At 71.0% G+C, this 57671-nt stretch carries 48 protein-coding genes and 1 pseudogene (1 of these 49 running past the window's edge); 20 read left to right on the forward strand and 29 right to left on the reverse strand.

What is annotated here, in order from left to right; genetic code table 11:
- Positions 1-398 precede the first annotated feature (398 nt).
- The 3 genes from GD632_RS06680 to GD632_RS06690 are packed head-to-tail and all read left to right on the forward strand — an operon-like array spanning position 399 to position 2191.
- Positions 399-1286 (forward strand): Ltp family lipoprotein, encoded by an 888-nt coding sequence (locus GD632_RS06680; RefSeq protein WP_152190182.1) that lies wholly within the window; start codon positions 399-401, stop codon positions 1284-1286.
- A gap of 56 nt (positions 1287-1342) precedes the next feature.
- Positions 1343-1873: a UDP-N-acetylmuramate dehydrogenase gene (locus GD632_RS06685; protein WP_152190184.1), complete on the forward strand. Its 531-nt coding sequence runs from the start codon at positions 1343-1345 to the stop codon at positions 1871-1873.
- A gap of 9 nt (positions 1874-1882) precedes the next feature.
- The gene (locus GD632_RS06690; protein WP_152190187.1) at positions 1883-2191 is read left to right on the forward strand and encodes a hypothetical protein; all 309 of its coding nucleotides are present in this window, start codon (positions 1883-1885) and stop codon (positions 2189-2191) included.
- A 37-nt stretch (positions 2192-2228) separates the two neighbouring features.
- On the opposite strand, the gene GD632_RS06695 is transcribed toward GD632_RS06690, so the two are convergent.
- The 7 genes from GD632_RS06695 to GD632_RS06725 all read right to left on the reverse strand — a co-directional run bounded on the left by GD632_RS06695 (position 2229) and on the right by GD632_RS06725 (position 9134).
- A complete protein-coding gene (locus GD632_RS06695) occupies positions 2229-2885 on the reverse strand; it encodes a hypothetical protein (RefSeq protein ID WP_152190189.1) in 657 nt (218 codons plus the stop codon).
- Positions 2886-2986: 101 nt separating this feature from the next.
- Positions 2987-4375 (reverse strand): MFS transporter, encoded by a 1389-nt coding sequence (locus GD632_RS06700; protein WP_226924687.1) that lies wholly within the window; start codon positions 4373-4375, stop codon positions 2987-2989.
- A 44-nt stretch (positions 4376-4419) separates the two neighbouring features.
- Positions 4420-5436 carry a DUF3253 domain-containing protein gene (locus GD632_RS06705; RefSeq protein ID WP_152190191.1) on the reverse strand — a complete coding sequence of 339 codons (1017 nt, stop codon included), beginning with the start codon at positions 5434-5436 and terminating at the stop codon, positions 4420-4422.
- Between the two features lie 10 nt (positions 5437-5446).
- A complete protein-coding gene (locus GD632_RS06710) occupies positions 5447-6766 on the reverse strand; it encodes a PIG-L family deacetylase (protein ID WP_152190193.1) in 1320 nt (439 codons plus the stop codon).
- Positions 6757-7806 carry an acyl-CoA dehydrogenase gene (locus tag GD632_RS06715; RefSeq protein ID WP_226924688.1) on the reverse strand — a complete coding sequence of 350 codons (1050 nt, stop codon included), beginning with the start codon at positions 7804-7806 and terminating at the stop codon, positions 6757-6759. The genes GD632_RS06710 and GD632_RS06715 overlap by 10 nt, the downstream gene beginning before the upstream one ends.
- A gap of 75 nt (positions 7807-7881) precedes the next feature.
- Complete coding sequence (locus GD632_RS06720) at positions 7882-8259, reverse strand: GntR family transcriptional regulator (protein ID WP_152190196.1); 378 nt, start codon at positions 8257-8259, stop codon at positions 7882-7884.
- On the reverse strand, positions 8256-9134 hold the full coding sequence (locus GD632_RS06725; RefSeq protein ID WP_152190198.1) for a hypothetical protein: 879 nt from the start codon (positions 9132-9134) through the stop codon (positions 8256-8258). Before GD632_RS06725 ends, GD632_RS06720 begins: the two co-directional genes overlap by 4 nt.
- A 241-nt stretch (positions 9135-9375) precedes the next feature.
- On the opposite strand from GD632_RS06725, the gene GD632_RS06730 reads away from it, so the two are divergent.
- The 8 genes from GD632_RS06730 to GD632_RS06765 all read left to right on the forward strand — a co-directional run bounded on the left by GD632_RS06730 (position 9376) and on the right by GD632_RS06765 (position 19580).
- A complete protein-coding gene (locus GD632_RS06730; protein WP_152190200.1) occupies positions 9376-10920 on the forward strand; it encodes an ABC transporter substrate-binding protein in 1545 nt (514 codons plus the stop codon).
- 8 nt (positions 10921-10928) lie between these two features.
- Entirely contained in the window at positions 10929-11897 is a 969-nt protein-coding gene (locus GD632_RS06735) for an ABC transporter permease (RefSeq protein WP_152190202.1), read from the forward strand.
- Positions 11894-12775, forward strand: a complete 882-nt coding sequence (locus GD632_RS06740) for an ABC transporter permease (RefSeq protein ID WP_152190204.1) — start codon at positions 11894-11896, stop codon at positions 12773-12775. Before GD632_RS06735 ends, GD632_RS06740 begins: the two co-directional genes overlap by 4 nt.
- Positions 12772-13959: an anhydro-N-acetylmuramic acid kinase gene (locus GD632_RS06745; protein WP_152190206.1), complete on the forward strand. Its 1188-nt coding sequence runs from the start codon at positions 12772-12774 to the stop codon at positions 13957-13959. Before GD632_RS06740 ends, GD632_RS06745 begins: the two co-directional genes overlap by 4 nt.
- The gene (locus tag GD632_RS06750; protein ID WP_152190208.1) at positions 13949-14920 is read left to right on the forward strand and encodes an ABC transporter ATP-binding protein; all 972 of its coding nucleotides are present in this window, start codon (positions 13949-13951) and stop codon (positions 14918-14920) included. The genes GD632_RS06745 and GD632_RS06750 overlap by 11 nt, the downstream gene beginning before the upstream one ends.
- Positions 14920-15924, forward strand: coding sequence for an ABC transporter ATP-binding protein (locus GD632_RS06755; RefSeq protein WP_152190211.1), 1005 nt, complete (start codon positions 14920-14922; stop codon positions 15922-15924). Before GD632_RS06750 ends, GD632_RS06755 begins: the two co-directional genes overlap by 1 nt.
- Positions 15925-15971: 47 nt before the next feature.
- Positions 15972-17543: a serine hydrolase domain-containing protein gene (locus GD632_RS06760; RefSeq protein ID WP_226924690.1), complete on the forward strand. Its 1572-nt coding sequence runs from the start codon at positions 15972-15974 to the stop codon at positions 17541-17543.
- A gap of 1038 nt (positions 17544-18581) precedes the next feature.
- On the forward strand, positions 18582-19580 hold the full coding sequence (locus GD632_RS06765; RefSeq protein ID WP_152190556.1) for a 5'-nucleotidase: 999 nt from the start codon (positions 18582-18584) through the stop codon (positions 19578-19580).
- Positions 19581-20040: 460 nt separating this feature from the next.
- On the opposite strand, the gene GD632_RS06770 is transcribed toward GD632_RS06765, so the two are convergent.
- The 4 genes from GD632_RS06770 to GD632_RS06785 all read right to left on the reverse strand — a co-directional run bounded on the left by GD632_RS06770 (position 20041) and on the right by GD632_RS06785 (position 25156).
- On the reverse strand, positions 20041-23163 hold the full coding sequence (locus tag GD632_RS06770) for a DUF3427 domain-containing protein (protein WP_193311383.1): 3123 nt from the start codon (positions 23161-23163) through the stop codon (positions 20041-20043).
- A gap of 208 nt (positions 23164-23371) precedes the next feature.
- Entirely contained in the window at positions 23372-23656 is a 285-nt protein-coding gene (locus GD632_RS06775; protein ID WP_152190213.1) for a GIY-YIG nuclease family protein, read from the reverse strand.
- Between the two features lie 45 nt (positions 23657-23701).
- Positions 23702-24894 (reverse strand): IS3 family transposase gene (locus GD632_RS06780; protein WP_152190560.1). Its coding sequence is split into 2 segments (ribosomal slippage): positions 23702-24607 and positions 24610-24894, totalling 1191 coding nucleotides; the frame shifts between segments, so codons are not numbered across the junction.
- A 46-nt stretch (positions 24895-24940) separates the two neighbouring features.
- Entirely contained in the window at positions 24941-25156 is a 216-nt protein-coding gene (locus GD632_RS06785) for a DUF2510 domain-containing protein (protein ID WP_226924695.1), read from the reverse strand.
- A 799-nt stretch (positions 25157-25955) separates the two neighbouring features.
- Between GD632_RS06785 and GD632_RS06790 the strand changes: the two genes are divergently transcribed.
- The 3 genes from GD632_RS06790 to GD632_RS06800 all read left to right on the forward strand — a co-directional run bounded on the left by GD632_RS06790 (position 25956) and on the right by GD632_RS06800 (position 31764).
- A complete protein-coding gene (locus GD632_RS06790; RefSeq protein ID WP_226924697.1) occupies positions 25956-27848 on the forward strand; it encodes a DUF2075 domain-containing protein in 1893 nt (630 codons plus the stop codon).
- 1898 nt (positions 27849-29746) lie between these two features.
- On the forward strand, positions 29747-30976 hold the full coding sequence (locus GD632_RS06795; RefSeq protein WP_152190215.1) for a toxic anion resistance protein: 1230 nt from the start codon (positions 29747-29749) through the stop codon (positions 30974-30976).
- 2 nt (positions 30977-30978) lie between these two features.
- Positions 30979-31764, forward strand: a complete 786-nt coding sequence (locus GD632_RS06800) for a hypothetical protein (RefSeq protein ID WP_152190217.1) — start codon at positions 30979-30981, stop codon at positions 31762-31764.
- Between the two features lie 36 nt (positions 31765-31800).
- Here GD632_RS06800 and GD632_RS06805 read toward each other — a convergent pair whose 3' ends face one another.
- Together GD632_RS06805 and GD632_RS06810 are read right to left on the reverse strand one after the other, a co-directional pair.
- Positions 31801-32556, reverse strand: a complete 756-nt coding sequence (locus tag GD632_RS06805; protein ID WP_152190219.1) for a hypothetical protein — start codon at positions 32554-32556, stop codon at positions 31801-31803.
- Between the two features lie 86 nt (positions 32557-32642).
- Positions 32643-34211, reverse strand: a complete 1569-nt coding sequence (locus tag GD632_RS06810) for an HD domain-containing phosphohydrolase (RefSeq protein ID WP_152190222.1) — start codon at positions 34209-34211, stop codon at positions 32643-32645.
- A 169-nt stretch (positions 34212-34380) separates the two neighbouring features.
- On the opposite strand from GD632_RS06810, the gene GD632_RS06815 reads away from it, so the two are divergent.
- A complete protein-coding gene (locus GD632_RS06815) occupies positions 34381-35460 on the forward strand; it encodes a class I SAM-dependent methyltransferase (RefSeq protein WP_152190224.1) in 1080 nt (359 codons plus the stop codon).
- Positions 35461-35507: 47 nt separating this feature from the next.
- Here GD632_RS06815 and GD632_RS06820 read toward each other — a convergent pair whose 3' ends face one another.
- The 3 genes from GD632_RS06820 to GD632_RS06830 form a co-directional block, all read right to left on the reverse strand.
- Complete coding sequence (locus tag GD632_RS06820) at positions 35508-36089, reverse strand: TetR/AcrR family transcriptional regulator (RefSeq protein WP_152190226.1); 582 nt, start codon at positions 36087-36089, stop codon at positions 35508-35510.
- Positions 36090-36190: 101 nt separating this feature from the next.
- Positions 36191-37747 (reverse strand): MFS transporter, encoded by a 1557-nt coding sequence (locus GD632_RS06825; protein ID WP_152190228.1) that lies wholly within the window; start codon positions 37745-37747, stop codon positions 36191-36193.
- A 173-nt stretch (positions 37748-37920) separates the two neighbouring features.
- Positions 37921-38817, reverse strand: coding sequence for an alpha/beta fold hydrolase (locus GD632_RS06830; RefSeq protein WP_152190230.1), 897 nt, complete (start codon positions 38815-38817; stop codon positions 37921-37923).
- Between the two features lie 99 nt (positions 38818-38916).
- Between GD632_RS06830 and GD632_RS06835 the strand changes: the two genes are divergently transcribed.
- Positions 38917-39480, forward strand: a complete 564-nt coding sequence (locus tag GD632_RS06835; protein ID WP_152190566.1) for a CGNR zinc finger domain-containing protein — start codon at positions 38917-38919, stop codon at positions 39478-39480.
- 57 nt (positions 39481-39537) lie between these two features.
- On the opposite strand, the gene GD632_RS06840 is transcribed toward GD632_RS06835, so the two are convergent.
- Entirely contained in the window at positions 39538-40341 is an 804-nt protein-coding gene (locus GD632_RS06840; RefSeq protein ID WP_152190232.1) for an isocitrate lyase/PEP mutase family protein, read from the reverse strand.
- Between the two features lie 75 nt (positions 40342-40416).
- Here GD632_RS06840 and GD632_RS06845 point away from each other — a divergent pair, with 75 nt between their 5' ends.
- A complete protein-coding gene (locus GD632_RS06845; protein ID WP_152190235.1) occupies positions 40417-41160 on the forward strand; it encodes an SDR family oxidoreductase in 744 nt (247 codons plus the stop codon).
- Here GD632_RS06845 and GD632_RS06850 read toward each other — a convergent pair.
- From GD632_RS06850 to GD632_RS06860, 3 genes and pseudogenes are all read right to left on the reverse strand, one after another.
- Positions 41157-41855, reverse strand: coding sequence for a hypothetical protein (locus GD632_RS06850; RefSeq protein WP_226924699.1), 699 nt, complete (start codon positions 41853-41855; stop codon positions 41157-41159). The two genes, GD632_RS06845 and GD632_RS06850, sit on opposite strands and share 4 nt — an antisense overlap.
- Positions 41852-42487, reverse strand: coding sequence for a TM7S3/TM198-like domain-containing protein (locus GD632_RS06855; protein ID WP_152190237.1), 636 nt, complete (start codon positions 42485-42487; stop codon positions 41852-41854). Before GD632_RS06855 ends, GD632_RS06850 begins: the two co-directional genes overlap by 4 nt.
- Before the next feature lie 131 nt (positions 42488-42618).
- Positions 42619-43044, reverse strand: a pseudogene (locus tag GD632_RS06860) (AAA family ATPase); the annotation flags it as partial.
- A 244-nt stretch (positions 43045-43288) separates the two neighbouring features.
- On the opposite strand from GD632_RS06860, the gene GD632_RS06865 reads away from it, so the two are divergent.
- Positions 43289-43942 (forward strand): hypothetical protein, encoded by a 654-nt coding sequence (locus GD632_RS06865; protein WP_152190240.1) that lies wholly within the window; start codon positions 43289-43291, stop codon positions 43940-43942.
- A 41-nt stretch (positions 43943-43983) separates the two neighbouring features.
- Here the strand turns inward: GD632_RS06865 and GD632_RS06870 are convergent, their stop codons facing one another.
- The 6 genes from GD632_RS06870 to GD632_RS06895 all read right to left on the reverse strand — a co-directional run bounded on the left by GD632_RS06870 (position 43984) and on the right by GD632_RS06895 (position 51787).
- On the reverse strand, positions 43984-46488 hold the full coding sequence (locus GD632_RS06870) for an AAA family ATPase (RefSeq protein ID WP_152190242.1): 2505 nt from the start codon (positions 46486-46488) through the stop codon (positions 43984-43986).
- A 6-nt stretch (positions 46489-46494) separates the two neighbouring features.
- Positions 46495-47025, reverse strand: a complete 531-nt coding sequence (locus GD632_RS06875; RefSeq protein WP_152190245.1) for a DUF421 domain-containing protein — start codon at positions 47023-47025, stop codon at positions 46495-46497.
- Positions 47026-47130: 105 nt separating this feature from the next.
- Positions 47131-47649, reverse strand: a complete 519-nt coding sequence (locus GD632_RS06880; RefSeq protein ID WP_152190247.1) for a DUF421 domain-containing protein — start codon at positions 47647-47649, stop codon at positions 47131-47133.
- A gap of 107 nt (positions 47650-47756) precedes the next feature.
- A complete protein-coding gene (locus GD632_RS06885; protein WP_226924703.1) occupies positions 47757-48152 on the reverse strand; it encodes a VOC family protein in 396 nt (131 codons plus the stop codon).
- Positions 48153-48193: 41 nt separating this feature from the next.
- A complete protein-coding gene (locus GD632_RS06890; protein ID WP_152190249.1) occupies positions 48194-49888 on the reverse strand; it encodes a M14 family metallopeptidase in 1695 nt (564 codons plus the stop codon).
- 45 nt (positions 49889-49933) lie between these two features.
- Positions 49934-51787, reverse strand: coding sequence for a hypothetical protein (locus GD632_RS06895; RefSeq protein WP_152190251.1), 1854 nt, complete (start codon positions 51785-51787; stop codon positions 49934-49936).
- Between the two features lie 178 nt (positions 51788-51965).
- On the opposite strand from GD632_RS06895, the gene GD632_RS06900 reads away from it, so the two are divergent.
- The gene (locus GD632_RS06900) at positions 51966-54500 is read left to right on the forward strand and encodes a M15 family metallopeptidase (RefSeq protein ID WP_152190253.1); all 2535 of its coding nucleotides are present in this window, start codon (positions 51966-51968) and stop codon (positions 54498-54500) included.
- Between the two features lie 43 nt (positions 54501-54543).
- Entirely contained in the window at positions 54544-55917 is a 1374-nt protein-coding gene (locus GD632_RS06905) for an NAD(P)-binding protein (protein ID WP_152190255.1), read from the forward strand.
- A gap of 54 nt (positions 55918-55971) precedes the next feature.
- Here the strand turns inward: GD632_RS06905 and GD632_RS06910 are convergent, their stop codons facing one another.
- From GD632_RS06910 to GD632_RS15950, 3 genes are all read right to left on the reverse strand, one after another.
- A complete protein-coding gene (locus GD632_RS06910; protein ID WP_152190257.1) occupies positions 55972-56529 on the reverse strand; it encodes a dihydrofolate reductase family protein in 558 nt (185 codons plus the stop codon).
- Positions 56530-56647: 118 nt separating this feature from the next.
- Positions 56648-57532, reverse strand: coding sequence for a polyphosphate kinase 2 (ppk2, locus tag GD632_RS06915; protein ID WP_152190260.1), 885 nt, complete (start codon positions 57530-57532; stop codon positions 56648-56650).
- Between the two features lie 105 nt (positions 57533-57637).
- Positions 57638-57671 carry the 3' end of a hypothetical protein gene (locus tag GD632_RS15950; protein WP_193311384.1) on the reverse strand. It continues 308 nt past the right edge of the window, so the window shows 34 of its 342 coding nt (coding positions 309-342); its start codon lies beyond the right edge, outside the window — the gene reads right to left on this strand; the stop codon is at positions 57638-57640.

Raw genomic sequence — 57671 nt, forward strand, 5'->3', positions numbered from 1 at the left:
GTGAAGAACTCCCTGGCCGGTGGCGACGCGGACTTCTCGGTGCGCTTCGGCCGGGAGGGCGACGAGGTGCTCGTCGGCGACTGGAACGGCGACGGCCGCGACACCCTCGGCGTGCGCCGCACCCCGTCGGAGACGGCCGAGCCGAACGGCTGACCCCTGCTGATCGGCTGACTCAGGAGCGGGGCCCCGCACCACCACGCGTGGTGCGGGGCCCTGTGCCATGTCCGCCACCATCTCAGCTGCTGTTCGTCAGACGTCGCGGAGGAAGGCGAGTAGCGTGCAAGCGCTGGGGGCACCACCGCAGGTGCCGCAGGGGGACGACGAGGCGCCGCACCAGCCGGGACGCCGCAGGCACGCGCGCGACGTCCTGGCGCCGCGGCAGCACAGACGGAGCCCCCATGTCCGATCACGAACCCCCGCAGTACGCCCCACCGTGGAAGGACGGCTCACCGACCGGCCCGCCCCCTGCCGGGGGCGGCGCGCCGGAGCACCCGCGCTCCTGGTACCGCAAGAAGCGCTATCTCATCCCGGCCGGGATCGTCGCCCTCCTCATCGCCATCGGCGCCGTTGGCGGGGCCGACGAGCCCCCTCCGCCGACGGCCGCGGAACCTACCGCGCGCGTGGAGAGCAGCCGGACCGCGGAGGACGCGGCGGCCGAGGCCGAGGACCGCAAGGCCGAGGAGGCCGCGGCGGAGGAGGCCGAGAAGGCCGAGCGGATCGCGGCGGAGGAGGCGGCGCAGGTTGCCGCGGAGGAAGCCGAACGGCGGGAGGCGGAGCAGGCGGCGGCCGCGGAGGCCGAGCGCATCGCCGCCGAGGAGGCCGCGCGGGTCGCCGCCGAGGAGGCCGCGGCGGCGGGGACGGTGTCGCAGCAGAATGCGAAGCGCTCCGCCGAGAACTACCTGAACTACACGGCGTTCTCCCGTTCGGGGCTCATCGACCAGCTCGAGTACGAGGGCTTCTCGACCGAGGACGCGACGTGGGCGGTCGAGCGCATCACGGTGAGCTGGAAGGAGCAGGCGCAACGGTCCGCCGAGAACTACCTCGAGTTCACCGCGTTCTCCCGCACCGGACTCATCGGCCAGCTGGAGTACGAGGGCTTCTCGACCGAGCATGCGACCTGGGCCGTCGACAACATCACCGTCGACTGGAACGAGCAGGCGGCGAAGTCCGCGGAGAACTACCTCGAGTACTCGGCGTTCTTCCGCTCCGGACTGGTCGACCAGCTCATCTATGAGGGCTTCACGAACGAGCAGGCGCAGTACGGGGTGAGCCGGACGGGTCTGTAGGTCGTGGTCCGGCGACGGCGCTTGCGGAGGCGCTCCGGGCGGCGTGTCATGGAGGCATGTCCGTCATCCCGCCGTTCACCTCCTCGAGCCCCGGCATCAGGGTCAACGCGTCCGCCTGCGAGCTGGACGACCTCGCGCCCTGCGGGGGCGTGGACGTCACGGTGGCCGGCGACGTGCGCTGGGCCGAGCTCGTCGAGCGCGCGGTGACCTCCGGGTGGCCGGGCATCGAGCGGCTCGGTGCCCAGCCCGGCTCGGTCGCGGACGTCGTGCGCGAGAACTCCGAGGTGGACGGCCAGACCCCGGCGCAGACCATCGCCTCGGTCCGCGCCTGGGACGCGGGTGAGGAGCGGACACGGACCTTCGCGTACGTCGAGTGCGCGTTCGGACCGGGCAGCTCACGGTTCCAGGAGCAGCTGCCCGACGGCGAGCACCGCTACGAGATCCGCGAGGTCTCCTTCCTCTTCGAGACCGGCACCAGGACCGCGCCCATCCGCGACGCCGAGCTCGCCGCCGTGCTCGGCATCGAGCCGGGGGAGCGGGTGCCGCTCACCGAGTACGCCGCCCGCCGCGCCCAGCACGAGAGCTGAGGGAGCGCCGTGGGACGGGGACCAGCCAGGCCGACGACGGCGTCCGTCGTCGCCACCGACGAGACGACCGACCTCGACGGCGCGCGCTCGCCCGCCGGTGAGGTCCACGCCTGGGTCCGGGGCACCAACCAGACCGTGTGCGGGCTGGCCCTGAGCAGGGAGCGCCTGCTGCGGTTCTCGCACGTCCCGTGGGCCGAGGTCCAGCCCGCCACGGGCACGCACGCCGACGCCGTCACCGCGCTGTGCCCGAGGTGCGCCGCCGGCATGGGTGCGCGTCGTGGCGAGAAGCGGTGGAAGCGCGTCGACCCGCGCCCGTGACCGACGTCGGCGGTGCCGTGACCGCCGGTGGCGTCTCCTAGTCCGGCAGCAGGTCCTTGGCGAGGACGAGGATCAGGCTGATGACAAGCAGGCCGGTCTGCATGTGACGGGTCCAGTCGGTCCGCCTGTCGAAGGCGCTGAGGGCGAGCCGCGCCGCTTCGAGCTCGGCGTGCACCTGCTGGCTGGCCTTGACGAGCTCTCGCCGGGTGTCGTCGGTCGCCGCGATGAGGTCGGCCGGGTCCTGAGACTCGAGGACGCGCTCGTGCCGCTCCATGAGCTCGGTGGTCGAGCGCGCGCCGGCGGCCTCGTCGACGTGCAGCGGTCCGGACGCGGTGAGGGCCGCCTGCAGCTGTCGCTGGCAGGCCATCTCGAAGTACCGGCGCGTCCGGTACCCCGCGTCCTCCAGCGCCAGCCGGAACAGGGCTGGGCCGAGCATGTCGACGAACCCGAAGAGCGTGCGTGCGGCGCTCTCCTGCGTGAGGGAGTCCGAGAGCGCGGTCCGGATGCTCGCCGACCTCTCCTCGAGCCCGTCGACGTCGCTCTGCAGCGTCTCCCGCTGCTTCTCGCGCGCGGCGAGCACGACGTTCGCGATCACGGTCGTCGCGATCGCCACCGCCGCGACGGCGACGGCGATCCACGTCGCCACCCCGGGCGCACCGGTGCTCGATGCGGAGACCGTCAGCAATGGCTCCACGGGACAAGGGTCCTGCGGCGCGCGGGCCGCGGTCAACGGTCCGCTGTCGAGAAGGTCGAGGTCTTCAGCAACCCGGAGGAGGCTGCGGGCACGGCTGACGCTCAGGGCACGGCGCGCCGGGTGACCGCTCGGCGGCCGCCGGGCAGGAGCAGCCCGGAGACGGCCGATCCCAACAGCAGCAGCCCCGCGCACCACCACATGGCCCGCGCGTAGCCGGGACCGAAGGTGTCGGACGTCAGCGATCCCTCCGCGCCGAGCCCGACGACGGCGGGCAGCGCGGCGACAGCGAGCAGACCCGCGGCACGGGCGACGGCGTTGTTGACCCCGCTCGCCACGCCGACGTGCGCCGCGGGCGCGGCCGCGAGCACCGTTGCCGTCAGCGGCGTGACGAGCAGCGTGATCCCCACCCCGAACACGACGACACCGGGCAGGACGTCGGTGAGGTAGGAGGCGTCCTCGGGGACGCCGACGAGCAGGATGGCACCGACCGCGGCGACCGCCGGCCCGAGGGACATGAGCGGCCACGGGCCGGTGCGTCCGAGCAACGTCCCCACCCGGGGTGAGAAGACGAGGAGGAGGACGGTGAACGGGATCGTCGCGGCACCGGCCGCGAGCGGGCTGTACCCGGCGACCACCTGGAGGTGGAGGACGAGGAAGAACATCACCGCGCCGAGCGCCGCGTAGATGAGGAAGGTCGCGGCGTTCGCCACCGTGAAGGTCCGGTCGGAGAAGACCCCGAGCGGCAGCATCGGGTGAGGCGTGCGCGCCTCGACGACGACGAAGGCCACCGCGGCGGCCGCCCCCACCGCCGCCGGCACCCACCCGCCCTGGATGAGGGCGACGGTGACGCCGCCGAGGGCGATGACGCCCAGCGCTGCCCCGGGCACGTCGAAGCGCCCCTGCCGCTCCGCCGTCCGCGACTCCGGCACCCGCAGCGCCGCGACGACGATGACGACGGCGGCGACCGGCACGTTGATGAAGAAGACCCACCGCCACGAGAGCGTCTCGACGAGCCAGCCCCCGAGCAGCGGCCCGACGGCGCCGGCGACACCCGACCACGCCGACCAGTACCCAATCGCGCGGGCGCGGTCCTCCTCGGCGATGAGGGACTGGATGAGCGCGAGGCTGCCGGGCGTGAGCAGGGCCGCGCCGATGCCCTGGAGCCCGCGGGCGACGATGAGCTGCTCGATGTCCTGCGCGAGGCCGCAGGCCACCGAGGCGAGCCCGAACCACGCGATCCCGACGACGAAGACCCGCCGCCGGCCCAGCCGGTCGCCGAGCGAGCCGCCGACGAGGATGAGGGAGGCCAGCGCGAGCATGTAGGCGTTGACGACCCACTGGAGGTCCGCGAGCGTCGCGTCGAGGTCGAGCGCGATGGGGCGCAGCGCGACGTTGACGACCGTGCCGTCGAGGAAGGCGATCGCCGACGCGAGCGTCGCGGCGATCACCACCCAGCGGCCGCGCGCCGACCGGAGCGGAAGCGTCTCCACCGTCACATCATGGGCCGGGCCGGCGGTGAGCACGAGCCCGTCGTTCAGGCGCTCATCTCCGCCGGGGGCAGTCCGACCCGCACCGGCCCCACCGCGGTGCGGGCGTCGACGGGCACGCCCTTCTGGGTCACGACGAGGAGCCCCTCGTCGGCCAGCGCCGATGCCACCGCACGCGCCACCGGCGTCAGCTCCCGCCGGCGCCCCGGGTCGACCGCGCCGGCCGCCTCGGAGGGGCACAGCGTCTTGCCCGGCCCGCGCTCCTCGGCGAGCCGCAGCAGCTCGGCGCGGAGCGCGTCCTGCAGCTCGGAGGCGGCCCCGAAGGTGGCGACGGCGTCGTCCAGACGCCGCAGGAAGCCGGCGAAGCCGCGGCCGGCACGGCCCTGGCGCCGGGAGGAGGTGACGACCCGGGTGCGGTCGGTGCTCGTCCACGGCGCCTCCGCGACGTCCCGGACGGCGTGCGCGAGGTGGACGTCCTCGCCGTCGTCGACCGCGGGGAAGCCGCCGGCGTCGTCGTACGCGGTGAGCCGCACCCCGAGGTTCGCGCCGTGGATGCCGAGGTGCCCCTCGGTGAGGTGGTGCTGGGCGTGCCAGAGCGCGGCGGACTCCGAACCGTCGTCGCGGGGCTCGACGGTCCCGAGCACGAGGTCCAGCCCGCGGTCGGCGAAGGTGCGCTGCTCGGTGAGCCAGGCGCCGGGCACGCGCGAGTCCGCGTCGGTGCACGCCAGCCACAGGGCCGCGGGGGCGACGTCGGCCAGGGCGTCGTGGGCGCGACCGGCGGCGACCCCGTCGCCGCGCGCGCCGCCGAGGCTCGCGGCGTGGCTCTCGACCGTCACCCAGTGGACCCTCGGGGACGCGCGGACGACGCCGGCGACCTCCTCGGCGGTGCGGTCCGTGCACCGGTGGAGGACGACGGCCACGACGACGGGCAGGTCCACCCGGTCCGCCGCCGTCGCGACGCTCCGCAGGCAGGCGCCGATCTCGGCCTCCTCGTCGCGCGCGGGCACGACGACGAGGACGCCCGCGAGCGTGGGACGGTCGGCGGTCATGTCGCGGGGCAGCACGACGGCATCCTCACACGCACCACGTCGTGAGGACGACGTCGTCCTCCACGAGGTGGCCGTGCCGGCGCAGCCCCGCCGCAGTCAGCACGTCCTCCAGCAGGGCGTGGACACCGTCACCGACCAGCGGCCAGCCGACGATCTCGTGGCGCCAGTGGCAGGCGAGCACGGTCCCTCCCGGCGAGCCGGTGACCAGACCGGCGGCCCGCACCGCGAGGTCCCGCAGCCGCGCCGGGGAGAGGAAGTAGCCCACCTCGGAGATGACCGCGAGGTCGACGTCGCCGGTGAGGTGCTCCTCGAGCAGCGCCCAGTCCTCCGGCAGGGAGGCGTGCACCGTGCGGAGCCGCTCGGAGCCACGCACGCGGGCGAGCGCGGCGCGCGACTCGTCGACCGCGACGACCGTCCCGCACCGGGTGAGCAGGTCCTCGGCCAGGGCGCCGACGGAGCAGCCGATCTCCACGCCCAGGGCGTACCGCTCCTGCGGGAGCAGCGCGAGGGTGAGCGCGCGCTTGCGGCGCTCGTACCAGCTGGTGCGGACCTCCCACGGGTCGGCCTGCTCGGCGTGGAGCGGCTCGAAGGGGCTGCCCTCGCCCGGTTCGGCGATGAGCAGCGTCTCCCACGGCCGGGCGAAGTGGGCGAGGACCGCGGCGGGCAGCAGCACCTCGTCCCCGGGCTGGTCGGAGAGCGGCGTGACCTGGGAGTGGTGGGCGGCGACGGCGCGCCCCTTGCGCTCGCGTGCCTCGGGACCGAGGTCGATGCGGCGTGCCGCGTCCCACGGCAGGGCGCCGGGCCCCTGCCAGTGCCACAGCCAGATCGGGTACTCGAGCACCCGGGTGTCCGTGCGCCACGCGGCTGCCGCTGCCGCGCGGCCGGCGGCGTCGTGGTCGGGGTGCCCGTCGTGCCGGTAGGGGGCGAGGAGCACGCTCTCCCCGGGCCGGACGAGGCGGACCAGCGCCGCGGTGAGCTCGTCCTGCGCACCCGTCAGCCCGCCGTCGGGCAGGCCGAGGAGGTGGAGCCGAGCGTGCGGGGCGAGGAGGCCGACGGCGTGCTCGGACTCCCGCCGCCGGATCCGGGCGAGATCGGTCGGGGTGTGGGTGGGGGAGTCGGGGTGGGAGGCGTTGCCGTCGGTCGCGACGACGACGTCGACGGCGACGTCGGTCGGCAGGCCGGCGAGGAGCCCGCCGAGACCGAGCGTCTCGTCGTCGGGATGGGCGGCGACGACGACGAGGTGCCCGGTCCCCGCGAGGTCGAACGGGACGGTGTCCTGCCACCGCGGGTCCGCGGGCCAGCGGGCCTCGTCGGTGACCGGGTCGCCGAAGGGGGTCAGCTCCACGTCACCGGCATCCCGTCGACGACGGCCTGGCCGACCATGGCAGCGTCCCGCTCCGCCTTGTGCTGGCGCAGGTAGAGCTGGAGGTCGGCGACGCGGGCGGCGTGCTCCTCCTCGCCGGCCAGCGGCCCGGGCCCGAGGGCGTGGGCGGCCAGGGTGAGCACCGCCTCGCAGGCGTCGTGGACGACGTGCCGGACCCGGACGCACCGGGCCCAGGCGTGCTCACCTCGGACGCGCCCGGCGTCGACGGCGGTGGCGGCCTCGGTGAGCACGGCGGCCGCGGCGGCCAGGCGCGCGTCGACCTGGCCGAGCAGGGACAGGCCGATCTGGTCGGGCTCCCGCTCGAGCGCGGCCCGCCGGATCCGACGGGCGAGGCCCATCGCCCCGCCGAGCCAGCAGGCGGCCACCCCGAGGCCGCCCCAGGCGAACCCGGGGCGCGCGAGGTACCAGCCCGGCCCACCCACCGGCACGGCCGGCACCTCGGCGAAGCGCAGCCCGGTCGAGCGGACCGCGGACAGGCCGCGGGCCACCCACGGCTCGTCGACGAGCGCGACGCCCGGGTGGGAGAGGTCGACGGCGACGAGGGTGCGCCGCTCGTCGTCGACCCAGGCGGTGACGAGCGCGGAGCCGACGTGCTCGGCGAGCGAGCACCACGGCTTGCGGCCGGTGAGGAGGAGCGTCCCGTCGTCCGCCGCGCGCGCCTCGAGCCGGGTGCCCGGGCCCTCCGCCGCGTAGACGCCCCACGTGCCGGAGGGTGCCGGCACGGGGTGTCCGGCCTCGGCGGCCTGGGCGAGGATGGCGACGGCGTCCAGGTGCGGCTCCAAGGCGCGGGCGACGGTGAGGTCGATGGCCGCGAGCTCGGCCAGGCCGCGCCACAGGGCCGCGGTCCGTCCGGCCCCCGGGAGCGGGAGCGCCCTGGTGGCGCGGTCGGCGAGCGCCAGGGCAGCGGCGGGATCGCCCGCGGCAGAGCGTGCGTCGTCGAGGAGCTGGGCGAGCCGAGGGTCGTCAGGGGCCTGGGGATCCCAGGTGTCGAGGCCGATCACCTGCACATCCTGCCGTCTCCGCCGTGGATGCACGTTCTCAGGGCCGCACACGACCCGATGGCCCCGGGCGCGGCGTCAGTCAGTCAGGTGCGGCCTCAGCGCGAACGCGATCTCGTCGTCGGTGAACCCGAGGGAGCGGGCGCGAGCGACGAAGTCACCCGCCATGCCGGTGAGGAGCCGACGCCGGTCGGCGGCCGCCGTCGGTCCCGTGGCCGCTGCCACGCGGGTGCCTCCGCCGCGTCGGGTGACGAGCAGCCCCTCCTGCTCGAGCTCCCGGTAGGTCCGCGCCACCGTGCCCACGGCCACCCCGAGGTCCCCGGCGAGCTGACGCAGCGGCGGGAGGCGATCGCCGGGAGCGAGCCGACCCGCCGCGAGGAGATCAGCCAGCTGACGCCGGAGCTGCTCGTACGGGGGCGTCCGGTCGTCCGGGTCGAGGGTGAGGACGAGGTTCACCGCAGCTCCGTCGCCCGCGTGCGGGCGGCCGCGGGACGTCCGGCCGGGACGGCGACTCGCGCGAGGAACCAGATGAGCAGCGCCAGCGCAGCCGGGACGGTCGCCACGAGCAGCCAGCCGACCGGGTCCATCCACGCCGCCTGGCAGTCCATCCGCAGCAGCGCCGTACCGGCGAAGAAGGCGATGCCCGCGTGGCTGGCCGCGACGGCCGCGCCCGCCGCCGCCAGGACCCGCGCGACGGAGCGGCGGCGCAGGACGTCCTCACCGACGTCGTCGGCCGCGAAACCGCGGGGTCTGCGCACGACGGCGGTCATCGCGACCACGGCCGCGAGCCCGGTCATCACGAGCACCACGGTGAGCGGCCCCGAGTAGAAGCTGCCCGGGTAGGGCCCGGCCCCGCTCGCGGTGCTCCCGCACTGCGCGGCGATCTGACGGCCGGCGCGCCCCATGTCGTCGGGGGAGGCGGTCGCGGTGGTGAGGGCGAGGGTGGCGAGGTGGACCGCTGTCATCACGCCGACGGCGGTGGCCAGGGTGCGCGGCAGGAAGTCGGGCACCCGCCGGGGAGCGAGCGAAGCACTGCGGACGCCGGCCGGGCGCCGTGGCCGCACGACGGTCTCGGCGAGCCCCACCCCGCCGACCATGAACAGCCCGAGGATCGCGGGGACGAGCATGGTGCCCCGGCCGAGGTCGAGACGGGCGTTGACGAACCAGGCCGTCACCCCGCCGACGGCGAGGGCGGCGCCCCACGTCAGGCGCACCCAACGCCACTCGTGGTGGGCGTCGACGGCCCCGCGGGCCCGGGAGTGCGCGGCGAGCGCGATCACCGTGAGCAGCAGCGGTCCGACGAGGAGGGCGAGCAGGGGAGGGAGGGCCACGGGGACTCCAGATACTTGTGTCACATGAATGTGACAAGAACCTTCGCGCCCGTCGGCCCGTTGTGTCAAGTGTGTGGCACAAGGCGCGGCCCGGAGCGGCCGAGGCAAACTCCTTCCGTGCCAGCTCACGTTGTGGAAGAACTTGACGCGCACGCCCAGGCGCGGGACAGTGGCGACTGGCCCCGGGGGAGCTCGGGGGAGCATGCGAGCGGCGTCGACGCCGTCTGACGGGGAGGTCAGCATGAGGGACATTCACAGGTCATCGGTCCGCGCGGCGGCAGGGCTCGCGGCGGCGGCGCTCGTCCTTGCCGGCTGCTCCGGCGGCGGCGACGACGGCGGGTCGGACGGCGACGGCGGGGGCGACACCCTCGTCGTCGGCGTCACCTCCGACCCGGACACGCTCTTCCCCTGGAAGGCCACGCAGTTCCAGGCCATCGACGTCCTCACCAACCTCTACGGCACGCTCACCGAGCTCGACGCCGACCTCGAGGTCGTGCCCGGCCTCGCCGAGGAGTGGGAGGTCTCCGAGGACGGCCTCACGATGACCTTCACCCTGCGCCAGGGCGTGACCTTCCACGACGGCTCCGACCTCGACGCCGGTGACGTCGTCCACTCCCTCGAGTCGGTCATGGCCGAGGAGACCGCCGCCGTCGCCGCCGCGACCCTCGGGTCGGTCGAGTCCGTCGAGGCACCCAACCCCTCCACCGTGGTCCTCAGCCTGTCCGCCCCGGACTCCTCGATCCTCGCCGGCCTGGCGAGCGTCAACCTCGCGATCCTCTCCTCGGAGGACACCGAGCAGGACCTCACCACCGCCGCCAATGGCACCGGCCCCTTCGAGCTCGGGGACCGCACCCCGAATCAGTCCCTCACCGTGACGTCCTTCGGCGACTACTGGGGCGGGGCGCCGGAGCTCGAGGCCGTCGAGTTCCGCGTCATCCCCGACGAGACGTCGATCGTCTCGGCGCTGCAGTCCGGCAACGTCCACCTCGCCGTCTTCGACGACCCGCTCGTCGCCCAGAGCGCGGAGAGCGGCAACGTCGAGATCGCCGAGACGCCGCAGCTCGCCTACCACGCGCTCCAGCTCAACGGCCGGCAGGCGCCGCTCGACGACGTCAACGTCCGTCTCGCCATCCAGTGCTCCATCGACCGCCAGGAGGTCCTCGACACCGCGGCGCAGGGCGCCGGCGAGGTCGTCGGCCCGATCACCTCCCCGGCCTACCTGTCCGACCCGGCCGCCCGGCCGTGCCCCGAGCGGGACTACGACCAGGCCCGTGAGTACCTCGCCGAGGCCGGCTACGAGGACGGTCTCGAGCTCGACGTCATGGTCTCCCAGGGCGAGTACGCCACCTCGGTCAACGAGGCGCAGAACATCCAGGCCCAGCTCGCCGAGGCCGGCATCACCGTCAACCTCGAGGTCCTCGAGATCGGCGCGTACGTCGACCGGTGGGTGGCCGCGGACTTCACCGCCGCCGTCGCCCTCAACGGCGGGCGGCCCGACCCGGAGGGGATGTACGGGCGCTACTTCCCCTCGACGGGCAACCTCAACCAGGTGGCCGGGTACAGCTCCGACACCCTCGACGAGCTCTTCGCCCAGGGCCGGGAGACCGCCGACCCGGAGGAGCGGCGCGCGATCTACGACGAGGTCTCCCAGGAGCTCGAGGACAACGCCGTGTGGATCTGGCTCTTCAGCTCCTACAGCTTCACCGCCACGCAGGCCGACGTCGAGGGCTTCGTCCCGATGGCCAACGGGTCGCTGCAGAGCCTGCGCGAGACGACCCTGGGCTGACCGCCGGCATGCGCGTCGTCCTCCGTCACCCGGTGCTGCGCCGGGTCCTCGAGGCCCTGGGCACCCTGCTCGGCGTCGCCGTCCTCGTCTTCCTCATGATGCGGGCGCTGCCGGGGGACCAGATCACCGCGTCCCTCGGCACCGAGGCGGCGGCGCTCACCCCGTCGCAGCGGGAGGCGCTCGAGGCGTACTACGGGCTCGACCAGCCGCTCGTCGTCCAGTTCTTCACGTGGCTGGGCAACGTCCTCACCGGCAACCTCGGCGTCTCCACCCGCACCGGGCAGTCGGTGCTCGAGATGACGACGGCGTCCCTCCCGGTGACGATCGAGCTCGCCGTCCTCTCCACGATCCTCGGCATCGCGATCGGCGTCCCGCTGGCCATCTGGTCCGCCTCGAAGCCGAACTCGGTGCGCGACGCGAGCGGGCAGCTCGTCGGCCTCGCCGGCCTGTCGATCCCGGCCTTCCTGCTCGCCTCGGTGCTCCTCGCAACGTCGGCGCGCTTCCTCGGCTACAACCCCAACGCCGAGCAGTTCGCCACCCTCCTCAGCGACCCGTGGCTCAACCTCCAGCAGATGCTCATGCCCGCGCTCGTCCTCGGCTTCGGGCTGGCCGCGCCGATCATGCGCACGGCCCGCTCGGCGATCCTCGAGGTCCAGACCCAGGACTTCGTCCGCACCGCCCGCGGCAAGGGCGTCAGACCCCGCGTGGTCCAGCTGCGCCACGTGCTGCGCAACGCCACCGTCCCCATCCTCACGATGACCGGCATCCAGTTCGGCTACCTGCTCGGCGGGGCGGTCGTCGTCGAGGAGGTCTTCTCCGTGCCCGGGATCGGGCGCCAGGTGCTCACCGGCATGCACCAGCAGGAGTTCGCCCTCGTGCAGAGCACGGTCCTCGTCATCGCGCTGTCCTTCGTCCTCGTCAACCTGCTCACTGACGTCCTCTACCGCGTCGTCGACCCGAGGGTGAGGCAGACATGACCGCCGAGATCACCGCCGACGTCCCCGTCCGCAGCCGCCGTCTCGGTGGCGCGGTCAAGCGGGTGCTCGCCAGCCGCAACGGGCTGGTCGGCGCGTTCCTCACCGTGCTCGTCGTCGGCATCGCGCTCGCCGCGACCCTCGGCGTGTTCGGCGACCCGGTCGCGCAGGACCCTGCTGTGCGGATGCAGGGGCCGTCCGGTGAGCACTGGTTCGGCACCGACCAGTTCGGCCGCGACGTCTTCGCCCGCGCCGCCGCCGGCGCCGCGAACTCGCTGCGCATCGCGGTCGTCGCGGTCGCCTTCGCCACCCTCGTGGGCACCGCCGCGGGGCTGGTGGCGGGCTACTTCGGCGGCTGGTCGGGGCGCGCGATCCTCGGGATGACGAACGTCCTGTTCGCCTTCCCGCCGCTGCTCCTCGCGCTCGCGCTCGCTGCCGCCGTCTCCCGCAGCTGGCTCACCATCGCCGTCGCGATCGCCATCGTCTACACCCCGATCTTCGTCCGCGTCACCCGCGGGCCGGTGCTCTCGCTGCGCGAGGCGGAGTTCGTCAAGGCCGGCACCGTGCTCGGCTTCCCGACGGCGCGGATCCTGCTGCGGCACGTGCTGCCGAGCATCACCGCGATCGTCATCGTCCAGGTCACGCTCTCGCTGTCCTGGGCGGTGCTCACCGAGGCCTCGCTCAGCTTCCTCGGGCTCGGCACCCCACCGCCCACGCCGTCGCTCGGGTCGATGGTCCTCGAGGCCCGCTCCCTCGTGACGACGGCCTGGTGGACCATGGCCGCGCCGGGCGCCGTCATCGTCCTCCTCGTCGTCGGCCTCAACCTCCTCGGTGACGGCCTGCGCGACGCCCTCGACCCGAAGAACGAAGGGAACCGATGAGAGTCCTCGGCATGATCTCCGGCACCTCCCACGACGGCATCGACGTCGCCGTCGTCGACTACGACGACGACGGCGCGGGGGCCCTGGTCGGCACCGTCCTGCACACGGGGAGCGCGGCGTACGAGCCCGGGCTGCGCGCCCGGCTGCTCGCTGCGCTGCCGCCCGCCGGGACGACGCTCGCCGAGGTGTGCGAGCTCGACACGCTCATCGGGCAGGCCTTCGCCGCGGCCGCGGCGGACGCGATCGCGGCGGCCGGGCCGGTCGACCTCATCTGCTCCCACGGGCAGACCGTCTACCACTGGGTGGAGGGCAGGAAGGCGCTCGGGACGCTGCAGCTCGGGCAGCCGGCGTGGGTCGCGGAGGCCACCGGCGTGCCGGTGGTGGCGGACGTGCGGGCGCGTGACGTCGCGGCGGGCGGGCACGGCGCGCCGCTCGTCTCCTTCCTCGACTCCCTCGTGCTGGCCGACGGCGAGGGGACCGCGGCGGCGCTCAACCTCGGCGGGATCGCCAACATCACCGTCGTCGGCCCGCTGGGGGTGCTCGCCTACGACACCGGGCCCGCCAACGCGCTGCTCGACGTCGCCGTCCTCGACCGCGACGCCCACCCGGCCGGCTACGACGCGGGCGGCGCGATCGCCGCGACCGGCACGGTGGACACCGAGCTGCTCGCGCTGCTGCTCCGCGAGGACTACTACGCCCAGCCGGCCCCCAAGAGCACCGGCAAGGAGCTCTTTCACGCCGGCTACCTCCGGGCGGCGCTGGGAGAGCACGGCCGCGAGCTCAGCACCCCGGACCTGCTCGCCACCCTCACCGCGCTCACCGCCCGCACCGTGGCGGACCAGCTGCGCGCTCACGGCGTCACCCGGGTGCTCGCCTCCGGGGGCGGCGCCGCGAACCCGACGATGCTGCGCATGCTCGCCGAGGAGGTCCCCGGCGTCGAGGTGCTCACCACCGACGTGCTGGGCCTCCCGGCCGACGCGAAGGAGGCGATCGCCTTCGCCCTCTTCGGCTGGTGCACCGCCCACGGCCTGCCCGCGACGGTGCCCTCGGCCACCGGTGCGCGCGGCGCCCGGATCCTCGGCAGCATCACGCCGGGGGACGGGCCGCTGCGCCTGCCCACGCCGGCCGCGCAGGCGCCGCGCACCCTGCGGTTGCGGACCCCGGGAGGCGACGATGACCGCTGACGTGCTCCTCGACGTTCAGGACCTGCGGGTGAGCGCCCGCGGGAGGGACGACGTCGAGATCGTGCACGGCGTCGACCTCCAGCTGCGGCGGGGGGAGATCGTCGGCGTCGTGGGGGAGAGCGGCTCGGGCAAGTCGCTCACCATGCTCGCGCTCATGCGGCTGCTGTCCCGGCCGCTGGAGATCAGCGGCGGCAGCGTGACCTTCCAGGGCCGCGACCTCGCCGGCCTGCGCGAGGAGGAGATCCGCGACCTGCGCGGTCGCGAGATCGCCATGGTGTACCAGGACCCGATGACCTCCCTCAACCCGCTCATGCGGGTGGGGGACCAGGTGGTCGAGGCGTTGCGCGCGCACGGGGTGCCGAAGGCCGAGGCGCGGGAGCGCTGCGTCGAGCTCTTCGCCCGGGTGGGCATCCCCGACCCGACGCGCACCGTGCGCGCCTACCCGCACGAGTTCTCCGGCGGGATGCGCCAGCGCGTCATCATCGCGATGGCCCTCGCGCTGCGGCCCACCCTGCTCATCGCCGACGAGCCGACGACCGCGCTCGACGTCACCATCCAGCAGCAGATCCTCGCGCTCGTCGCCGAGCTGCAGGCCGAGCTGGGGATGATGACGATCTGGGTGACCCACGACCTCGGCGTCGTCGCGCGGCTCGTCCAGCGCGTCGTCGTCATGTACGCGGGGCGAGTGGTGGAGGACGCGCCGGTCGAGCGGCTCTTCGCCGCCCCACAGCACCCCTACACCGAGCGGCTGCTCGCCTCGCTGCCCAACCCGGCCGACGACGAGCGGCCCGCCCTCGCGCAGATCCCCGGCCGCCCGGCGCTGCCCACCGACGACATCGAGGGCTGCCCGTTCCGGCCGCGCTGCCCGCAGGCGCGCGACGTGTGCCTCGAGGAGCCGCCGCTCATCCGGCGTGGGGGCAGCCTCACCCGGTGCTGGGTGCCCCCGGAGGAGTGGACCTGATGCTCGAAGCGGTCGACCTCGTCAAGCACTACCCGGTGCGCGGCTCGCGCGACCCGGGCGCCGTCGTCCACGCGCTCCACGGCGTGTCCCTCACCCTGCGGCCGGGACGGACGCTGGGGATCGTCGGGGAGTCCGGGTGCGGGAAGTCGACGCTGGCCAAGGTGCTCGTCCGGCTCGAGGACCCGACGTCGGGGCAGGTGCTGCTCGACGGCACCGACATCACAGCGCTGCGCGGCCAGGCGCTGCGGGAGCAGCGGCGGCGGATCCAGATGGTCTTCCAGGACCCGAACGCCTCGCTCAACCCGCGCCGCACCGTGGGGCAGACGCTCACCGAGGTGCTCGAGGTGCACCGCATCGGCACCTCCCGCAACCGGCGGCAGCGGGTGCGCGAGCTGCTCGATATGGTGGGGCTGAGCGACGTCTTCGCCGAGCGGTTCCCGCACCAGATGTCCGGTGGGCAGCGGCAGCGGGTGGGGATCGCGCGGGCGCTCGCGGTGGACCCCTCGATCGTGCTGCTCGACGAGCCGGTCTCCGCGCTCGACGTGTCCGTGCGGGCGGAGGTGATGAACCTGCTCGTGCGGCTGCGCGACGAGCTCGACCTGTCCTACGTGTTCATCAGCCACGACGTCGCGATGGTGCGGCAGATCAGCGACGACGTCGGAGTCATGTACCTCGGCAAGGTGGTGGAGATCGGGCCGTGGAAGCCGGTGCTCGACGAGCCGCTCCACCCCTACACCCACGGCCTGCGCGGCGCGGTGCCGGTACCCGACCCGAGCGTCGCGCAGCCGATCTCCGCGACGGTGGTGGGGGAGGTGCCCAACCCGGCCGACCCGCCGAGCGGCTGCACCTTCCACCCGCGCTGCCCGCTGCGCGAGGACGTGTGCGTGGCGCAGGTGCCGCCGCTGACCGACGGGGGGACGCCGCACCCGGTGGCGTGCCACGTGGCGCAGCGCGAGGGCGGGCGGATGCCGCTGATTCTGGGCCGTGCCGAGCCGGCGCGGTGAGATGACGGCGCCGCCGGCCGGCGGACGCCCCGACGGAGGAGGAAGCAATGAGGCTGACACGAGCGACGACGGCGCGAGCGGTGGCACTGCTCGCGGTACCGGCACTGGCCCTCGCGATGGGCGCACCTGCCGTGGCTGAGACGGACGCGCCGCCCGAGGGGCAGGTGGTGCTCAGCCTGTCCGCCGAGCCGCGGGACAAGGACGAGCAGAGCGCGACGTTCTACTCCCCGCACGGCTACGCGACGCTGCGGCTGGCGGCCGAGGGCCGGGCAGCGGGGCAGGTGCGCGTCAACGGTGAGGTGGTGCCGGGGGCGGCGGCCGCGCTCGCCCGCGGGAGGGACGCCGTCGTCGACGTGTCGCAGATGGTCGAGGCGGGGGAGAACACGGTGGAGGTGCGGCTCGTGCGCGGGGACGCGTACGTGAGCGTCGACTTCCCCGAGCTCGTCGACGTCGACCCGGCCGACGTGGGTGTGGACCCGGCGGTCCTCGCGCGGATCGACGCGGCGGTGGAGAGCCGGCTCGGGCTGGAGGACACCGACCGGTACACCGGCGCCGTCGCGCTCGTGGCGCACCGGGGGCAGGTGGTCTACGAGAAGGCCTTCGGGGACGCGCAGACGCACGACGGCGCCGACCTGCTGGCCGAGCCGCGGCCCGCGACGGTGGACACGATGTTCGACATGGCCTCGATCACCAAGGTCGAGGCGACGACGGCAGCGGTCATGCGGCTCGTCGACGAGGGCCGGCTCGACCTCGACTCGCGACTGGACGAGCACCTGCCCGCGTTCGACGACGAGAAGGGCGCGATCACCGTCCGCCAGCTCATCACGCACCGGTCGGGGCTGTGGGAGTGGCAGCCGACGTACCTGCACGGGCGCAACCAGGAGGAGGTGCTCGAGTTCCTCACCGGGCTCGACCTGCGCTACGAGACCGGTAGCCAGCGGCGGTACTCGGACATCGGGTTTATGCTGCTCGGCGTCATTGTCGAGCAGGTGAGCGGGCAGCCGCTGGACGAGTACGTGCGCGAGCACGTCCACGAGCCGCTCGGGATGACCGACACGATGTTCCGGCCCGACCCGGCGCTGCGCGACCGCATCGCCGCGACCTCGCTGGGCAACTCTTACGAGTACACGATGATCGACACGGGCAGCCCGTACCCAATCGTCGGCGACCTCTCCCCGGAGGAGTTCACGGACTGGCGGGACTACACGCTCGTGGGGGAGGTCAACGACGGGAACGCCTGGTACGGCTGGGAGGGCGTGGCCGGGCACGCCGGCCTGTTCTCGACGGCGCGGGACCTGGCGATCTACGGGCAGACGCTCGTCAACGGCGGCGGCTACGGGAACGCGCAGCTTGCCTCGGCTGAGACGGTGGCGCAGTTCCTTGAGCCGCAGTACGACAGCGGGCAGGTGCTCGGCTTCTGGTCCGACCGGCTCTCCTTCGCCGACCTGCCCGGCGGGTACGGGCACAACGGGTTCACCGGGACGGAGTTCCTCTTCGACCCGGAGCGGGAGCTCGTGGTCGTGCTGCTCACCAACCGGCTGCACCCGGACCGGGGGCCTGCAAGCATCACCGCTGTGTGGCAGGAGGTGGTGCGGGCGGCGTTGGAGGTGGCGGGCTGACACAGGGCGCTCGCGCTACCTGCCTAGCAGATCCTTCGCAAGTCCGAGGACCAGGCTGACGACAAGCAGCGCGGTCTGCATGTGCCGGGTCCAGTCAGCTTGAGGGCGAGCCTGGCCTCCTCGAGGTCAGCGTGCCCACGCGGGCTAGCTTCGACCAGCCGCTGACGTGCGTCACCCGTCGCCGCGATGAGCGCGCCGGGTCCTGCGAGTCGGAAATGCAACCGTGCTTCTCCTCGAGCTGAGCGGCGCTGCGCACGGCGGCAATATCGTGGACTTGTACCGGCTCGACGCGGCGAGCGCGGCCTGGAACTGGCGCGTGCAAGCCATCGTGAAGTGTAGACGAACGCGTTCCCACGCGTCCTCGGGCGCCAACCGGAACAAGAGCGGGCCGAGCGTGCCTACGAAGCCGAACAGCGTGCGGTGCTGCACTCTTGCGGGGAAGGGAATTCGAAAGTGCCATGAGCATGTCAGTCGCTTCTATCTCGAGCCCGTCGACGTCGCCCGGCAAGCTCTCGCGTAGCTTCTCACGGCTCGTGAGCATGAGGCGTTCGCGACGATGGTGGAAACAATCGCCTCTGCCGCGACGGCAATCGGCGAGCCACGTCGTCACCTCGTGGAGCTCCGTCGTTGCGGAGACGGTCAGCGAAGGCCACGGAGGAGTGACCGGCGGACACGGGACGCCTTCGAGAGTCCGTTCGAGCGATGCTCCGCTGACGCGCTCATACCCGAGAGATCCGGGATCCCCACGGCCAAGTAGGAGGCTCGTGTCTTGGTTGAGGGGACACGGTGCGGAGGAGCGGGACTACGGCGAGGGAGCGGAGGCGTCCGCCGCTCCAGCATGTGAGCCAGTTGAGGACACCGCACCCGCGTCGTCACGCCAGCGGCAGTCGGTTATCAACTCGCAGTTGCGAGTCAGGTCCAATCACTTGGCACTTCCGATGTGTCGAAGTGTCAAGGAGTGCCGTCGAAGTGGCGAGAGGCACGGTGATGGTGGACAACGGTCTACTATCTGTTGCCTGGGAACGGAAGGGAGTGAAAGTGCCATACAGTTTGGACGATCAGCTGGTCATAGGCGTTGCATCGAGTGCGCTATTCGACCTCTTGGACTCTGACGCGGTATTTCGTCGGGACGGTGAGGAGGCGTACAGGCGCTACCAGGAGGAAAAGATTGAGAACCCGCTGGAGCCAGGTGTCGCGTTCCCATTCATAAAGCGTCTCCTTTCTCTGAACGACCTTGCCGCTCCGGACGGTGGGCAGTTGGTCGAGGTTATCGTGCTATCGAGAAATGACCCGGAGACCGGCCTGCGTGTCATGCGGTCCATAAAGCACTATGGTTTACCTATCACGCGTGCGGTGTTCCGTCAGGGGCGCTCGCCGCACAAGTTCATGCCCGCCTTCAATATGTCACTCTTCTTGTCTGGTAATGAGGGCGACGTGCGTCAGGCCGTTTCCTCGGGGCACCCGGCGGGCCTTGTTCTAGGATCGTCTGCGTTGGAGGATGAGGGCGATGCGGACCTTCGCATCGCCTTTGACTTCGACGGCGTCCTGGCTGATGACTCGTCCGAACGTGTCATGCAACGAGGCACGCTTCAAGACTTCCACGATCACGAAGTTCAGAACCTGTCTGAACCGATCCGCCCGGGACCGCTTCGTGACTTCCTTGCGGGTATCAACAAGATTCAGAAGCTCGAGGAGCAGCGAAGGCTCTGCGACCCGAGCTATCGGATCCGCGTGCATGTCGCGATTGTGACTGCTCGCAATGCCCCATCGCACGAGCGAGCGGTCCGTAGTCTCAAGGACTGGGGCGTCACTGTGAATGACGCGTTCTTCTTAGGGGGAGTCGAGAAAGCGCGTGTTCTTGAGATCCTCAAGCCGCACATCTTCTTCGACGATCAGCGAGCGCACCTTGTGTCCGCCGCCGAGGTTGCGCCTAGCGTTCATGTGCCCTTCGGGGTGACCAATCAGTCTACAAGTGCCGGCGAGCGCGTTATGGTTGCGCAGCAGCCTATCGGCGGATTTCGAGAGGTAGATTCGTGACTTAAGGCTGCCAGGCCTGGGCGGTTCTTTTGCTGTGGGCCGACGAGTCCTTCCTGCCAGGGCGAACTGAAGGTGAGGATCGCTCGTCCGCCGTCGAGTTCAGCGCCCACTACGTCCGCGCCGTCGCGCTCTCCTACCGATTCCTGGGGATCAACATCGTTCTGAACAGCATCCTCCGGGCGGCGGGCGCGATGTACTAGGTGCACGCGCTCAACTCAGTTCCGTCCTTCTGGGTGCTGCGCTGCCCGCTCACGTGCGTCCTCCTCGCGCTGGTTCTACGGCTTCGGTATCGCGCTCGGCCTGGGACCAAGCTTCGTCGTGAGCAGCGCGGTCACCTACCTCTACTTCCGCTTCCGGAAGTGGCGCGGAAAGGAGCTCTTCGCCGACGCTGCCCGCGCGTAGGCGTCGGACGTGCCCGTAGGGACACGCGACGGCGCAACGCCGCGTGCTCGTCGCCGGCTCACGCCGTAGCGACCGATGCCATTTGAAAGACGTCCATCGGCAGCGGCCTGCGAAGGCGCCAGGTGATCGCGATAGGTCGTTCACCCGTGTGGTCCACGTAGTCGGCGGGGCCGAGGAAGAGATACGGAGCGGCGCCGAGGGCGTCGCTCTTGTGCTCCCGGGAGAACAGCAGTACGTGGGTGCCGCGCTCGCGGTGATGGAGGTAGCGCTGGCCGGTGGGTGAGGTGACCGTGGTCCGTGACTGCGTCTCCCAGTGGAACAGCTCAGGGCTGATGGCGTAGTCGTTGTACATCGTCGTGGGGGAGTAGTCGCGCTCGGACTTCCTCAGTGTCACGAGGAAGGCATCGGCCTTCCAGGGCTTCGAGAACAGCACGCCCTCACGAACGCTGTCCGCGCGCCGCTCTGGGCCAGCGTGGTCCAGGGCGGCGACGATCTCGTCACGGCTGTACCGCGCGTGCGTCTTGAGCCCGAGCGACGCGAGCGGACCCGCGACCTCCTTCGGCAGGTGGTGAATGCCGGCCCGGCCGAGCTCGATAATCTCGATAAACTCGCGCCGTGCTGCGGGCTCCGCGTGGAGGGCCTCAAGCCCAGCGGTGTAGAGCGCGTCGGGTGCCTCCGGATCGACGGGGAAGTCGCCACGGTCAGGCCAGATGCTGAAGAAGAGCATCCGGGCGTACCGCTGGTCGCGTTCGTTCAGGTCCGTGTACGACGGCGGATTGTCGCTCAGTAGGCGGAGGTAGGCGTTGGCTCGCTCGGGATCGTCGACGTGGGCGAGCGCGGCTCCGCGCCTGACGACGTCGTGATGGCGGGGGCCAGGTGCAGGCACGTCGAGTCCGGCGTCACGGCGGAGCTGGATCCACCCCTTGTCGGGCTTGAGGACGTCGGCGAGCTCCAGGTCGGTCTCGCGCAGGAAGGTGGCCAATGTGACGTCGTCACGCGCTGCCGCCAGAGCCTTGAGCTCGCTGACGAGCGTCCGCCAGCGGTGCAGCGTTTGGGACTTGATACTCGCCAAAATGGTCTGACGGCTCTGGCGGTCCAGCACGATCTGGCAGCCGGTGGGGAGGAATGGGAAGCCGTGCTCAATCTGATCGCGTAGGCCTCTGCGTGTTGTGCCCGTGAGGGCGCGGAAGCGACGCTCGAAGCGAAACTCCTTGCGCTGATGGCCGACGAAGTCGAGTGCGGTGAGCACAGCCTTCGTCGGCGATGCACGCAGCCCGCGACCCAGCTGCTGGAGAAAGATCGTCGCGCTTTCGGTGGGCCGCAGGAACAGCACGGTGTCGACCTCCGGCAGGTCGATGCCCTCGTTGTAGAGGTCGGCGGTGAACAGGATGTTGACCCGCTTGACCCTGAGATCCTGCAGTGCTTGCGCGCGCTCGGCGGCCGCCGTCTCACCCGAGACGGCGCGGGCGGGGATGCCAGAAGCGGTGAACTTCTCCGCCATGTAACGCGCATGACGGACTCCGACACAGAAGCCAAGGGCGCGCATCGCGGACAGGTCGGAGACCTTGTCCCGGAGCTCCTTTAGGATGATGAGCGTGCGCGCGTCGTTGCCGGTGTAGACGTTCTCGAGCTCGGCGTGGTCGTAGCCGCCGCGCCGCCAACTCACCGAGCTGAGGTCGACGTTGTCTGCGATCCCGAAGTAGTGGAACGGGCTCAGCAGTTCGGCCTCCAAGGCGTCCCACAGGCGGATCTCGGCGGCGGTGTGCCCGTCGAAGAACTCGTCGGCCACATCGATGCCGTCGGCGCGTTCGGGGGTGGCGGTGAGCCCGACGAGTTCACGAGGCGTGAAGTGGGACAGGAGCCGCCGGTAGGTGGACGCGTGGGCGTGGTGGAACTCGTCGACGACAAGAACATCGAAGGCGTCGGGTGGGAGGGAGTGGGTGGAGCGCGTGAAGGACTGAATGGTGGCGAAAATGTGCTGCCAGCTCTCGGGCGTGTACCCCTGCCCCCACAGCTCGCCGAATGAGCCGTCCCCAAGCACCTCGCGGTAGGTGCGGAGCGCCTGTTGCAAGATCTCGATGCGGTGTGCGACGAAGAGCAGCCGCGGTTGCTTCCCGTCTTTCACCACGCTTCGGTAGTCCAGCGCCGCGACCACCGTCTTTCCTGTGCCGGTCGCTGCGACGACGAGGTTTCGGTGGCGGCCATGAACGGTGCGTTCGACCTCGAGCTGCTCGAGGATCTCCTGCTGGTGCGGATACGGACGCACCTGCAGACCTGAGAGATTGAGCGACGTTCCTGGAGTCTTGCGGCCGGCAGCCTCAGCGAGTGCTGCATCGAGTCGCTCGGAGTCTTCCGCCGGCCTGTAGTCGACGTACGACGGGTCGTTCCAGTACGTCTCGAAGGTGGCGTCGAACTTGTGGAGCAGCGACGGAGTCGCCACGGCCGACAACCGCACGTTCCACTCCACGCCGTCGAGCAGTGCCGCTGTCGAGAGGTTAGACGAGCCCACATAGGCGGTGTCGAATCCGGTGGCTCGGCGAAAGAGCCACGACTTCGCGTGCAGGCGGGTCCGGTTGAGCTCGTACTGGACCTTGACGTGTGCGCCGATCTCATTGACTAGCCAGTCGAGCGCGCGACGCTCGGTGGCCCCGATGTAGGTCGTGGTGATGACGCGCAGGGTGCCGCCGCGCTCGGTAAACGCCCGTAGGGGCTCCTCGAGCACCCGGAGCCCCGTCCACCGAACAAAGGCGCACAGCAGATCGACGTGCTGTGCCGAGGCGAACTCTGATCGCAGTTCGGCTCCGAGGCTGGGATCGCCCTTGGCGTTCGTCAGCAGAGCCGCATCGGTGAGCGGGGTGCGTGGGCGATCAGTGTGGGGTGTCGGGGTCTGGGCCCCCTCGATGGCATAAAGCTGGCGCATCGGTGGGACGACGGCAGCGTCCGCGGCCTCGATCTGCGCGAGAAGCCCGTTCACGAGCTCTAGTCGTCGTTCGCTGTCCTTCGTCGCCGTAAGTACGCGATGAAGCTCATCCGCGAGGTGACGGGAGAGTACGTCTGGTGCGTCTGCCGGATCGAGGTGCTCCTCGCATGCCGCCTGTGGCGGCGTGAGCGCGGTCAGCTTCTCAGAGAGCGACTGGGTAACGAGTGATTCGTAGAGGCCTTCGTGCACCGTGTCCTGCATCCGTCCGTGGAGGCGGGCGGCCGTTCGCGCCCTCGAGCCAGCTTACGGAGCGAGCCGGGAGACGGTGGTGCATTCCGACTCAGCGATGCGTTCGGGCCAGCCGCCGCGGCTGAGGGAACTGGCATCATCACCGCGGACGACGGCGCCGATCCCTCTAAGCGTGCGGAGCGACGCCGTCGTAGTCGGTTCTAGAACGAAGTTCAGCGGATCAGAACGCGTCGGCTAGTTCTCCCCTGCTGAGGCGGAACTCCTCGGCCTCCGCCGTCTCCGTGTACTCGGTGACAGCGCCTGCGTGCTGCTTGAGTACGTCGAGCACCTCGGTGGGGGTGGCGTAGAAGAACTCTCTGCGCAGGTTCACCTTGTTGAGTCGACGGTTCGCGAAGTGTGCGTGGAGCGCTGCCTCAAGCGACACGGCGTCGGTCGAGAAGTACATCGTGTGGACGTCGAAGCGGAACGGGACGGAGGCGTCGCCGAGCTCGTTGACTCGGTCCATCGGTTCGAGGCGGGGGTCTGCTGCACGGATAGGTGACAGGTTGGGTCACGCAGCCTGGGTGGCGGGCGTGGTCATGATGGTCTCGTACTCGATGGGGGTCAACCGGCCGAGGGCGGCCTGCCATCTGCGGCGGTGGTAGGTCCGTTCGATCCAGGTGACGATCGCGATCCGGAGCTCTTCGCGGGTGGCCCAGGGGCGGCGGTCCAGGACGTTCTTCTGGAGCAGGCTGAAGAAGCTCTCCATGGCCGCGTTGTCGCCGGCTGCGCCGACTCTGCCCATCGATCCGACCATGTCGTGGCGGTTGAGGGCGTGAACGAATCTCCGGCTGCGGAATTGCGACCCGCGGTCCGAGTGCACGATGCAGCCGGCGACGTCACCGCGCCTGGCGACGGCGTTGTCGAGCGCCGCCACGGCCAGGCGTGACTTCATCCGAGAGTTGATGGAGTAGCCGACGATCCGGTTGGAGTAGGCGTCCTTGATCGCGCACAGGTAGAGCTTGTCTTCACCGGTGCGGTGCTCGGTGATATCGGTGAGCCACAGCTCGTTGACGGCGTCGGCGGTGAACTCGTGCCGCTGTCGACCCTTGTCATCGGTCACGATGCACAGGTCCTCGTGCACCGGCGGGCCGGGCCTCTTGCCGTTCTTGCCGCGCTTCTTGCCGAACGCGCTCCACCAGCCCTGCCGCGAGCAGATCCGCCATGCGGTCCGCTCGGCCATGGGCTCACCGGCTTCGCGGGCTTCGTCGACCAGGAAGCGGTAGCCGAACTCCGGGTCATCGCGGTGGGCGTCGAACAGGGCGTGGGCACGATATGCCTGCTCGAGGTCGGAGTCGGTGACCGGGTGGGTGAGCCAGCGGTAGTAGGGCTGGCGCGCGATCTTGAGCACCCGGCACGTCACCGTGACGGGGATCCCGTCTTCGGCCAGCTCGCGGACGAGCGGGTACATCATTTTCCCGGCAGGTTCGCCTGCGACAGATTCGCGGCCGCCCGGCGCAGGACCTCGTTCTCCTGCTCCAGCAGACGGATCCGCTTGCGCGCTTCACGCAGCTCGGTGTTCTCGGCTGCGGTCGTGCCGGGCCTCACGCCCTCCTCGACGTCGGCGGTCTTCATCCAGTTCGTCAGACAGGACTCGCTGATGCCGAAGTCGGCAGCGATCTGCTTGAGGTGGACGCCCGGCTCGCGATTCCGCGCGACCCGCACGACGTCGTCGCGGAACTCCTTGGGGTATGGCTTAAGCACGGTGCACATCCTTCCAGTGGCACCCTGCGGCACCACAGATCAGATGTCACCTATCCGTGCAGCAGACCCGCACGTCGCGACGGAGGCGTTGCTGGTGCGGCGTATGAGCTTCGTGCGCAGCTGGAGGCTGCGTGGGCGTCGCCTGGGGGTCTGCGGGGCGGACGTGCGCGGTCCACGTTGTGCCGTCCCAGTACCGAAGGGAGCCGGCCTGGTGAGGGTCCGGGTACCAGTCTGCTGGTGCAGAGCTCGTCAAGATCCTCACTTCTCAACGCTTCGTTGCGGGATGCCCGTCATGCCGTGCCATCGGCGGCGAACCTCTCGAGGTTAAGCATGTGATTCCGGCCGTTCCGGTAGTGGGGCCCGAGCCGGCTATGTCGGTCGCATCGTCTCTCGGATCGATAAACCTCCACACCCGGTACGACGGCGGTGGATCCACCCTCGCAGTTGAGTCCGCCGCCGTCGTTGTTCTGAACGGACCTCAGGACTGCGCCTCTTCCGGAACCCACTACGGACCGTCGGTGTTCTCCTCCAGGTGGGCGGCGAAGTCATCGACGTGGTTGGCGTCGCCTGTGGCCCTTCGCTCACTCGGCGTCGTCGTTCTGCTCGTTGACGACGGTCTGGAGGAGGAGGTACTCCAGGATGCGCTCGGTGGCCAGCGCCGTCGAGCGGGCAATGCTGGCGTTTTAGACGATCGCCGGCGATGACGATGCAGTCGAGATTCACGCTGAGCGGCTGAATGGTCAGCGTTCGCATTTCGGTGTTCTCGAGGTCGTGCGGGGTGGCGGCGAAGAGCTGATCGACAGAAGGCCGCCGTCGTCCTCGGCGTTGAAGGCCTCGCGGTGGGCGGTGTGCTGCTCGTCCCTCGGTAACGAGTCGCTGTCTCGCTTGTGGGGTCGAGTTGGCGCCGCGGAGAAGCCGGACTTCTGGTCCGAGGCACGAAGATCCCGAACACGGGCGCGTGGACTCGGTAGCCTGTGGAGTGCAAGCGGTAACGACGGACTTCCGGTCTTCGGACATGTCCCCACCGCACGACTACTCGTGCCGTGTGAGGGATCCATCTGGTGGCCGACGTTCGAACGAGCGCACGTGCGCTCGCTGAAATTTGCAGCAGTGACATCTCGGTTCTTGAGGACCGCATGGCAAGCCATCTCTACAGCACTGGTGCGGGTTCGCCCGGAGCGGGCGAACGGAGGTCCTGGCGTGGGAGCCTTCCAGTCCTGGCTCAGGACCTCGTTGACGCGGGCCTAGGTGACGTCGAAGTCATCCTGGAGCACCGGCTGCCATTGTCGAGTAAGCGCATAGACGCCTTGCTGGTGGGGCGTCATCCAAGTACGGGCAATCCGAGCATCGTTGTCGTGGAACTCAAACAGTGGAGCGGCGCGACGAGCTGGCAGGGTAGCGACACTCTCGTCGACGTTGCCGCGGCCCCATACCGACCGGCGCTCCATCCAGGCGTTCAAGTCAGCGGCTACGTGGAATACCTCAGGGACTTCATGCCAGGCCTCGCCGATGACCCGAGCATGACCGCAGGTGTGGCGTACCTCCACAACGCCACCGACAACAGCGTGGCAGACCTGTTCGTGCGTCCTGTGACAGAGACTTCTAGGCTCTTCACAGGCCAGCGGCGCGGGGCATTTCACGACTACCTTCGTTCACGTCTTGCGGCAGTGCCGGCCGTCGAGGTGGCTGACCAGTTCCTCAGTGCGGCCATCGCTCCTTCCAAGCAGCTGTTGAGCGTAGCCGCCGACGAGATTCGGGACCGTGAGCAGTTCGTGCTGCTCGACGAGCAGCGTGTCGCGTACGAGGTCGTGTTGCGCGAGGTCGAGGCAGCGCGGCAAGCCGACAGCAAGTCAGTGGTCGTCATTGCGGGCGCACCGGGCAGTGGAAAGAGCGTCATCGCACTATCTCTGCTCGGCGAGCTGGCTCGTCAAGGTCGCGCCGTGATTCACGCAACTGGTTCCCGGTCATTCACCCAGACGATGCGTCAGGTCGCCGGCAAGGGGTCGACGCGCGTCAAGAACCTGTTTAAGTACTTCAATTCCTTCATGGATGCCGAGAGGAACGGCCTTGACGTCCTCGTCCTGGATGAGGCTCACCGCATCCGGGAGAAGTCAGTCAATCGGTACACGCCAAAGCAGCTACGTGAGGCCGCGCGGCCGCAGATTGAGGAACTGATCGACGCGGCACGTGTACCCGTTTTCCTCCTGGACGAGCACCAGGTCGTTCGCCCTGGGGAGCTGGGGACCGTTGCCGACATCGAAGCCCACGCCACGACACGGGGTCTGCCCGTTCGCCACATCAATCTGAATGCTCAGTTCCGCGCGGGCGGAAGTCAGACCTACCTCGATTGGGTGCACCGCTTACTTGATCTCACCAGTGAAGGCACTTCGGAGGGCGGGTCGCCTGGTTGGCACGATGAGCCGACGTTCTCGGTCGACGTCGTTGAGTCGGTCGAGGAGCTCGAAGGGCGACTTCGCGCCTTCCGCGACTCAGGAGTTACCGCGCGGATGACCGCGGGCTTCTGCTGGCCGTGGAGCAACCCCACGAAGGACGGTCGACTCGTCCACGATGTTCAGATCGGCGAGTGGAGCCGTCCCTGGAATCTCAAGAGCGACCGTGCTGTGGGTGGCGCCCCTCCATCATCGTTGTGGGCGACGGACCCTGACGGATTCGATCAAGTCGGTTGCGTCTACACCGCCCAGGGCTTCGAGTACGCGTGGAACGGCGTGGTACTCGGTCCCGACTTGGTGTGGCGAGGAAACCGCTGGGTGACGCGACGAGAGTTCAATAAGGACCCGGACTTCCGATCAAAGACAGCGGTTGATGATGCCACCTTCGACCGCCTCGTCCGGCACGTTTACAAGGTGCTCCTAACGAGAGGTCTCCGCGGGACGCTTCTCTACTCGATGGACCAGGAGACGCAGGAGATGCTCCGGACACGCGTGAACCCCTGAGGGCGTCCACGCCAGCGTCGTGGTCGCACTGCCGGCAAGCGTCGAGCCCGCGCCGCTGGGAGCGGTGAATCGCTTCCGTAACCCAAGGTCACAGTCAGCCGGTCTTCAGCCATGTCGAGGCACGGGTGAGCGTGGGCACCCGTCCCGCCCCGAGCTGACGGAGGTGTCCGTGAGACGTCACGCCGGAGCGGGTCGCCAGTCGTTGCGTGCGAGGGAACCCGACAGACTGCCGCTGACCCGCGTTGGTCGCGATAACCCGTCGCTCCTTCGCGCTGGAGACCAGCGTGTGAGGCCCATCCAGCATGAGTGAAGTCCATTCCGGCTTGGCCCGGCGCGTGGCCGCGGGAATCGGCAAGGGAGGTATGGCAATCGCCCACGAGCACCAGTCTCGTAGCTTTATGCTGAGTCGACCGCGCCGAAGCGGGTGTGTGCGTTTTCCCCACTGGAGGGCCCTGTGCCAGATAAGTCATTCTCGCCTGCTGCTACGCACGACTATTCCTGTGAGCACGCTGCGCAAGCCACTTGCAGATGTCGGTGCCGTGGAGCTGGGCACCAATTCGATCTAGTGCAGCGAGCGGCGACCTGCAGCAACTCCACAGACATGGCGGCCTTGGCCTCAAGCCTCGACCAGGTTTTCGGCGAGTTTCGAAGCAATTTTCGTGACGCGCGCCCGCGGGCGCGCGGGTCGCGAAAGGCGCTCGCTCAGGCTGAGGCTAAAGTCTTGTCCCTCGACGTGCGAAGAGGGGCGACTTGGCTCGAGACTGTGCTCGTCGACGAGGGCTTGCACGCGGCGTTTCTCATGGTTGCGAACTCCTCGCTTGCCGCTACCGACGACGAACGCGAGAGGCAGGGACGACTGGTTGATTCCATCACGCGCGACGCCATCCCGGTAGTTGGTTCGTTAGTCGAGTTCAGCAATATTGCCGAGTCTCATGTATGGTGCAGTATCGTCGCGGAGTACTTGGCGTCCACGAGCGGCGCTACGCCGAGCGGACCAATGCCCCCTACCTTTTTCGGACGGATATGCTACCCGCGCAAGAGCATTCCGACGGCCCCCTCTTCATTGCCGAAGATGCGACAAGCGGGACTCGCACACCTTGCAAGCCAGATAGGTAGCACTCGGAGCCTCTCCACTGATCGTTCGGCGCAGATTGTCCAACTCGTCGGAGCGGCGACGTGCCCCGACTTGTGGCGCCATCCCGCAGCGGTCAGGTACTGCCTCGAGCCATTTGTATCCCACTCGAGTTGGCCGCCGGCTCGATCTACTAAGTTGGCTGTTCCCCCGGCCTTCTCGGAGCTCGGGAGACGCTGGAGTCGGAAGGGCAAACTGGTAGAGAAGACGCTCTTGGCCGCCGAGGGACCGCGCAGCCCGCTAAGGCGAGTCGGGCGGATCGATTTGTTTTCCAGTGATGCAGTCAATGTGTTCGGGCGAAGCGACATAGTCCTATCATCGACTGAGTTTGGCAACCTCTGACTCATCAAAGCGAATTAGACCCGAAGGCCTCCGGTTTGGATTGGTTTCGAGTGAACGCAACCGGAAGGAAGGACCGGGTCGAAGGTCTCATTGAAGCGCAGACAACTCGCCCTACTCCCGGTGGGTCGGCTGACCCGTCGCACCTGTCTGCCGCGGAGACAGCCGCCGTGGCGGGTGGCGCGTGGCGCGACAATGGTGTGCGGAACTGAACGCACAGTCACGCTGACACTGCTGAACACACCTCGGCGATGCCGAGCGGTCCGGACATGGTACGTGGCACCGGCTTCAGCACACCGCGGGCGCACGAGGTTCGGAACACCGAGGGCGGCGCGGCCGTTCTATTTGTGACAGGGGCGAATTCTGACGTTGCACGCGGCGACCTGAGAGACTGCCGGTAGCCCCGAGACGCCCGAGGAGACACGGAATGTCGAACCCGCTCGACCTTGGCCAGAACCAGACCCCCGCCGTCGAGGACCCGCTGCAGCTCGAGCCGCCTGCGCCGGCGGCCGAGGTGGAGGTGCGCGAGCCGGAGAAGGTCGGCGGCGTCATCCTCGTGGACGCGGAGACGCAGCAGAAGCACGCGGACACGGCCCGCGAGTTCCTCGACGACCTCCTCGCCGCGCCCCTGCACAGCCCCGAGTTCCAGACGAAGGTCGCGCAGCTGACCAAGCTGGGCGAGGACACGATGCGGCAGGCGGGGGACTCCTCCAACCGCATGCTCCAGCGGCCGGCAGCCGCTGCGTCGGCGTCCGGGGAGGATCCGGCGTCGAGAACCGGAGCGAGCCTCGCCGAGCTGCGGCAGATCGTCTCTGATCTCGACCCCAAGCGCCACGACCTCACCGGCGGCAAGCGGCTCCTCAAGTTCCTGCCCAAGGGCAACGCCATCGAGCGGTACTTCCGCAAGTACGAGTCCGCGCAGGACCAGCTCGACGCCATCACCAAGGCGCTCAAGGGCGGCCAGGACGAGCTGCGGATGGACAACGCCGCCATCCAGACCGAGCGCGACGCGCTGTGGGCGGCGCTAGGGCAGCTCGCCAACTACGCCGTCCTCGCCCGCCACCTCGGCGACGGGCTCGAGCAGCGCATCGCCACCCTCCGCACCGAGGGCAAGACCGACGACGCCACCACCCTCGAGACCGACGCGCTCTTCTACGTCCGCCAGCGCCACCAGGACCTCATGACCCAGATGGCGGTCTCGGTCCAGGGCTACCTGGCCCTCGACGTCGTCAAGAAGAACAACACCGAGCTCATCAAGGGCGTCGACCGCGCGCTCGACACGACGATCGCAGCGCTGCGGGTGGCCGTGATCGTGTCGCAGGCGCTCGCCCAGCAGCAGATCACGCTGGCGCAGATCGAGGCGCTCAACTCGACGACGTCGGACATGATCCTCTCGACCTCCGAGCTGCTGCGGTCCCAGGGCGCCGCCGTCCATCAGCAGGCAGCGCAGGCCACCGTCGACCCGGCCAAGCTCCAACAGGCCTTCGACAACGTCTTCCAGGCGATGGACGAGATCGACCGGTACAAGGTCGAAGCGACGCGGTCCATCAAGCAGACGGTCGAGGTGCTCGAGGGGCAGGTTGGCCGTGCCCGGCTGCAGCTCGAGCGCAGCCACTCCTCCGACGCCTCGACCACGGATCCGGATGTGAGGAGCTGACCATGTCGCGGTTGACCCTGGGCAACGTCATCAAGGTCGGCGCCGTCGTCGTCTTCTTCCCCCTGCTGGCCTACCTCGTGCTCCTCATCGGCGGCGTGAAGAAGAAGCTGCGTGTGGTGCTCGAGGGCCTGCTCTACGCGGCGGGATTCACGGCGGGCATCTTTGCGCTCGACGTCATCGGCGTCGGCGGCGTGCTCGCCCTCGCCTCGATGGGTGCCTCGGGCGTCCGTGCCTGGCACCTGCGCGACCTCTGGCTGCCGGCCCGACGACGGTGGTGGCACCGGTTCACCGGGACCGAGTCGCACGAGCTCGTCCAGACGTCGCCGCCGCCGGAGGCCGCGCTCGAGGGCGCGGACGGCCGGGTTGCCGCGCTCGGCTGGGTCGGCGCGCTCGGGCAGCAGAGCCGGATGCGGCTTCCCTCGAACGCCTACGTCACCTTCCAGCGGACGCTCCGCCTGCTGGGCGACGTCGTCGAGGCGGAGCGTCGTGAGCCGTCCCGTGACGCGCGCTTCGAGTACGAGCTGGACGCCATGGTGCGCGAGTACCTGCCCGGCGTCCTGCGCGGCTACCTCGCTATCCCGCCGACCATGGTGGAGACCCGCCAGCCCAACGGGCGCACCCCGAACGAGGAGCTCGCCGAGCAGCTTCACCTCCTCGCCGGACAGGCCGAGGCCCTGCACGCGAGCCGGCAGAGCCGGGTCCCGGCGCAGCTGACCACCACGGGCAACTTCCTGCGGGAGAAGTACGGGAACCTTCATAAGGAAGCGTTCGACTTCGGGGTCAAGTAGGCCGCGGCGACGGCGTTGCTCGCGCCGTCGGATCCCTCAGGCGAGCTGGCGCGGAGTGCCTGTCATCTCGTCCAGCGGCCCGACATGCCTGGCGGGATCGAACGTCTCGAAGACGGCAGTCCCGACGAAGAAGATGCCGCGCTGTGGCATCGGCACTTGGGCCAGGTGCGCCTGCCGGTCGAGCGGCGCGGGGGAGCCCAGGTCCAGCCCGCGCCACCGGGCGCTCGACGACGCGACCAGCCACATGTGCCTCGGGGCGGCGCGGAACCACTGGCCGTTGGGCGCCGTGCCCTGCAACGCCACCCGCCCCGACCCGAGCAGCGGGCCCGCCGCGGTGGCCATGACGGACAGCACCCGAGCGTCGCTCCACCACCGGGTGGACATGGCAGCCGCGCAGGCGCTCATCAGACGGGTAGCGGCGGTGGAGCGGAGTGCGAGGTGCCACTCGAGCTCGTCCTCGATGGTCACCGTGAGCGTGCCCGGGCCGCTCCACGTGACCTCGATCGGTTGCGGGGCGGGGATCTCGGCGGCCGCGGCGGAGAAGTACCGCGGACAGCTGCGCTCGGGTGGGGCGTCGGTCTGGATGACCCAGGCCCCGTCGGGCGACCGGACGGACACCGAGGCGTACGGCGGGCCGATGGTGGTGGCGGGCCAGCAGCGCAGCGCGAGGACGTGACCGGTGCTGAACGGGAGCGCCATCACGCCGAAGCCGGCGAAGTGCTCGTGCTGCCCGTCGAACGTGGCGGCGCGCTCAGCGGCTGCGTGTGCGGCGGCCCTCGGGTCGAGGTTCATGGCTGGTCCACCTCTGGTCGTTGGTGAGGAGCCCAGCCTCCTCCCGGCGAGCAGCCGGGTCGTGAGGCGGTCGCCCCAGAACCCGGTCAGCGGGTGGGCGGCTCGGGCTGGGCAAGCCCCGCGTGCACGGCGTAGAGCCCTGCGCCGACCCGGTTGGTGGCCCCGATCTTGAGGTAGATGTGCTCGACGTGGTTGCGCACCGTCTTCTCCGAGAGGAACAGCTCCTCGGCGATCTCCCGGTTCGAGCGCGCCCGGGCCACGAGCCGCAGCACCTCGACCTCGCGGGTGGTCAAGCCGTCCGGCCACAGGCCCCTGCGCCGGGGCCGGCGGCCGGTGACCTCGAGCACTGCCTCCACCGAGGGCGGGTCCAGGCGCCCCGCTCGCGCCTCCGCACGGATCCGGCGCACGGCGTCGTCCTCGGTGAGAGGGGGTCGGTGCGGCCGTTGCTCGAGCGAGGTGTGGAAGCTGTCGGCGGCCGCGAGTAGCCGTTGAGCGGCTCCGAGCGACTCACCGTGCACCCCCTGCGGGTAGCCGGTCCCGTCCTGTCGTTCGTGGTGGGTCGCCGCGATCGCCGCCTCCCGCTCGAGGCCGCCGACCCGGCGCAGGATGCGTTCGGTGAAGTACGGGTGCAGGCGCACCCGCTCCCACTCGGACGTGGTGAGCGGGCCCGGCTTCTCCCAGATCGCGTTGGACACCCCGAGGCGGCCCAGGTCGTGCAGGAGCCCGGCCCGCCCAAGCCGGACCACCTCGTCGTCGGCCAGTCCGAAGCTCGCGCCGGCCTGCGCCGCCAGGGCGGCGACCCCGCGGGAGTGGCCCAGCGCGAAGGGGAACTTGAGATCGGCGAAGTCGCCGACGGCGGTGACGAGGCGGTCCAGCTCCTCACCCAGGAGCAGCCGGCTCCCGTCGGGGTCCTCGTCCAGGGCCGCCTGCCACACGTCGTCGGTGTCCATGACGTCGCGCCAGCCGGTCGACTCGGAGAGGAAGGCGTCGGCGACCGCCGGGTCGAACTGGGTCCCGCGCCGCGAGCGCACCATCTCCGCGCAGGCCTTCCACCCTCGCGTGCGTAGCCACACCTCGGCGATGTCGGCGAGCTGCGCGACCCGCATCTCGAGCGCCATCTCCTCCCCGCGGACACCGTCGGGCACGCCCTTGCCGTCCCACCGCTCGAAGGTGTGGGCCAGCGTCCGCACCACGTCCGGCGACAGGCCGACGTCCTCGGCCAGCAGCCGGGCGGAGGCGCAGTGCGAGCGAGCCAGCGCCAGCAGGTCTCCGCGGGACCGGGTGAGCAGGTTGGTGAGCAGCCACGCCCGCTCCGGCGCCGGCCGGTTGCTGCCCACCTGACGCAGAAGCAGCCGCAGGTAGGGCAGCCCGATCCACTCGACGTCGTAGTGGGCGGCCCGGGCGGCGATGTCGTCACCGAAGATGGCGGCGTACTCGTGGGAGTCGGCGTGGCAGCCGATCCAGGACACCAGGCTGACGTAGTAGATCGTCGCCCGTTCCTCGGCGCTCAGGCCCAGCCGGTCCGCGAGCCTCGTCGAGAGCAGCGCGGCACGCAGCATGTGCTCCATGGGCTGCCCCAGGCCCAGGTCGATGGCCATCGAGAGAGCGGCGAGCAGCTCCGCTCGCCGCGGTGCCGATGGTGCCGTCCTGTCCATGGCAGTCCCGTCCTCGCGGTGGTGCCCCGACGCCCCGATCCTCCCAGGCGCCGCGCCCCACCGACACCCCCGGAATTGGGGCGCCCGCCCCATGTGCCGGGCACCGCGCCGGTCGCACAGTGGGACGCAGGTCGGGCACGGTGCCCGGGCCGCGACGAAGGAGAGTGTCATGACCACGATCGAAGAACCGGTGGCCGTCGACGAGGAGAAGCTGATGAGCTTCGTGTTCGCCGCTGTGGGGGAGGTGGGTGCCGCGCTCAACAGCGCGCTGGTCGTCATGGGCGACAAGCTCGGCTGGTACCGGAGTCTCGCCGACGAGGGCCCGGCCACCCCGGCGGAGCTGGCCGACCGCACCGGGACCGACGCCCACTACACGCGCGAGTGGCTCAACGCCCAGGCCGCCGGCGCCTACGTCGACTACGACGCCGAGAGCGGGCGGTACACGCTGCCGCCCGAGCACGCGGTCGCGCTCGCCGACGAGTCGAGCCCGGCGTACCTCCCGGGCCTGTTCCAGATCGCCCACGGCACGATCAGGGGTACCCCCGCGATCATCGAGGCGGCCCGCATCGGCGGCGGGCACGGCTGGCACGAGCACAACGGTGACGTGCACGTCGGCTGCGAGCGGTTCTTCCGGCCGAGCTATGCCGCCTACCTCGTCGACGCATGGCTGCCGGCCCTGGACGGCGTCGTCGACAAGCTCCGGAGTGGCGCGCGGGTGGCGGACGTCGGCTGTGGCCACGGGGCCTCCACCATCCTCATGGCGCAGGCCTTCCCGGCCTCGACGTTCCTCGGGACCGACTACCACCATGAGTCGATCGAGACCGCACGCGACCGTGCGGCCGCCGCCGGGGTCGGCGACCGGGTCCGCTTCGAGGTCCGGCCGGCCACCGAGTCCGCGGGCACCGGCTACGACCTCGTGACCATGTTCGACTGCCTGCACGACATGGGTGACCCGCAGGGGGCCGCGCTCACCGTGCGCGAGTCCCTCGCCGACGACGGCACGTGGATGGTCGTCGAGCCGGCGGCGGGGGACAGGGTCGAGGAGAACCTCAACCCTGTCGGGCGGGCCTACTACGGGTTCTCCACCCTGCTGTGCACGCCGGCCTCGCTGGCCCAGGACGTCGGCACGGCCCTGGGAACGCAGGCGGGCCCCGCGCGGATCGAGCAGATCACCCGCAAGGCCGGCTTCACCGGGTTCCGGTTGGCCGCGCAGACCCCGTTCAACAACGTGCTGGAGGTGAGGCCGTAGCGCCCGGTCGCCGACGCGACCCCGCCGGGTACCCGGTCGCCGGCGTGTCAGAGGGGCGTGGAGAAGGTGCCGTCCGTGGCGAGCTCCAACAGCAGGCGGCGAGCAGACTCGATGCTCGCGGCGTCCTCGTCACCGAGCAGGACGGCAGTGGCGACCCCCTCGGCGGCTCGCCGCACGATCTGGATGCGTTCGGCGCTCAGCCCGTCGAGGGCGAACTGCTCGCTCCACCACGCACTGTGCTCCTGCGCGACGGCGGCCGCGGCGGGGATCGCGTGGAGACCGGTCCAGGTGGCCGCTGACGTGAGGTCGCGCGCCGCGTCAGCATCCGAGCTCCCCGCGCAGAGTGCGCGGATGTAGGCACGGAGCATCTTGCCGGGGTAGTTCTCCGACAGGTCGAGGTGAGCGAGGACCGCCTCCCGGAAGCGTTCGTGCACGTCCTGCACGACGGCGGTCACCAGCTGGTCCCGGCTGCCGAAGTGGTGGATCAGACCGCTCTTCGACACACCGGCGGCCGTGGCGACCTGACCCAGGGTGACGGCGGCGCCCTTCTCCAGGATCACCTGGGTGGCCGCGTCGAGCACGGCACGCCGGGTGCGCTCGGTGTTGCGCGTCGGGCGCCCCTCGGTCATCGGTCCATCCGTTCTGCTTCGCCACCAGTACTGACCAGCCGGTCGATCGTACGACGCAGGAGTGCCGCTGGTACCGCCGCGCGCGGCGGTACCAGCGGGACTCAGTGCACGAGCTCGCGCTCGTGCTCCGCAGCGAGATCCGCGTTCGCGGCTGCACCGCGGAGCGTGACCAGGGTCCAGATCGCGGTGAGGACCATGAGCGCTGCCCCGGCGATGCCGGTGACGGTGATCGCATCGGTGAACGCATTCTCGGCGGTCTCGAGGACGGACGCCCCGGCACTGCCGCCGACCTCGGCCGACACCAGGAGGGCTTCCGCCATCGTCGAGGACGCCCGGTCGGCAAGGTCCGCAGGCAGGTCGAGCGCTGCCGTGCCGGCCGTGACCACCCGGGTGTACCAGGCGACGAGCACCCCACCCAGGACGGCGGTGCCGAGCGTCGTGCCGAGCTCGTACGCGGTCTCCGAGGTCGCGGCGGCCTGTCCAGCACGGTCGGGCTTGACCGAGCTCATGATGATGTCGTTGCTCAACGCCAGGCCCACACCCGCGCCCAGGGCGACCAGCGCGAGGGCGGTCGCGATGAGAAGGGGGCTCGACGTCGGCGTGAGGAAGATCGTCAGGCTGAACCCGACCGCGGCGATGACAAGGCCGGAGGCCATGACGTAGGCGGGCAGGAAACGCTTGACGAGCACGGCCGCGGCGAACGCGGCGGTCGCGGCGAGGACCGCCTGGGGGATCAGCCAGACCGACGCCTGGAGCGGGTTGAGTCCCAGGACGAGCTGAAGGTGCTGGACGAGCGCGACCAGCGCGCCGACCATCGCGAAGACCGAGAGCAGGTCCGCGACCACGGCGCCCCGGAAGTAGCGCACCTTGAACAGCCTGACCTCGAGGAGCGGCGTGGGAAGGGTGAGCTGCCGACGGACGAACAGGCCGACGGCGACCAGGCCGACGACGAGTGCCGTCATCCCCAGAGCGGTGTCCTTGCCACCGGTCAGAGTCTTGATGGCGTACACCGTGCCGATCATGCCGACGAAGGAGAGCGCGACGCTGGGGAGGTCGATCCGGTGCAGGTCGGGGTTGCGGCTCTCGGGCAGCAGGACCGGGCCCAGGACGAGCAGGGCGAGCATGACGGGGATGTTCATGAGGAACGCCGCCTGCCAGCTGAAGGTCTCGATGACCCAGCCGCCGACGATCGGCCCGACCGCGGCGCCGACCGACGCCATCGCGGCCCAGGCGGCCATCGCGTAACGGCGCTGCTGCCGGTCGAGGAACATGTTGCGCACCAGGGACAGCGTCGACGGCATCATGATCGCGCCGCCCACCCCCAGGAGTGCCCGAGCGCCGATCAGCATCCACGGTGCTGTCGCCAGCGCTCCGAGCGCCGACGCCATCGCGAAGATGACCGCGCCGATGAGCAGGTTCCGACGCCGTCCGAAGCGGTCGCCCAGCGTGCTCATCGCGACGAGCAGGCTGGCGAGGACGAGCGAGTAGATGTCGATCATCCACAGCTGCTGGATGCCCGTGGGGCTGAGCTCGGCGGAGATCGCGGGCAGGCCGAGGATCAGCACGGTGCCGTCGATGGTGATGAGAAGAAGGGGCAGGACGAGTACGGCAAGACCCATCCAGGTCTTGGCGGTGGCCTTCGGGGGTGCGTGACTCATGGGTTCCTCGCCAGGTGGGAGTGGGTGGCTGTGACGACGGTACAGCACGATCGGTCGGTAAAACATTCCCACCGGTCGGCGTAGCCGTACGAGCATGAGTCTGCGCGTGCCGTCAGGCTCGCAGTGGAGTCAGCGACTCCGCGGCCGCGGTGCTCACCTGCCCCTGCGCCTCGCTATCGCGGAGCTCCCACGGCGGCTGGGGGCGCCGCGGGGACTGCGGAGAGGAAGCCGCGGATGAGGCCGGCGACCTCGTCCACGGCACTCTCGAGGAGGAAGTGCCCGCCGGCCAGGAGGTGGATCTGCGCCTCGGGGAGGTCGCGAGTGAAGGCGCGTGCGCCTTCGGGGCCGAAGATCTCGTCGCCCTCGCCCCAGACGGCGAGCAGTGGCACCTGACTCTCCCTGAAGTACTCGTGCAACCTGGGGTAGAGGGCAACGTTGGCCGCGTAGTCGCGAAAGAGCGCGAGCTGGACACGGTCGTTGCCCGGGCGGGAGACGAGAGCGTGGTCGTGCCGCCAGGTCTCCGGGTCCACCAGGGTGGGATCGGTGACGCCGTGGACGTACTGCCAGCGGATCGCGTCGATGCTCAGCGCCTCGCGCATTGCGGCCTCCGTCGTCGCGGTCTGCTCGCGCTGGTAGGCAGTCACCGGCTCCCAGAAGCTCTCGACGAAGCCCTCCTCGTAGGCGTTGCCGTTCTGCGTGATGATCGCGGTGATCGCCTCCGGTCGCCGCAGCGCCAGCCGCCACCCGATGGGTGCGCCGTAGTCCTGGACGTAGATCGCGTAGCTGGCGATGTCGAGCTCGTCGAGGAGTGCCTCGGTGAGATCGGCCAGGGCGTCGAAGGAGTACTCGAACTCCTCCACGCCGGGCGCCGCGGACAGGCCGAAGCCAAGGTGGTCCGGCGCGACGACGTGGAACCGATCTGCCAGCAGCGAGATCAGGTGGCGGAACATGAACGAGCTCGTCGGGTAGCCGTGCAGCAGGACGACTGTCCGGGCGCCCGGGTCACCCGCCTCCCGGTAGAAGAACTCGTACCCGTTGACCACCCGGGAGCGGTGGTGGACATCGACCATGATCTAACCCCTTTTCGAGAGTGAAGTGGTTAGACAGACGGTACGGAGGTGCATCTAACCTGTCAACGCTCCGGTATCGGTTATACGATGACTCGCGTGATGACCGTTCCCGACGACGAGGCGCTGCTCCTGGAGCTGCTCAACACCACTCCCGTGGAGAACGGCGCGCCGACCGACGCCCTGTCCGACGACGACGCTGCGGCCGCCTGGACGAGCGCCCGCGGCGGTACCGGCACGGCCGGTGAGGTGGCGACGGTCCGCAAGGTCCGCGAGGCGCTGCAGGGCGTCGTCCGTGGGGACGAGCCGCCGGAGCGTCTGGCACCCTTCCTCGTCGGCGCGGCGATGATCCCGTCGTTCGTGTCCGGCCGGCTTCATTGGCAGCTCGAGGCGCCCGCGGACCAGGCCTTCGCAGTCCGGGCCGTGCTCGCCTGGCATGCCCTGGAGGACACGCGGCCAGGCCGGCTGCGCGCGTGCGGCAATCCCGACTGCCGCCTCTTCCTCATCGACCGCAGCCACGGAAACCGGGCGCAGTGGTGCTCCATGGCCGTGTGTGGCAATCGGATGAAGGCGCGACGGCACTACGAACGCAAGCGTCAGACGACGCAGGACCGGCACGGTGCGGTCGGGGGCGCCGACGGCGGGTCGGGCGAGCCCGGGGTGTGACTGCCTCGGGTGGGGATGGGCGACTCACCCTGCCTGTCGACAGGAGGCCACGACATCTCAGTTGAGCGCGCGGGTCGACTCGGGGATCACGCCGTCGGCGTAGAGGCTCTTGGCGAGGTCCTGCAGGGCGGTGAGGGCAACCCGCTGGGTGGTGGGGCCGTAGGAGATGCGGGCGACGCCGAGGGCCTCGTACTCGGCGGCGGTGAGTGCGCCGGGCAGGCCGATGACGCTGACCTTGCGCTCGCCGATGCCCTCGACGAGCCGGCGGGTGACGTCGGCGTCGAGGACCCCGGGGACGAAGACGATGTCGGCACCGGCGTCGAGGTAGGCGCGGCCGCGCTCGACGGCGTCGGCGACGGAATCTTCCATCGGGCGGTCGCCGCCGCGCACGATCGCGTCGGTGCGGGCGTTGAGGGAGAAGGGCACGCCCTCGGCCTCGCCGGCGGCGACGACGGCCGCCACGCGGGCCGCTGCCTCGGCGACCGGGCGCAGGCGGTCCTCCATGTTGGCGCCGACGATGCCGGCGCCGATGGCGCGGCGGGTGGTCTCGCCGGTGTCCTCGTAACCGTCGTCGAGGTCGGCGGTGACCGGCACGTCCCCGGCGGCCGCGACGATGCGGCCGACCATGTCGAGGGTGAGGTCGAAGGGGATGGTGCCGTCCGGGTAGCCGAAGGTGGCGGCGATCGAGTGGCCGGCGGTGGCGATGGCCCTGGTCTCCGGCAGGGCGAGGATCGCCTTCGCCGAGACGACGTCCCAGACGTTCACCACCCGCAGGATCTCGGGCGCCGCGTGCAGGGCGGACAGGGTGCGCGCGCGGTCGGCCGGGGAGGTGGTGGGCTCGTTCGAGGTCTGGGAGGTCATCCGGCCACGCTAGCGGCGCGTGTGGCGCGTGGGAAGGCGGCTCCCGACGGACGGTCGGTGTGCTTCGATCTGGCCATGAGAATCGCTGTGGCCGGTGGCACCGGCGTCGTCGGCAGGCACGTCGTGGACGCCGTGTCCGCCTCCGGGCACGAGCCCGTGGTGCTCGCCCGCTCGCGCGGCGTGGACCTGACGACCGGCGCGGGACTGGACGACGCGCTCGGCGGCGTGACCGCCGTCGTCGACGTCAGCAACGTGACGACGCTGTCCCGGCGGACCGCCGAGCGGTTCTTCGTCCGCGCGAGCGAGAACCTTCTTTCCGCTGGGCGGCGCGCCGGGGTGCGCCACCACGTGCTGCTATCGATCGTCGGCGTCGACCGGTGCCCGCTCGGGTACTACCGCGCCAAGCTGCGGCAGGAGGCCGAGGTGCTGGCCGGTCCGGTGCCCGCGACGGTGCTGCGGGCGACCCAGTTCCACGAGTTCGTCGACCAGACGCTGGCGCGTGTGCCGGGGCCGGTCGCCGTCGTCCCGCGCATGCGGATGCAGCCGGTGGCGGCCTCGGAGTTGGCGGCGCACCTCGTCGAGGTCGCCGTCGGGGAGCCGGAGCGGCGCGCGGCGGACCTCGCGGGGCCGGAGGTGCACGAGATCGTCGACCTCGCCCCGCAGGTGACGGCGGCGAGGGGGCTGCGCCGGCGGGTGCTGCCGGTCCGGATGCCCGGGGGAGCGGGACGGGCGATGACGGACGGCTCGCTGCTGCCGACCGAGGACGGGCCGCGGGGGCGGATCACCTTCCGGGAGTGGCTGGACGCCGAGGTCCGCTAGGAGTCGCGTCCCGCCTCAGGCGTGTGGACGGGGCCAGCCCGCCGCTGCACCACCGGGGCGAGGACCACGAGGGCGGTAGCCGCGAGCACGTGCCACACGGCGTGGCCCTGCCACAGGCTGTCCGGCACGCAGAGCGGCCCGCCGGCCCGCGACAGGGTGCCGATGAGACCGCCGAGGGCGAGGAGCGACACCGCCCAGCCGACCCGTCGGCGTGCCGGCGGCTGGGCGCGGGCGCGGACCCGGGTCAGCGCGACGGCGACGACCGCGACGAGCACCTGAGCCAGGTCGCCCGCGCGAGGAGCGAGGACGATGAGCGGGACGAGGGCCAGGGTCGGCAGTGCCCACCACCACCACAGCCGGGGGCGTCCGGTGAGGGCGGCGGCGGAGTCCGCCGCGACGAACGCCAGGGTCGCGAGGAGGGGGAGGTCGTGTGCGAGGTCGGCGTAGGCCGGGTCCGGCCCGTGCTCGACGAACGACCCGATGCCGATCCCGGCCACAAGGGCGGGGTAGCCGAGTGCTCGTGGCCCCGTGGTGACGGTGGCCGCGCCGTCGCTCATCGCACCCTCGTGCCGGCTGCCGCGAAGCGGGCGAAGGTACCCCACCGCGATCACCACGCCGGCGACCACGAACGCGAGGCTGCTCACCGCGGACACCGGCTCCAGGAGGAGGCCGTCGCCGAGCGGCTCGCAGGTCACCGGCTCGACGCCGCCCAGGACTGTCGCACGGTGCCCCGTTGGCCGCGCCGGGAGCGGCGCAGCTGGACGACGATGCCGACGACGGCGAGCACGAGGTACCCGAGGTACCAGGCGGGATGGTCCGCCAAGGAGACGTCGGCGCGGACGAGGGACTCGACGTCGCGCATGTCGAGCAGCAGCATGAGCCCGGCGATGGTGATGCTCGCGCCGGCGAACGCGCTGATGACGACGAGCACCAGCTCGGGCAGGTTGGTCGCGATCGCGATCACGGCGAGCACCACACCACCGACGACTCCGGCCGCGGTCAGCACCCACGGTTCCTCGGCGCCGACGGCGGCAGCGACCGTCTGCCCGAGGACGAAACCCATCGCCCCGAACCCGAGGACCACGGCGACGGCGTAGAACAGGTAGGCCAGCGCCGCGAGCACCAGCGCCCCGACGATCGCTGCGGCCCAGCCGGCGACGGTGCCCAGGTACTCCTGGCCCGTCAGCTGCGTCACAGCGACGGCACCGACGCCGAAGCCGATGAAGGCGCCCCAGATCGCGAGGAGGATCCGCAGCGCGCCGCTCCCGCGGAAGCAGAGGAGCAGACCGAGCAGCACAGCGAGGACTCCGGTGATGACGTCGCTCATCGGGACCTCGGCTCACGACAATCCATGTCGCCCATCTTCCCGGTGCGCCGCGGTGGATGCAGCCTGTGCTGGGCGGGGGCATCCTCGGGACCGGCTTGGACGCGGACCTCAGCGGCCCGCATGGAGGCGTCGAGGTGCCCGGCCAGGTGCCGGCCGGTGGTGCTCGTCCCCTCCTCGGCGACGCGTGCAGGCGTGCCGACCGCGACGATCCGGCCGCCGGCCTCGCCGCCGCCCGGACCCATGTCGATGACGTAGTCGGCGTTCGCGACGAGGTCGAGGTCATGCTCGATCACGATGACGATGACGATGACGATGACGATGACGATGACGATGACGATGACGACGACGACGACGACGATGACGATGACGATGACGATGACGGTCGCGCCGCGGTCGGTGAGCCGCTGGAGCACCTGGAGCAGCGTGCGCACATCCAGCGGGTGCAGGCCGACACTCGGCTCGTCGAGGACGAAGACGGCGTCGGACTGGTCGCGGTGCAGCTGGGTGGCGAGCTTGAGGCGCTGGGCCTCGCCGCCGGACAGCGCCGGGGTCCCTTCGGGGGTGAGGGTGCATCCAGCCACCATGCAGGGCGACGCCTGCTCCAATTCGAAGGATCGGGACCCCTTCTCCGCCATACGCGCTGGGCGTACTATCGGCCCATCACGTTCGGGGCTCACGATGACTCAGCAGCGTCAAGGTACGTATTGGGTGTTGGACAGTCCGATTCCTTCGCGTGCGCGGGCGACACCCTGGCATCACTGGACCCACCACACAGCGAAGGCGGCTCGCAACGCCTGGGCCATGTTTGTGGCGCTGGGCAGGGCGGGGAGCGCGACGTCGGAAGACCGGCCTCCGCTCGATCTCTACTCGGTGCGTTACGGACGGCTCGTCGACGACGACACGACGTTCCCGGAGCAGGGTATTCAAGAGGGCGACGTGCTCGTGCTCCTCGTGGACGACATTGAGGGCCACTTGTTGGAGTTCCTCGATGCATCCAGAGGGGGCCTTCGAGAGAGCCTTCCCACTGATCTGCCGATCAAGGGGTGGCACCCGTACGAGGAGGTTCTCATGGCAGTAGAAAGGCGCGAGCACAGCGGCGGCATTCACATCGGCCAGGTCGTTGGAGACATCGGCATCCTGGCCGAACGCATCGAGGGCTCCGTGGTGCAGGTCAACAAGGCTGCGGTCGATGACGAGCTCAAGGAGCTGATGCGACAGCTCGGCGAGCAGGCCACCTCCCTGCTCGAGTCGACAGCGCTGACTGACGACGAGAAGGCTGCGGTCTCTGTCAAGGTCGAGGATGTTGCCACGGAGGCCGCGAAGTCCCCTGCCGAGCGCGCGAAGGCTCGGTGGCGGGACGCGTTGGACAGTCTCCTCTCGTATGCGAAGAAGGTCGGGGACGCAGGTACGTCGCTCGCGACGCTGGTGGCCCAGATCGGTCAAGCACTCGGCTGAGGCATGCCGTCCAGCCTCGGGACGAGTCGGCCTTTCGACTACTAGCGAGTCGCCTTCCGGCCCAGGTGCTCGCGGAGGTACCGGCCGGTCACGCTGGACCCGTCGTCAGCGACACGGTCCGGGGTGCCGACCGCGACGATCCGGCCGCCGGCCTCGCCGCCGCCGGGGCCCATGTCGATGACGTAGTCGGCGTTGGCGACGAGGTCGAGGTCGTGCTCGATGACGATGACGGTCGCGCCGCGGTCGGCGAGCCGCTGGAGGACGTGGAGCAGCGTGCGGACGTCGAGCGGGTGGAGGCCGACGCTCGGCTCGTCGAGGACGAAGACGGCGTCGGACTGGTCGCGGTGGAGCTGGGTGGCGAGCTTGAGGCGCTGGGCCTCGCCGCCTGATAGCGCCGGGGTGTCCTCGCCGAGCGTGAGGTAGCCGAGGCCGAGGTCCGCGAGAGCCTGCAGGCGGCGGCGGACCTTGGCGATGTCGCCGACGGCGTCGATCGCCTCGTCCACCGTGAACCCGAGGAGGTCCGGAAGAGAGAGGCCGTCGCGGAGGATCTCCTCCGCCTCGGGGGCGTAGCGCGAGCCGCCGCAGTCGGGGCAGGGGACGTCGACATCGGGCAGGAACTGGACGTCGAGGGTCACCTGGCCGGTGCCGTCGCAGCGCGGGCAGGCGAGGGAGCCGGTGTTGTAGGAGAAGTCCGAGGCGGTGAGGCCGCGGCGCTTGGCCTCGTCGGTGGCGGCGTAGGCCTTGCGGAGGTCGTCGTAGACGCCGGAGTACGTGGCGACCGTCGAGCGGACGTTGATGCCGATCGGCGTCGCGTCGACCGTGTGGACGCGTCTGATGCCGTCCGCCTCCGCGGACCGCACGTGACGGGGGAGCCGCGCTGCGCCTTCGTCGTCCGCGACGGCGGTGAGGGCGGGGACGAGCGACTCGAGGACCAGGGTGGTCTTGCCGGAACCGGAGGCGCCGGTGACGGCGACGAGCCGACCGCGGGGGATGTCGACCTCGAGGGGGTGGACGGTGTGGATGGCGTCGGTGGCGAGGTGGAGGCGGCCGTTCTCGAACATCTCGGCCTCACCGGCGCGCTCGCGGACGACGACGGGCTCCTCGCCGGTGAGGAAGCCGCTGAGCAGGGAGTCGGGGCTTCCCGCGAGGTCCGCGGCGGTGCCCTGCGCGATGACGCGGCCGCCGCCGGTGCCCGAGCCGGGGCCGATCTCGACCAGCCAGGACGCCTCGCGCAGAATCTGGACGTCATGGTCGACGAAGACGACGGAGTTGCCGTCGGCGAGGAGGTCGCGCATGACACCGAGCAGGCCGTCGACGTTCGAGGGGTGCAGGCCGATGGACGGCTCGTCGAGGACGTAGAGGACGCCGGTGGTGCGGTTGCGCACGGCGCGGGCGAGCTGGACGCGCTGGCGCTCGCCGGTGGAGAGGGTGGAGCCGGCGCGGTCGAGGGTGAGGTAGCCCAGGCCAAGCTCGACGAGGCGGCGGGCCATGCGCTGGAGGGTGTCGACGAGACCGCCGGCCATCTCGTGCATGGTCCGCGGCAGGGTTGCGGTGACGGTGGGCGCCCAGGCGACGACGTCGTCGAGGGTCATGGCGGTGACGTCGGCCAGGCCGAGCTCGCCGATGCGGGGGAGGCGGGCGCGCTCGCTGAGGCGGGTGCCGTCGCAGGTGCGGCAGGTCCCCTCGGTGAGGAAGCGGGACACGCGCCTCAGGCGCTTCTCGTCGGTGGCGCGCTTGAGCTCCTCGGTCACGGTGAGGCGCGCGTTGCGGAAGGTGAAGTTGAGGTCGTGGACGTTCTTCTTCGTGGCGAAGGTGATGTGCTTCTTCTCCTCCGGGCCGTTGAGCACGATCTCCCGCTCCCAGTCCTCCAGGTCGCGGAAGGGCACGTCGGTGCGGACGCCGAACTCGCGCACGATGGCCGGCTGGACCTTGAAGTTGAACATCTGCCAGGGCACGACGGCGCCGTCGTCGATGGTCCTGGACTCGTCGGGGACGAGGGCGGCGTCGTCGACGTCGCGGACGACGCCGGTGCCGGTGCACGTGGGGCAGGCGCCCTCGGAGTTGAAGGCGAGCTGCTCGGCCCCCGGCGCCTCGACCTCCGCGCCGCACTCCTGGCAGGTGAAGGGGACCTCGGCGGCGACGTCGATGGTCGGCGGGACGCGGTGGCCGTTGGGGCACACGTGCGAGGCGAGTCTCGAGAACATCAGGCGGATGACGTTGAGCAGCTCGGTGGACGTGCCGAAGGTGGAGCGCACGCCCGGCACGCCGGGGCGCTGGCGCAGGGCGAGGGCGGCGGGGACGTGCTCGACCGAGTCGACGGCGGCGCGCGGGGCGTGGGCCATGCGGCGCCGGGTGTAGGTGGACAGGGCCTCGACGTACCGCCGTGAGCCTTCCGCGTAGAGGACGCCGAGGGCGAGAGAAGACTTGCCCGAGCCCGACACCCCGGCGATCGCGACGAGCTCACGCAGCGGGATGTCGACGTCGACGTCCTTGAGGTTGTGGACGCGGGCGCCGCGGACGGAGATGTGGTCGGGGAACGAGGTCATCGGCCGTTACCGCGCGTGGCGCTCGACGAAGGGCATGACGCTCGAGCCGTCGCCCATGGCGTCGGCGCTGATGACGCCGAGGGAGCCGTCCTGCTGGAGGATGACCGCCTTCGCGTCGGCCAGGGAGCCCCTGCTCGACTGTCTCGCGGCGGCGTGGACGTCGTCCTCGGTCAGCCGGTGCCGGTGCAGCGCGCGGTGCTGCATCTCGCCGTCGTAGTAGAGCAGGACCGGGGGCGAGTCGAGCGCCTTCCGCACGCGGGGCGACCGGGCGCGCGCCGCGGCGAGCAGCCACTGCAGCGCGATGAGGAGCGCGAGGGCGATGAGCGCCTGGGCCAGGGACACGTCGACGGCGGTGATCGTCCTGCCGAAGGTGGACCCGAGGGTCACCGCGATGACGAAGTCCAACGGCGTCATCTTCGCCATCGTGCGCGGGCCCGTGCCGCGGACCATGAGGACGAGGGCGAGGTAGCCGACCGTGGCGATGAGCGCCGTGTGCACGACGGGCGTCCACCCGGTCCAGAGATACGAGATGTCCATACGGGAAGCCTCGCAGCGGGGAGCCGCGCGCGCAGGGTGGCCGCGTCGTCGAGCGGCGCGCCGATGTCGGCCGCGGCGGCCGTTCAGAGGGCCGACGGCGGGAGGTCAGGCGCGGCGAGATGTCTCGACGCCGTCGAGCGCGGTCCCGGCGCCCATCTTCCCCGCCGGGATGACGCTGAGCGATCCGTCGCTCTCGAGGACGACGGCGCCGATGTCGGCGAGGTCGCCGCTGCCCGAGGCGCGCACCGCCTGCCGGAGCTCGCCCATCGTCACGCGCTCCTCGCGCAGGGCCTGCTCCAGGGGGTGGCCGTCGCGCAGGAGCAGCGTGGGCTTCGCAGTGATGACCGAGCGGGTGCTCGGCACGCGGGTGGAGGTCCACGTGATGAGGAGCTGAAGGACGGTGAGGAGGCCGAACGCGGTGAACCCCTCGGCCCAGGAGACGTCGGAGTTGAGCAGGACGGTGGCGAGGGTCGAGCCGAGGGCGACGGAGACGATGAGGTCGAAGGCGTTGAGCTTGGACAGTGTCCGTTTGCCGGTGAGGCGCAGGACGAGGACCAGCGTCACGTAGGCCGCGGCGCCGACGGCGAGGATGCGGGCGATGTCGGACCAGGTGTCGAACCACATGGGGCAAGCCCAGCACGGGCGGGGCCGGGCGGCGAGCGCGGGCCAGGGTGTCACCGGCGGCCCCTAACGCAGCGGCGACCCTGCTCGGGCCGCCCACCACTGCGGCGTCAGGAGTCCTCGAGGACCGCGATGACGTTCCCGGCGGGGTCGCTGAACCAGGCGATGAGCGGACCGCCGCCACGGAAGATGCCCTGCTCGTCCGTCTCCATCGGCGTCCCCGCGTAGTGCAGGAAGGTGACGCCCCGTTCCTTGAGCGCGGCGACGGCGGCCTCGACGTCGGGCACCGGGAAGTTGAGCACGGTGAACGTCGCGGGCTCGTGCGTGTCCTTGGCATAGGCGAGCACGCGCGAGCCGCCGGGCAGGTCGATGAAGATCACGCCGTGCTCGCGGGCCTCCTCGACGGAGAGCCCGAGGGTGTCGCGGTAGAAGGACGCTGCACGGCCGGCGTCGTCCACGGAGAAGCTGGCGAAGGCGGTGGAGTTCTCGAACAGTGAGGTAGCCATGTACGTGGAGACCACCGGGAGCGGTCGAAGTCATCGGGGAGCTACGGCGTCGGGCGCTGGGCCGCGAGGGCGGCCGCCCCGGAGTCGGGCCCGAGGAGGACGAGGGCGACGGCGTCGGCGTAGGCCTTGAGCTCGCTCTCCCGGTCCGCCTTGGAGACCACGGAGCCGCCGGGCTCGGCCTTGGTGCCGTCGTACTGGTCGAGCGCGCGGTTGACCGGCGGCTCCACCGTGAAGACGCTGATGTCCTTCGCCGGCCCGTACAGGCCGAGCGAGACCCCCTTCTTGTTCGCGCGCTCCTTCCACGGCTTCGGCTTGCCCCCGGGGCCCATGTCCTCCCGCCAGGTGGCGTTCTCCTTGCCGACGCCCTCGTAGAGCCTGTTCCCGGTGACGGACGGCGAGGTCTGCTTCTTCGCGACGAGCGCGGCGGCCTTCGCCGCCTCGGCCTGCCTGGCCTTCTCCGCCGCCTTCTTCTCCTCGTCGGTCGTCGGTTCCTTCGCCGGCTTCTTCCGCGGTGCCGCGACGGTGAACGGGCGCCCCTTGAGCGATGCGCCGGTCGCCCGGCTCTGGATGGCGTAGGCGGTGGCGAGGGCGAGGTCGACGTCGTTCCGGGTGCGGGCGGTGTCCGCCTGCTCGGAGGCCTGCGTCAGCGTCTTGATCATCTGCTTCATCAGGGCCCGCTGCCCGGCCGCGCTCATCCCGCCCAGCGCCGCCAACGACGCGCTGAACGCCGCGACCGCCTCCATCGCCTTCGTCTTGGCCGGGCTGGTGAAGTGCGGGTCGGCGAAGACACCCGACGCCGAGGTGTCCTTGGTGCCGTGGATGCTGATGATGCGCGACGGGCGGAAGCGGTCGATGAGCTCCATGAGCATGACGTTCTCGGCGAGGATGGGGGACACCTTGACGGGCCCGTCGCCGCCGCTCGCCGTCGCCGTCGGGGCCGGGGCCGCCTTGAGCTCCTTCCCGGACGGGTCGAGCGCCTTGCCACCGGAGTAGGAGCCCACCGTGGCGTCCAGACGCGGGAAGTTGCGGTTGGTCTGCGTGCCTCGCTGCCGCTGGCCCTCCTCGCCCCACGCCGCGTCCGCGTGCTGCGGGAACAGCGAGGGGACCACGACGACGGAGTAGTGGGGCTGCTGCTTCTGCAGCGTCGCGAGCAGCGCCTGCGCCACCTCGATGCCCTGCCGCTCGCTGCCGTGCACGCCGGCGATGACCAGCGCCCGCTCGTCGCTCCTGCCCTTGATGAAGTGGACGACGATCGGCTGCGGCGCGATGTCCGCGGCCAGCGTCGGAGCCTCGGCCTTGGTGACGCCGCCGGACATGCCGAGCCGGCCGCTGAGGATCTTCAGGGCCATCCAGTGGTCGTCGGAGCTGGGCAGTGCCGTGCGGAGGACGGCCGTGAGCGCGGCCAGCTCGGTGGCGTCGAGGGCGCCGTCCTTGAACCGCTTCTGCCCGACGAGCGCGAAGATCGCCGACGGCGGCTGGCCGGCGGCCGCCTTGGCCAGCTCGTCGGAGAGCGGGGTGCGCTGGAGGACGGGCCGCAGGAGGCGCTGGACCCGCTGGTTGCCGATGGTGCGTTGGAGCCGGAGCGCCTGGGCGGCAGTCGGCCGCCCCGGGGCAAGGCCAGCGCCGAGCGTGCGGCCCGTACCGGTACCGGGCTCGTTCCTCGCCGACGGCGGCCGCGGACCGGTCACCACATGGCCGTCGCGCGGTTCGCGGGCCCGCCGCGGTGCTGCGTCCATGACCTCTCCGTCCTCGCGGTTGCACTGTCCGGCCAGCGCGCGGGCCTACTCGAGACCCCGGATGACGAGGTCGAACGGTGGCAGCTCGGAGACGGCGGTCGACTCCTTGACCACCTGCCGCGCGGCGGCCTCGAGCTCCGGGGTGAGCTTCGTCGGCAGCTCGACGTGGAGCGTGACCCGGTCGGGCGACGCCTTGAGCATCCGGTAGTAGACGTTCGGCTGCAGCGGGTCCGGGTCGCGGCTCGGCATCCTGGAGGACGGGTTGTGGACGTCGGCGTACATGTCGTTGAGCGCTCCTCGCACGGCCTTCTGGACTCCCGCCGCGTTGGCGTTCTCCGGCTTGACCGTCTTGATGCTGATCCACCGCCCACCCTTGATCGTCTGGTTGACGATGGTGACGCGGTTGTTCCTCGGCCCCTCGAAGGTCAGCTCCTCGGTCGCGACGCCACCCTCCACGCCGTCGTAGGCCTTGAACTTCGGCGGGGCGCTGCGGGCGTTCGGGTAGTCGCGCCGCAGGATCGGGCCCTCGGCGAGCTCGCCGAGGCTCGTCGCGTACCCGGAGCCCGGCGTGGGCGGCGGCATGCGGCCCTTGACCACCTGCGCGCCCCTCATCCACCGTGAGCTGAGAGTGGCCCCCCTCAGCGCCGTCAGCGACCGGATCGTCGACCCGTGTGCGATCGGGATGACGACGTCGAGGAAGAACTGGACGACGAAGATGCCGTCGCGGAGCACGTCGTCGAAGAGGACCGTCTCCTGTGCCTTGCGCACCTCCTGCTTCACCTGCCACAGCACCGGCAGCGTGCTCCGGTTCCGCACCGCGGGCCAGAGGAACCCGCCGGGCCCGGGCGTGGCCTGCTGGAACTGCAGCTCGGCCTCCTCCGGGCTCGAGCTGTCGTCCGAGATCGAGCTGATGTCGATCTCGACGTCGAAGAGGTTCCCGAACCGGACGATCCGGGAGAGGTCGCGGGGGTCGGCCACCCGGTACTTGGGCTGCCACGAGACCGTGCGCACCGTGGCGTCCACGTAGAGGCTGCGTGCCGTCGACGTCGTCGCGCGCTCCAGCAGGTACCGGATGCGGTCCGGGTCGCCGATCCCGTCCGCCGCCCGGAGGTTGTCGCGGATCCGCGGGACCACGCCCGGCGCCCCTCTGAGGAAGCGCAGCTGGTCGAACTCCTGCATGCCGTTGAAGGCGCGGAAGAAGTCTGCCCACGCGCCGCCCTCGACCAGGTCGATGAGACGCTGGTCCTGCGTGGAGGGCCCGGTGCCGCCCCGCTTGCGTTCCACCGCGACGAGGGCGCTGTCAGCGCCCGGGATCCCGCGGGCATCGTCCCGACGGTCGATGAGGGCGTCGAGGGCGTCCCGGTTGAGGGCGGTGACGAGCCCCGCGAGCTGTCCGGGAGTCGCGCGGCCGAGGATGGGGAACGCCCCGTCGGGCGCCGAGGTGAAGTCCCCGCTCCGGATCGCCCAGAGCAGCTTCTCGCTCATCTCCCGGAACGCCGCGCTCGTCGCCCCGGCGGCTGAGGCGTTGGTGAGAGCGAGGTGGATGCGCGGGCGGTCGAAGCCCCCGCCCTCCTCCTCCAGGTTGGCGGCCAGCTGCTTGCGCTCCCCGGCGGAGAGCTGGCGCAGCAGCCTCACCATGTCATCCATCGACAGGCCGTTGAGGACGTAGTACGCCCCCGGAGGGTCGGCCTGGCGCCAGTTGCCGGCGGCGGTGGCGGTCCTGACCCACGCGACCCTGTCGCCGAGCCAGCTCCGTTGCGCGACGAGCCGGGAGACGGCCCTGTTGCCGGCGAGGCGCTGGAGGCCGACGAGCGGGCCGAGCGCGGGCCGTGAGGGCGCGGGAGCAGGGCGCGGTCGGAGGGGCGTCGGATCGCGTCGGAGCTCGGGTGCCCCGTGCATAGGGCGGACGATACCGCCGTACGTTCCGCGGGAACGCGACCTGGCGGCACACCGCCTCTCGGGGCAGCACGGCGAGGCGGACCGGCGTGCCCAGGTGCGCGTCCGGGCAGCGCGTGCTGCCCGATCGTGCGCTCGCCCGCGCCTTGGCCGGCGCGTTGTGCGGCGGACACTGGAGAACGTGCGACCCCAGGGTCTGCGCCAGGTCGGTGCCGGTGCCGCGTCGACGACAGTCGGGCGGCGGCGCGGTAGCGGCACCGCGGCGGAGACCGCGCCGTCGGGGCCCCGCGGCACCGTCCGGGTGGACCGGCTCGACCCGGGCACGGTGCTCGCGACGCAACGTGCCGCCGGGAACCGCGCCGTCACGGGCCTGCTCACCCGCCGCCGTCGTCGGGTGCAACGCGCGCCGCTCGGCCCCACGCTGGACCCGAAGGGCTACACCCAGCCGCAGGGCGTGAGGAACGTGGCGAACAGCGGGACGACGCGGCGCGTGGTCACCGTGCCCGGGTTCGGCATCAGCGGCGGCTTCAAGGCCGAGTACACGCACCGGAAGAAGGACCCGACGACGGGCGAGCTCGTCGAGGTGCGTACGCCCAGCGCCGAGCGGCGGATGACGGAGCAGTCCCCGGACAACATGGCCGTCGTCGTCATGCCGGACGTCCTCGACAAGGACCGGCCGGTCCAGGTTGTGCTCCACTTCCACGGCTTCGGGTTCCGCGGCGGGACCGACCCGCACGCCGGGTACACCGTCGCGTCCGGGAGGTCCAAGGACCCCGCCCACGGGGCGCTCGGCACCGTCCGCGACGTCGACCAGGAGCACTGGTCCCAGCAGATCGGCGCGGTCAACGCCGCCCGCGGGGCCACCGGCCCGCAGACGGTCGCCGTGCTCGCCCAGGGGCGCGGCCGGTCGGAGTTCGGCACGGTCCCGACCTTCCCCTACGTGCGCGCGGTGCTCGACGCCGTCCCCGAGCTCGCCGGGGTGAGCGACTTCTCCCTCGTCCTGTCCGGGCACAGCGGGGGAGGGGCGACGCAGGTCGCGGGGAAGGTCGCCGACCTCCGTGCCGCTGCGGCGCCGCCCGCGAGCGGCGCGGCACCGGCCCGGCCCTCCGACGTCGTCGTCATGTTCGACGCCGAGGGGGTCGTCTCGGTGATGTCGTGGGTGGTGGGGAAGGTGCGCGAGCTCGCCGCCGGTCTCAAGGCGGACCCGGCCGGCGGGCAGGCGCTCATCGACGCCGCGCCGAGGTTCCGCGGGTACTTCGCCGAGTGGGGCAGCTACCGCACGCCGTACATCACCGCGAACCGCATGCTCAAGAAGGCCCTCGCCGCGGTGCCCGCCGAGTGGACCCTCGCCGGCGCGGGCCCCGGTACGAAGGTCGAGGACCTGTTCCGGATCATCGCGGTCCCCGGCGTCGGGCACGAGACGGTCATCTCCAAGACCGGTCCGGCGACGCAGGGTGCGCTCGCCGACGCGCTCACCGCCTCGACGTCGCCCACGAGCGACCGCGCGCAGGCCCTCCCCTGGGACGCGAGGACCGCACCGGAGCTCAAGGCCGCCAAGGCCGCGAAGACGAAGGCACCCGCGGTCCAGCCGCTCGCCCTCCAGCGCGACGACCCCACCGGGCAGGTCGCGGCCCCGCCCAAGCCCGCGCCCAAGCCGACGACGTGGAAGACGAGCAACGCCGCCGCGGACTACACGCTGACGACGGCGGACACCACCCTGCTCGCCTCGCAGACCGCCGCCGAGCGCGCCACCGACCGCGCCGCGTTCGGCAAGACCCAGCAGGAGCGGATCGCGGAGCTGACCAAGGCCGCGAAGAAGCGGCCGCTCACCCCGGAGGAGACCACCGAGCTCGCCGACCTCCAGGCCCTGCGGACGAAGGTGGAGAACGCCAACCGCGCCCTGCGCCGCAAGGACGTCGAGGAGATCCTCGACGACGCCGGCTTCACCGTGGCCGGCTGGTACGGCGACATCCAGAAGGGCAGCTTCCTCGGCATCCCGGTCACGGTGCACAAGAGCCTCGCGGGGCGCCTGACCCAGGCGGAGAACGCGCTCGTCGCGGACACCGCCGTCAACCCGAAGGGCGACGACGCGAAGACCCTCGGTGCCACCCTCGGCATGTACGGGACGGCCAGCGACCTGCGGGCGCCGAAGAACGCCGTCGGCGGGTCGAGCCTGAGCCTGCACACCTTCGGGCTGGCGGTCGACCTCAACTACAAGGGCAACCCGTTCCTCGGGAACCAGGGGAAGACGGCGCCCGCCGTCGTCGCCCGCGCGACGTCGCTGGTCAACGGCACCTCCGTGGACGTCCTCACCGATCTCGGCGACGCCCAGGCCTCCTTCACCGCGCTCAAGGCGGCCAACGACGCGCTCAAGACGTACTTCTCCTACCGTGACGCGGCGAACCGGCCACTGCTGGACGCCAAACTCACCGGCCGCACCGCCGCCTCGGGGGAGCCGGCCGACGCCGCCGGCTGGCTCAAGGTCATCGAGGCGGACTACCTCGCGCTCAAGGACAAGGGCGACTTCAAGAAGCACAAGCCGCCGGAGGAAGGGTTCCTCGACCTCGACAAGCGGGTCGTCCTGGCCCTCACCGGCGCTGGCCTCACCTGGGGCGGGACGTACAGGACGGCGAAGGACATCATGCACTTCGACCTGCGCGAGGGCGACGGCGGCAAGGTCAACCGGGCGCGGATCGCGCACACCGACAACACGTAGCACGTCCCTTGACCGGCACCGGGAGCGCGAGGAGCCTGGACGCGTGGGCACGATCGAGGCCGACTACGTCGTCGTCGGTGCCGGCGCCGCGGGGATGGCCTTCACCGACGCGCTCGTCGGCCACGCCGACGTCCGGGTCGCGATGGTCGACCGCCGCCACGCGCCCGGCGGGCACTGGCTCGAGGCCTACCCCTTCGTCCGGCTGCACCAGGCGTCCGCGTTCTACGGTGTCGCCTCCACCCTCCTCGGCAGCGGCACGGTCCAGGAGCGCGGACCGGAGCGCGGGCTGCACGAGCGCGCCACGGCGCCCGAGATCTGCGCCTACTTCGGCCGGGTGATGGAGGAGCGCCTCCTCCCGTCCGGGAAGGTCACCTTCCTGCCCGGCTGCGAGTGGCGCTCGGGCGAGGTCGTGTCCCGGGTGTCCGGTGAGCGCTACGACGTCGCCGGCCACCCGCGGGTCGTCGACGCCGAGTACCTCGCCCCCGAGATCCCCGCCGAGACGCCTCCGCCCTTCGTCGTCGACGACGACGCCCACGCCGTCCCCGTCAACGACCTCGTCCGTGTCGAGGACGCCCCGTCCCAGTACGTCGTCGTCGGGGCCGGCAAGACGGCGACCGACGCGTGCGTGTGGTTGCTGCGCCAGGGCGTGGACCCGGGCGCGATCGTCTGGGTGCGCCCCCGCGAGCCGTGGATGCTCGACCGCGCCGTCATCCAGCCCGACCCGGCGGTCTTCCTCGGTGCCGCCGCCGACATCATGGAGACCGCGAGCACCGCGCAGTCGGTCGACGCCCTCTTCCTCGGTCTCGAGGAGCGTGGCGTCCTCCTGCGCATCGACCCGGCGCGCACGCCGACGATGGCCAAGACCCCCACCCTCGGGCGGTGGGAGCTCGAGCTGCTCCGCTCGATCGAGAACGTCGTGCGGCTCGGCCACGTCCGCGCCGTCGAGCGTGGCCGGCTGCGGCTCACCGACGGGGACGTCGTCGTGGCGGAGGACGCGCTCGTCGTCCACTGTGCGGCGTCGGGGCTGCGCTACCCGCCGCTCCTCCCCATCTGGGGTGCAGGCACGATCACGCTGCAGCCGGTGCGGGCCGGGTTCCCGTGCTTCGGGGCCGCGCTCGTCGGGTTCGCCGAGGCGGTGGTGGCGACGGACGAGGAGAAGAACGGGCTGTGCCCGCCGACGCCGCTGCCCGACGGCCCGCAGGACTGGCTGGCCATGCAGGTGCTCGGCTCACGGGCCGCTGCCGCGTTCACGAGCAGCCCCGAGCTGCGGGCGTGGGCCGACACCGTGGCCCTCAACCCTGCCCGTGCTCCCGACGACGCCACCGACCGTGACGCGTACGGCGCCGCCCGCGAGCGGCTGGCGGCCCACATGGGGCCGGGCCTCGAGCGGATGGCCGCTCTCGCGGGGGTGGCGTAGCCCCGGCGGGCTGCGGTGCCCGCGGACTTGCGCGAGCGCACCGAGCGGGCGCCGTCACCGCTCGACGGCGTAGCGGAGGTAGACGCTGCCGTCGGTGAAGCGCCGGTCCTCCAGCAGCTCGAGCCGCAGCGCCATGGGCGGGAGGGCACGGAGGCCACCGCCGAGCGTGCCTGGGCTGACGACCATGTGCACCTCGTCGACGAGCCCCGCTTCGAACGCGGCGCCGGCGATGGTGGGCCCGAAGATGCTGAGGTCCGCCGTCGACTCCTCCTTGAGGCGCCGCACGAGGTCCGCGTCGAAGCGGGGCTCGAGCCGGGTGCGCTGCGTGGGCGCCGCCGTCAGCGTCGTCGAGAAGACGACCTTCTCCACCCGCTGCCACCAGTCGGCGAAGGCGCGCTCGTGCTCCCCGGACGCCGCGAGGGACGGGTCGGTCTCCCAGACCTCCATGACCTCGTAGGTGCGCCGGCCGTAGATCTCCGTCCCGATGCGCTCCTGCAGCTCGTTGAGGAAGGCGAAGACGTCGGGCGACGGTTCGGCCCAGTCGTGGTCACCGGCGGGGTCGGCGACGTAGCCGTCGAGCGAGCACAGCGGGACGTACAGCAGTGAACCCATGTCAGCTCCTCAGGTGGGGGTGTGTCGTACCGACAGAGCCCGACGTCGGAACTCATCGCCCCACCGCTGACCCTCCCGTCGCCAGAGATGCGCAACGCGCCCCGCCCGACGCCGGGTGCTACTTCTTGTCCGTCCTGCGCGACGGGTCGTCGACGAGGCTGGAGGCCCAGTCCGGGACGTAGGAGGACACCTCGATCGGCGGCCGCTGGTAGCCGGTGCCGGGCGGACGCTTGGGCAGCGTGACCTTCTCCCCGTCCGGCACGTCCTCGTAGGGGAGGGAGGAGAGCAGGTGGTGGATCATGTTGAGCCGCGCCTGCTTCTTGGAGTCCGAGGCCACGTGGTACCAGGGCGCCACCGACGTGTCGGTGTGGACCATCATCTCGTCCTTGGCGCGGGAGAAGTCCTCCCAGCGCGTGATCGACTCGAGGTCGATGGGGGAGAGCTTCCACTGGCGCAGCGGGTCGTGCAGGCGCTTGCGGAAGCGCTCGAGCTGGACGTCGTCGGAGACGGAGAACCAGTACTTGCGCAGGTGGATGCCGTCCTCGATGAGCATCTGCTCGAAGATCGGGCACTGGCGCAGGAAACGCTTGTGCTCCTCGGGCGTGCAGAAGCCCATGACCTTCTCGACGCCGGCGCGGTTGTACCAGGACCGGTCGAACAGGACGATCTCGCCCGCCGCGGGCAGGTGCTCGACGTAACGCTGGAAGTACCACTGCCCGCGCTCACGCTCCGTCGGTGCGGGCAGCGCGGCGATGCGGGCGGTGCGCGGGGACAGGTACTCGGTGATCCGCTTGATCGTGCCACCCTTCCCGGCGGCGTCACGGCCCTCGAAGATGATGACGACGCGTTCGCCGGTCTCCTTCACCCACCGCTGGAGCTTCCCGAGCTCACCCTGGAGCCGGTAGAGCTCGGCCTCGTAGACCTTGTTGGGGATCTTCGTCGTCGTGAACCCGGCGGCCTCGGGGCTTATGTCGGTGGCGTCCGTCTTCGTTGATCTGGCCATGAGGAAAGTGTGCCGCAACTTCCCCGAGTGCGGCGGCCCGTCCCTGACGGCGGCGCAGCGCCACTGGGTGGTGGTCCAGCGGCGCCGCGCTCGTCGCCGGCCCGCTCAGTAGCCCGACGTGCTGCTGACGGTGAGGAAC

The sequence above is a fragment of the Georgenia satyanarayanai genome, assembly GCF_009193135.1.
GTDB lineage: Bacteria > Actinomycetota > Actinomycetes > Actinomycetales > Actinomycetaceae > Oceanitalea > Oceanitalea satyanarayanai.

Bases quoted from the DNA above. Each gene is read 5' to 3' on its own strand.
- GD632_RS06845 (WP_152190235.1), top strand. From the start codon at position 40,417: ATGAGAATCGCTGTGGCCGGTGGCACCGGCGTCGTCGGCAGGCACGTC.
- GD632_RS06745 (WP_152190206.1), top strand. From the start codon at position 12,772: ATGAGAGTCCTCGGCATGATCTCCGGCACCTCCCACGACGGCATCGAC.
- GD632_RS06800 (WP_152190217.1), top strand. From the start codon at position 30,979: ATGTCGCGGTTGACCCTGGGCAACGTCATCAAGGTCGGCGCCGTCGTC.
- GD632_RS06830 (WP_152190230.1), bottom strand. From the start codon at position 38,817: ATGGTCGATGTCCACCACCGCTCCCGGGTGGTCAACGGGTACGAGTTC.
- GD632_RS06805 (WP_152190219.1), bottom strand. From the start codon at position 32,556: ATGAACCTCGACCCGAGGGCCGCCGCACACGCAGCCGCTGAGCGCGCC.
- GD632_RS06870 (WP_152190242.1), bottom strand. From the start codon at position 46,488: ATGACCTCGTTCCCCGACCACATCTCCGTCCGCGGCGCCCGCGTCCAC.
- ppk2 (WP_152190260.1), bottom strand. From the start codon at position 57,532: ATGGCCAGATCAACGAAGACGGACGCCACCGACATAAGCCCCGAGGCC.
- GD632_RS06910 (WP_152190257.1), bottom strand. From the start codon at position 56,529: ATGGGTTCACTGCTGTACGTCCCGCTGTGCTCGCTCGACGGCTACGTC.
- GD632_RS06855 (WP_152190237.1), bottom strand. From the start codon at position 42,487: ATGAGCGACGTCATCACCGGAGTCCTCGCTGTGCTGCTCGGTCTGCTC.
- GD632_RS06890 (WP_152190249.1), bottom strand. From the start codon at position 49,888: ATGGACGCAGCACCGCGGCGGGCCCGCGAACCGCGCGACGGCCATGTG.
- GD632_RS06895 (WP_152190251.1), bottom strand. From the start codon at position 51,787: ATGCACGGGGCACCCGAGCTCCGACGCGATCCGACGCCCCTCCGACCG.
- GD632_RS06755 (WP_152190211.1), top strand. From the start codon at position 14,920: ATGCTCGAAGCGGTCGACCTCGTCAAGCACTACCCGGTGCGCGGCTCG.
- GD632_RS06740 (WP_152190204.1), top strand. From the start codon at position 11,894: ATGACCGCCGAGATCACCGCCGACGTCCCCGTCCGCAGCCGCCGTCTC.
- GD632_RS06795 (WP_152190215.1), top strand. From the start codon at position 29,747: ATGTCGAACCCGCTCGACCTTGGCCAGAACCAGACCCCCGCCGTCGAG.
- GD632_RS06750 (WP_152190208.1), top strand. From the start codon at position 13,949: ATGACCGCTGACGTGCTCCTCGACGTTCAGGACCTGCGGGTGAGCGCC.
- GD632_RS06730 (WP_152190200.1), top strand. From the start codon at position 9,376: ATGAGGGACATTCACAGGTCATCGGTCCGCGCGGCGGCAGGGCTCGCG.
- GD632_RS06680 (WP_152190182.1), top strand. From the start codon at position 399: ATGTCCGATCACGAACCCCCGCAGTACGCCCCACCGTGGAAGGACGGC.
- GD632_RS06875 (WP_152190245.1), bottom strand. From the start codon at position 47,025: ATGGACATCTCGTATCTCTGGACCGGGTGGACGCCCGTCGTGCACACG.
- GD632_RS06835 (WP_152190566.1), top strand. From the start codon at position 38,917: ATGACCGTTCCCGACGACGAGGCGCTGCTCCTGGAGCTGCTCAACACC.
- GD632_RS06815 (WP_152190224.1), top strand. From the start codon at position 34,381: ATGACCACGATCGAAGAACCGGTGGCCGTCGACGAGGAGAAGCTGATG.
- GD632_RS06880 (WP_152190247.1), bottom strand. From the start codon at position 47,649: ATGTGGTTCGACACCTGGTCCGACATCGCCCGCATCCTCGCCGTCGGC.
- GD632_RS06810 (WP_152190222.1), bottom strand. From the start codon at position 34,211: ATGGACAGGACGGCACCATCGGCACCGCGGCGAGCGGAGCTGCTCGCC.
- GD632_RS06840 (WP_152190232.1), bottom strand. From the start codon at position 40,341: ATGACCTCCCAGACCTCGAACGAGCCCACCACCTCCCCGGCCGACCGC.
- GD632_RS06825 (WP_152190228.1), bottom strand. From the start codon at position 37,747: ATGAGTCACGCACCCCCGAAGGCCACCGCCAAGACCTGGATGGGTCTT.
- GD632_RS06885 (WP_226924703.1), bottom strand. From the start codon at position 48,152: ATGGCTACCTCACTGTTCGAGAACTCCACCGCCTTCGCCAGCTTCTCC.
- GD632_RS06760 (WP_226924690.1), top strand. From the start codon at position 15,972: ATGAGGCTGACACGAGCGACGACGGCGCGAGCGGTGGCACTGCTCGCG.
- GD632_RS06820 (WP_152190226.1), bottom strand. From the start codon at position 36,089: ATGACCGAGGGGCGCCCGACGCGCAACACCGAGCGCACCCGGCGTGCC.
- GD632_RS06770 (WP_193311383.1), bottom strand. From the start codon at position 23,163: ATGCAGGACACGGTGCACGAAGGCCTCTACGAATCACTCGTTACCCAG.
- GD632_RS06865 (WP_152190240.1), top strand. From the start codon at position 43,289: ATGTTTGTGGCGCTGGGCAGGGCGGGGAGCGCGACGTCGGAAGACCGG.
- GD632_RS06685 (WP_152190184.1), top strand. From the start codon at position 1,343: ATGTCCGTCATCCCGCCGTTCACCTCCTCGAGCCCCGGCATCAGGGTC.
- GD632_RS06775 (WP_152190213.1), bottom strand. From the start codon at position 23,656: ATGGACCGAGTCAACGAGCTCGGCGACGCCTCCGTCCCGTTCCGCTTC.
- GD632_RS06735 (WP_152190202.1), top strand. From the start codon at position 10,929: ATGCGCGTCGTCCTCCGTCACCCGGTGCTGCGCCGGGTCCTCGAGGCC.